Source organism: Streptomyces sp. NPDC002499, assembly GCF_053595415.1.
In genome coordinates this window covers 569,748-625,941 of the sequence record NZ_JBSFXO010000001.1, presented here as the reverse complement: position 1 = coordinate 625,941, position 56,194 = coordinate 569,748, and the positions used below count along the sequence as shown (strand labels likewise).

The window sequence follows — 56,194 nt, the reverse complement described above, 5'->3', positions numbered from 1 at the left end:
ACATCGCCACCTTCGAGCACACCCTCGCCGTGATGCAGACCCGCGAGGGCCTGCTGCGCACGGCCGAGGAGTACGTCCTCGACCTGGCGGCGGACGGTGTGGTCTATGCCGAGGTGCGCTACGCCCCCGAGCTGAACACCAAGGGCGGGCTCGCCCTCGCCGAGGTCGTCGAGACCGTCCAGGAGGGGCTCGCGGCGGGCATGGCCAAGGCGGCGGCCGCGGGCACCCCGGTGCGGGTCGGCACGCTGCTGTGCGGGATGCGGATGTTCGACCGGGTCGGTGAGGCGGCCGACCTGGCCGTGGCGTTCCGGGACGCGGGTGTCGTCGGCTTCGACATCGCCGGCGCCGAGGACGGCTTCCCGCCCGCCGACCACCTCGACGCCTTCGAGCGACTGCGCCGCGAGAGCGTGCCCTTCACCATCCACGCCGGTGAGGCGCACGGACTGCCCAGCATCCACCAGGCGCTCCAGGTCTGCGGCGCCCAGCGCATCGGGCACGGCGTCCGCATCACCGAGGACATCGTCGACGGCAAGCTCGGCCGGCTCGCCGGCTGGGTCCGCGACCGCCGGATCGCCCTGGAGATGTGCCCGACCTCCAACCTCCAGACCGGCGCCGCCACTTCGATCGCCGAGCACCCGATCACCGAGTTGAAGAACCTCGGCTTCCGGGTCACCCTCAACACCGACAACCGGCTGGTGTCCGGTACGACGATGACCCGGGAGATGTCGCTGCTGGTCGACGAGGCCGGCTGGACGGTCGAGGACCTGCGCGCGGTCACGGTGAACGCGGTCAAGAGCGCGTTCATCCCGTTCGACGAGCGCAGGTCCCTCATCGAGGACGTGGTCCTGCCGGGTTACTCCGCCTCGCTCTGAAGCATGCCCCGCAGATAGGCGGCCTGTCCGACGTGCTGGAGATCGTCGGACAGGACGCTGACCAGCCGCACCCCGAGGGTGACCGGCGGGTCCCAGCGCTCGTCCACGACGCGTTCGAGGTCCTCGGCGGCCAGATCGCGCAGCACGGTGAGGGTCTGCGCGTGGACGGCGTCGTAGTAGCCGGTCAGCAGTTCGCCGTCGTCGACCCGCACCTTGGCGACCTTCGCGGCGCTGTGGCCGTAGCCGATGTCGTGACGGGGCAGGTCGAGCGCGAACCGCTTCTCCCAGTCCTGGGTGAGCCAGACCTGCTCGATACTGAAGGCGTCGGCGACGTGGTCGTCCTGGACGCGGGTGAGATGCCAGACGAGCCAGGAGATGGAGTTGGCGTCGGGCGTGGGACGGGTGTTGAGGAGGCCGGGGTCGAGCCCTTCGACCGCGTTGTGGACCTCTTCCTGGATGCGGCTGTAGGAGTCGATGAGGATGTCCTTTGCATGCATGCCCCCACCCTCGCAAATCCCGATCGCTCACGCGTCCGGAATCCAGCTCCCGTGGAAACCCAGCGGCACGCGCCCCGGCAGGTGGATCCGCGCCAACGGTTTGCCCGTGAAGTCCTGCGCGGCGAGGATCACCAGGTCGGCCGCCCCGCGGTCCGGGTTGTGCGCGTACGCGATCGCGTAGCCGTCGTCCTCTGCCTTGGCGCCCCGGCGGGGCACGAACACGGCCTCGCCCGCCGCCGCGCCGCGCGGCAGCCGGTGGACCTGGGTGGTCCCGCGCAACAGGTCGTGCTTGATCAGGGCGTTGCTGAACGCGCTGTCCGGCGGCGGGTTGCCGTCCACGGCCAGGTACGCCGCTGTCATCTCGGCCGACGCCGCCGTGTACGCGTACCGGTGCCGACGCGACACCAACTCCTCGCGGACGCGCGGGAATTCCTGCGGCCGGTCGTCGATCGTCCGGGTCTGCACCCGCCCGCCCGGCACGTCGATCGTCCAGCGCTCCAGTGAGGCGGTACCCGCGCCGTAGGGGCCGTCGGCGCCGCGTCCCGCGACGTAGAAGGGTGCCGGGTAGGTCGTCATGTCGACGACCACGGACGAGCCCTCGTCGTAGGCGTTGAGGGTGTGCGAGTAGTACACCGGATCCACTTCGAACCAGCGCACGGCGCCGCCCTTGCGCGGCAACAGGCCGACCCGCATGGGGTGTTGGTCGTTCCAGATGTAGGGCACGATGTCGCCGCGTTCGGCCGCCGCCGGGTCGAAGGTGATGGGCACGTCGAAGATCACGACGTACTTCTCGGTGAGCGCGAAGTCGTGCATCATCGGCGCGTCCGCCACCGGGATCCGGGTGGTGCGTACGACCCGTCCGGTGTGGTCGATGACCTGGTGCCGGACGTGGTCCCAGGTCGGGTAGTAGGCGATCGCGTGCAGCTCCCCGGCCACCGCGTCGAACTTGGTGTGCGCGGTGAAGGCACCCTCCAGCGTGCCCCGGAAGTCGTACGTGCCCACGGTGTTGAGCTCGTGGTCGAGTTCGTACGGCAGCGGCCCGCTCTCCTGGAGCGCGAGGATCCGGCCCCGGTAGGGGATCACATGGGTGTTGGAGGGGAAGTCGTCCGGCGGTACCGGGCGGGGGTAGGGCTCGCCCAGCTTCTTCGCGACCTGTGAGGAGCGGATCCACCGGTTGCGGTACCACTCGGCGCGGCCGTCCCGCAGTCGCACGCCGTGCACCATGCCGTCGCCGAGCATCCAGTGATGGGCCCGTGGGTCCTCCAGGCCCAGCACGTTCGGGCCGTTGCGCAGGTACCGGCCGTCGAGGTCGCGCGGGATGCGCCCGGTGACCGGCAGGTCGAAGGCGGTCAGCTCTTCGGTGACCGGCTTGAACGCGCCCTCCAGGAACGGAAAGTGACGCGTCGTCACCTCCTGTTGAAGTTGGGGCTGCCGGGCAACTGCCGACGCTTGGAGGCTTCCCGTGCCGATGAGCCCGCCCGCAGCCGTGATCGCCGCCGCGCCGCGCAGTACGTTCCGTCGTGTGTGGTCGCTCATGTCCCGTACTCCTGATCGCAGTTGTCGTGAGGAACAGTCACGAGTCTGCGATCAGGAACGGGCCCGGTCAGGAGGGGTGAACACCCTCCGGGGGTGGTGCTAGACCCCCTGTTGCGGCCGCTCAGTTTCCAGCCCACCCGTTTCGAGCCTGCTCGTCTCCAGCAGGGTCATCAGCGCCCGGGCCGCCGGACTGGTCGCCTGGGGCGGGGGCAGCAGCGCCACGGTCTCGTAGACCGTCTCGCCGGTGCCCTTCACGGGCAGCGCGGTGAGCCGGTCCCGCTTGTGCCGGAAGTGCCGGGGCACGACGGCCACGCCGAGGTTCTCGTCCACCAGGTCCAGGAGGCTGTGCACGTCGTTCACCTCCAGCGCGACCGTGCGCCGCACGCCGGCGGCGGCGAAAGCGGTGTCGGTGGTGCGGCGCGGGCCCCAGTCCGGGTGGAAGTCGACGAACACCTCGCCGCCGAGGTCCTCCGGGGTGACGGCCGCGCCGTCCCGCGCCAGCCGGTGGGTCGGATGGCACAGCACCGTCATCGGCTCGGCGGTCAGCGCCACCGAGCGCAGCTGGTCGGTGTCCGCCTGTGTCCGGTAGGCGAAGGCGAGGTCGAGACGCCCGGCCGCGACCTCCTCGGCCAGCTCGCCCGAGCCCGCCTGCCGCAGCCTGATCTCGACGTCCGGGTGCCGGTGCCGGAACGCGGCGAGCAGCTCCGCCACGTGCACGCCGGCGATGCACTGCTCGGTGCCCAGCGCGAGCGTGCCCCGCAGCACCCCCTGCACGGCCGCGACCGCCTCGTGCGCCGACCGCACCTGGGCGAGGATCCGCTCCGCCTCGCCCAGCAGGGCCCGCCCCGCCTCCGTCAGCGTCACCCGGCGCGTGGTCCGGACGAAGAGAGGCGTCTGAAGCTCCCGCTCCAAGGCCCGGATCGAGGCGGACAGGCCCGACTGGGACACCAGAAGGCGTTCGGCGGCCCGGGTGAAGTGCTGGTCCTCGGCGACCGCGACGAAATGCTGGAGATGGCGCAGTTCCATGATTGAGAAGCCTAGCCGCTGAGTTCCATCGGATTCTCCTGTTGGACCACTGCCCGCAGGTCGCGCGAGAGTGGGTACCCGGTTCCCCGGAACCGTCTTTTCGTGTGCCAACCCCTCTGGAGTCGCGTTGTACACCGCACACCCCGACCGCTACGCGGACATGCCCTACCGGCGCACCGGACGCAGCGGCCTGAAGCTTCCCGCGATCTCGCTCGGCCTGTGGCACAACTTCGGGCCCGACCGTCCCGTCGAGACCCAGCGGGCCATCCTGCGCCGCGCCTTCGACCTGGGCGTCACGCACTTCGACCTGGCCAACAACTACGGCCCGCCGCCCGGCGCCGCCGAGTCCGCCCTGGGTGAGGCGCTGACGGCGGACTTCGGGGGCCTCCGGGACGAGCTGGTGATCTCCACCAAGGCCGGCTATCTGATGTGGCCGGGCCCGTACGGCGAGTGGGGCTCCCGCAAGTACGTGCTGTCCTCGCTCGACCAGAGCCTGAGCCGCATGGGTCTGGACTACGTCGACATCTTCTACTCGCACCGCCCGGACCCGGAGACTCCCCTCGAGGAGACGATGGGCGCCCTGCACACGGCGGTCCAGCAGGGCAAGGCGCTCTACGTCGGCCTTTCCAACTACTCGGCCGAGCAGACCCGCGAGGCCGCCCGCATCCTCGGCGAGCTGGGCACCCCGCTGCTGATCCACCAGCCGCGCTACTCGATGCTCGACCGGCGTCCCGAGGACGAGGGCCTGCTCGACGCCCTCGACGAGCTGAAGGTCGGCTCCATCGTCTTCTCCCCGCTGGAGCAGGGCCTGCTCAGCTCCCGCTACCTCGATGGCATCCCCGAGGGCTCCCGGGCGGCGAGCGACAGCCCGTTCCTGAACTCGGACGCGGTCACCGAGGACCTGGTGGGCCGGCTGCGCGCCCTCGACGACATCGCCAAGGGTCGCGGTCAGACCCTCGCCCAGCTGGCCCTGGCCTGGGTGCTGCGCGGCGGCCGGGTGACCTCCGCGCTGGTCGGCGCGAGCAGCCCGCAGCAGATCGAGGACAGCGTCGCGACCACCCGCAACCTGGACTTCGACGCCGACGAGCTGGCCCGCATCGACGCGATCGTCAAGCAGTAAGCCGCTCGCTGACCTCCCAGAGGCGGGCCGCCGCCACCGGGTCGACGGCGTAACCGAGGACGCCGGGCGTCTCCGCACCGGCCCGCCAGGCGTCCTCGTCCGCGGCGGCCACCAGTGGGCTGATGTCGCAGTTCTCGCAATAGTCCCCGCCCAGCCCGTCGAGCTGAGGGCTGGTCGCGCACCAGACACTGGTGGCCGCGCCCTGCTCGATCGTCTTCAGCTGCCGGGCGGGGTCGCGGACCGGGCGGCCCTCCTCGTCGACGGCTCCGGCCGCGCGGATGACGTCGTCGGAGATGTGCTTGGCGAGCCCGGTGTCGATGATCGTGCCCGGGTGCACGGAGAAGGCCCGTACGCCCTCGGCCCGTCCGCGCCGGTCCAGCTCCACGGCGAAGAGCGCGTTGGCCGTCTTCGACTGGCCGTAGGCGACGAAGGGCTCGTAGGGCCGGTGCTCGAAGTTCAGGTCGTCGAAGTCGACGCCGGCGAAGCGGAAGCCCCGCGACGAGACCGAGACGACCCGTGCGCCCCGGGCTGCCACCAGGGCGGGCCACAGCCGGGCCACCAGCTGGAAGTGCCCCAGATGGTTCGTCGCGAACTGCACCTCGTACCCGCGCGCGTCCCGCGTCAGCGGGGTCGCCATGATCCCGGCGCTGTTGACCAGGATGTGTAGCGGCCGTCCGGACGCCAGGAACTTCTCCGCGAAGGCGTCGACCGACGCCGGATCCAGCAGGTCCAGGTGCGCGACCTCCACTCCGGGCACGTCCTTGAGCGCGGCGGCGGCCCGCTCCGGATCCCGGGCGGGTACGACGACCTCGGCGCCGGCGCCCCGCAGGACGCGGGCCGTCTCAAGCCCGATGCCGGAGTAGCCGCCGGTGACGATCGCGACCTTGCCGGTCAGATCGATCCCCTTGATCACGTCCTCGGCGGTGGACGCGGCACCGAAGCCGGAACCCAAGGGACGTTGTGCGGTGGTCATGTCTGGTCTCTCCTCGATGTGAGCCTTCCCGACCACCGTAGGACGCCGGATCCGCACGATGAATGCTTGAGGATCCGCATTACTTGCGTGATAGTTCGAGCATGTCCGCAGACCCGCTGTCCGACGCCCTCGCCGTCGCCGACGCCCGCAGTGTGCTGTCCGGAGGTTTCACGGCCGGCGGGGACTGGGCGATCAACCTGCGCGGCCGCGACCGGCTGAAGGTGAACGCCGTGGTGCGGGGCGAGTGCCGGCTGCTGCGCGAGGCGGGCGGCGAACCCGTGCGGCTCGCCGAGGGCGACGTCGTGGTCTCCGACGGCGCGAAGCCGTACGTCCTGTGCAGCCGGCCCGGCATCCGGCCGCTGGACTCCGCCGACGTCACCGTCGACCCGGTCACCCGCATGGCCCGGCTCGGCGACGGCGAGGCGGACGTCGTCTGCGTGTCCGGGCACATCGACCTGAGCCGCGACCGCGGCGACCTGCTGCGCCGGGCGCTGCCGGAACTCGTGCACGTACGGGCCGACATGGCCGAGGCCGGGGCGCTGCGGTGGCTGATCGGGCAGCTGGCGGAGGAGATGAGCACGCGCCGCGCCGGGGTCGAGTTCGCCTCGGACCACCTCTCGCAGCTGATGTTCGTCCAGGTGATGCGGGTCTGCCTGGCCGAGGCGGAGGGGCTGCCGCCCGGCTGGCTGCGCGCGCTGGCCGACGAACGGCTCGCCCCGGCGCTGCGCCTGATGCACGAAGACCCGGCCCACCCTTGGCAGTTGGCGGAGCTGGCCCGGGCGGCCGCGATGTCCCGCACCACGTTCGCCGTACGGTTCAAGGAGGCGGCCGGGGTGCCGCCCCTGACGTATCTGCTGAACTGGCGCATGAGCCTGGCCGCGCGGTCCCTGCGGCAGGACACCGCCCCCGTGGCGGAACTCGCCCGCACCGTCGGCTACACCTCCGAGAGCGCCTTCAGCAACGCCTTCAAGCGGACGGTCGGCGTGGGGCCGCGGCGGTACCGGGAGGAAGCGGCAGCGGTGCGGGAGGAGGCCGCGGCTAGGAGTTGAGCCGCTCTTCGAGGCGTACGGTCACCCGGTCGCCATCCGTCTTGCCGATGGCCTTGCGCAGCTCGGCCTTCACGGGCAGCTTGTGCGTGCCGTCGCCCAGTGCCATGAACGAGCTGCGGAACGGATGTCCGTCGATCGTGCCGCGCACCTTGACCAGCCCGCGGGTGCCGAAGAACTCCACCGACCGCGGCCAGACCAGATAGGTCCAGCCGCCTTCGTTCGGGCTCTTGACCAGGACCGCGGTGAACTCCTCGGCCAGCTTCTCGGTCGTCGTCATGATCGTCTCCTCGCTCCCGGCGGCCGGGTACGCGGCCGTGTGCTCTGCCGTGTACTCAAGAGACCACCGGGAGCGGGAAAACTCATCGCGGACGCCGGCCCTCAGGCCCCGGCGGGCACCCGGTCCAGGAAACCGAGCACGGAACGGATCCGCCCGTCCGCGTCCAGCGTGATCACGTCGAAGCCCGCCACCGGCGCCGAGCCGTCGGCCTCGTTCACCAACTCCCAGGCGAACCGGGCGGTTTCATGGTGACCGTCCACCGCGCCGGCGAGCTTGAAGGAGAACCCGGGGAACTGCTCGTGCGCCCCCGCGATCACGGCCGCGATCTGTTCGTGCCCGCTGACGTCGACCAGCGGGTCCGTGTAGCCTCCGTCCGCGGCCCACGCGGTGGCGACCGCCTTCGCCAACTCCTCGGGTTCGCCCGCGTTCCAGGCCTCGAAGTAACGGGCGGCGGCAAGCTCGTAACGGTCGGTGTTCGCGGACATGGCGATCAGCCTCCATCGAGGTGGTCGTTGCTGGTCAGGACCCGTGGCCGCGCTCTCGGCGACCCGGTACAACCACCCTGCCCGGCCGTGCGCCGGACGTCGATTACCTCTCGGGTAATGACGGGACCCATCACATTTCGGCCAACTCGACCTGTGAATATGCCAGGAGAGTGGCCGGAAATCCATGGTGACAGTGTTTCGCAAGTGAACATACTCAACTGTAAGGAACTTCACATCGGGCGAAGAACCGATCACGCACAGCAGTTGGGTAAACCCAGAGCGACACCGCAGCACAGCACATGAGCCGCACCGAAAGCGAGGCCTGCCGGCAGGCGTAGGAAGCGACGGGGGAGCGAACGTGCATGACGAGTTCTTATGCCACGTGACGGCATACGGCACCTGCGCGGGCGAGCGCATCGGCGTACCCCTGGGCACCTACCGCGCCCCCACCCTGGCCCTCGCCCTGTGGTGGCTGCGGGACCGCGCGAACTGGATCGCCGACCGTCTGGATCCCCTGCCCGAAGCCGAGCACTTCCCGCCCAGCTCCCTCGTCCCGGTCGCCGCCACCGTGCTCGACGTACCCGCCGTGCTGCGCGCCTGGTGCGGCGATGTCACCCAACAGGAGCTGGTGGCCAACGAGTTGGCCGCCGGACGGCTGGTGCGGATCGCCCTCTATGACGACACCACCGAGTACGAGCTGATGGCCGAGTCCATCGACGCCCTGCGCATGCAGCGGATGAGCCCCGGACTGTACGTCTCCGTCGGCTGACCGGCGGCCTGCTCCCCGCGCCGGGCGCACATGGGTGCGAATCGGTAGAATTTCCCGCATGGCAGAGCGGGTGATCGCGCCGAGCGCGCCCGAACTCGTCCTGGAGACCGACACGGGCTCCACGGTGATGAGTCCGAGCCACGACTACCACGTCGGTCGCGACCCGATGTGCGACATCGTCATCGATGACGCCCGGGTCTCCTGGCACCACGCGGTGCTGCGTCCCGAGGCCGACCACTGGACCCTCGCGGACGAGAACAGCACGAACGGCACCTACGCGGACGGCCGCCGCGTCCACGAGTGGGGCGTCGGCGCCGGCAGCGTCATCCGCTTCGGCAACCCCGCGGACGGCCCCCGCGCCGTCCTGCTCGACCGCCCCGCGCCGGCCCCGGAACGCCCCTCGGCGGTCTCCATGCCGGGCCTCACCAGTACCTTCCGCCAGCCGACCACCGTACGGCCGCTGCCCGCCCGCACGGTCCGCATCGGCCGCGGCCCGGACAACGACCTGATCGTCGACGACCTGGTCGCCTCCCGCCGGCACGCCGAGCTGCGCGCGCTGCCCGACGGCAGCTACGAGATCGTCGACCTGGGCAGCCACAACGGCACCTTCCTCAACGGCTCACCCGTCACCCGCGCCCCGCTCGGCCCCGGCGACATCGTCGGCATCGGCCACTCCGCGTTCTGCCTGGTGGGCGACGAGCTCCAGGAGTACGTCGACACCGGCGAGGTCTCGCTCGACGTCCAGGGCCTCACGGTCGCCGTCGACCGGGGCCGCAAGACCCTGCTCGACCACGTGGCGTTCCCGGTGGGGGAGAAGTGCCTGCTCGCGGTCGTCGGCCCCAGCGGCGCCGGGAAGTCCACGCTCCTGGGTGCCCTCACCGGACAGCGCCCCGCCGACCACGGCACCGTCCTCTACGACGGCCGCGACCTCTACCGCGACTACGCAGAACTGCGCCAGCGCATCGGCCTCGTCCCCCAGGACGACATCCTGCATGCCCAGCTCACCGTCCGCAGCGCCCTGTCCTACGCCGCCGAACTGCGCTTCCCGCAGGACACCGCGAAGGCCGAGCGGCGGGCCAGGGTCGACGAGGTGATCCGCGAACTGGGCCTGGAGGAGCGCGCCGGACAGCACGTGCACAGTCTGTCCGGCGGGCAGCGCAAGCGGGTCAGCGTGGCCCTGGAACTGCTGACCAAGCCGTCCCTGCTCTTCCTGGACGAGCCGACCTCGGGCCTGGACCCCGGCATGGACCGCTCGGTGATGCACATGCTGCGCGGCCTCGCCGACGACGGCCGCACGGTCATCGTCGTCACCCACAGTGTCATGAGCCTCGACGTCTGCGACCGGCTCCTCGTCCTCGCCCCCGGCGGCAAGGTCGCCTACTACGGCCCGCCCGAGGACGCCCTCGCCTTCTTCGGCTTCGAGCAGTGGCCGGAGGCCTTCGAGGCCTTCGAACGGGACCGCGACCGCGACTGGGCGGGCGACTTCCACGCCTCGCCCTTCCACCGGCAGTACGTCGCCGACTCCTCCGCACAGCCCCGCGTGGATCGGTCGGGCCCGGTGGTGTTCACCCCGCCGCCCCGTCCACGCAGTCGAAGTGCCCAACTCCGCACCCTGATCCGCCGCTACACCGCCGCCCTCGCCGCCGACCGTACCTTCCTCGCCATCATGATCGCGCTGCCGTTCGTGATGGGCGCCATGGCCCGGGCCCTTGCGGGCAGCAAGCTGACGCAGGAGACCGCGATGAATGCGCTGCTCATCCTGTGCGTCGGCGGAGTCCTCACCGGCGCGGCCAACGCCGTGCGCGAGCTGGTCAAGGAACGCACCATCTACCAGCGCGAACGGGCCGTCGGTCTGTCCAGATCGGCGTACCTGCTGTCGAAGGTCGTCGTGCTCGGCACGATCACCGTTCTCCAGGCGGTCGTACTGACCCTGGTGGCGCTGCTCGGCGTCGACCTCAACGCGCCCGGCGGCGAGGGCGTGTTGATGCCACCCCTTGTCGAAATCACGGTCGCCGTGGCCCTGTTGGCGTTCACCGCCATGATGCTCGGCCTGTTGGTCTCGGCGCTGGTGCGCAAGGAGGAGGTGACGATGCCGTTGCTGGTGCTGCTCGCCATCGTCCAAGTCGTCTTCTGCGGCGCCCTGTTGAAGCTGGACGGTGTGCCGGGCCTGGAGCAGCTGTCCTGGCTGGTGCCCTCCCGCTGGGCGCTCGGTGCGATGGCCGGGACCGTCGGACTGTCCCGGATCGTGCCGGGTGAACTGACCGGCGACCCGCTGTTCCGGCACTCGACCGGAGTGTGGCTGCTCAACATCGGCATGCTGATCGTCCTGTCGGCGGTCTTCGGCTGGGCGGTCTCCCGGCTGCTGCGCCGGCACGAACCCGCCGTGATGCGGAAGTAGGGGTGGCCGCCCGATGACGACCCCCGGCTTCCGGCCCACCCACGTCGTCCCCCAGCACGGCATGCCCGCCTGGGAGGCCCCCGACCCGGCCCGCCCCACCATGCCCCTCGATCCGCTGCTGCCGGTCCAGCTCGTCGAACGGCGCGGCGACTGGGGACACGTCCAGTGCGCCAACGGCTGGTCGGCCTGGGTCGACGGACGTCACCTGGTCGCGGTACCCCAGGACCCGCCCACCACCGGCGACCCCGAGGCCCGCACGGCCGACCCACGCCCCCTCATCGCCCGTGCCGAACAGGCGCTGGCCCACTACCGGGGTGCGGTCGAGGAGTTGGCCGGCGGCGGCCTCGACGGTGAGACGTTCCGCGTCCGCACGCGGGGACTGCGGATCGGGATCGTCGTCGACGGCGAGTCCGTGTGGCTCTACGACACCGACCACGGCCGCTGGGTCTACGGCGACGGAACCCGCCTGAGCACCTACGCCACGGACGACGGACCCCGCGCCGCGGCACCGGACCCCGGCCACGCCCCCACCCAGGTCGTGAGCCCCGATGGCCCGTGACACGAGCCTTTTCTCGGGCCGCCCCTCCGAGCTGATCGGCCGGCAGGTCGCCGGCTACCGCATCGAGCGCGAGATCGGCCGGGGTGGCATGGCCGTCGTCTACCGGGCCCGCGACCTGCGCCTGGACCGCGCGGTCGCGCTCAAACTGCTCGCCCCGGAACTCGCCCGCAACGACACCTTCCGGCTCCGCTTCACCCACGAGTCCCGGGCCGCCGCGGCCATCGACCACCCGCACATCGTGCCGGTCTTCGAGGCGGGCGAGACGGACGGCGTCCTATACATCGCCATGCGCTACGTCGAAGGCAGCGACCTGCGTCATCTCCTGGACCGCCAGGGCCCGTTGGCGCCGCCCGCCGCCCTGCGCATCGCCGCGCAGGTGGCCTCCGCGCTGGACGCGGCGCACGATCACGGACTGGTCCACCGGGACGTGAAACCCGGCAACATCCTGGTCGCCCGCGGCACCGACAGCGACCACCCCGAGCACGTCTACCTCACCGACTTCGGCCTGACCAAGAAGTCCCTGTCGCTGACCGGATTCACCTCGGTCGGCCAGTTCGTCGGCACCCTCGACTACGTGGCCCCCGAGCAGATCTCCGGCCGCCCCGTCGACGGCCGCTGCGACGTCTACGGCCTGGCCTGTGTCGTCTACGAGTCCCTGGCGGGCCGCCCGCCCTTCTGCCGCGACGACGACATGGCCCTCCTGTGGGCCCACCAGTACGACGAACCGCCCCCGCTGACCGAGTCCCGTCCCGACCTCTCCGCACCGGTCGACGCGGTGTTCGCCAAGGCCCTCGCCAAGTCCCCCGACGACCGCCACGACTCCTGCCTCGCCTTCATCACCGCCCTGCGCTCCGCCACGAACGGCGAACTTCTGGACGCCCACCCACCGACCGAGGTGGACCTGCGCGTGGTGACCCCGGGGGAGGACCGCCCCGCACCACCGCCACGCTGGGCGGCGCCGGTCTTCGGAGGCCGCCGCTAACGCCCGGCCCGCGCACCCCGCCGCCGCACAGGCTTCGCCAGGAGCGCGCCCAGGAAGCCCGCCACCAGTCCCCACGCCAGGGCGAGGCCCAGCGCGGACCACACCTTGGGCTTGAGGAACAGGTCCCCGGACAGACCGCCGCCCAGGTCGCCGATGCCGAGGACCGAGAGTCCGTAGTGGGCGGAGATCCGGCCGACCAGGCAGATCATCAGGACCGTCAGCGCCAGGGCGACGGCCATGTGCAAGGCGTGCTGCCAGGTGCGGACCCGCGCCGGGGAACGGGCGGCCATCACGAACGCCGCGGCCAGCAGCAGGACCGCGTCGACGGCCACCAGCCACCACACGTTGCCGTCGTGCTCGGCGAGGGTGCGCACGTTGAGCGTGGAGACGTCCGGTGTGCGCAACACCTCGTCCAGGACGTGGGGCATGGGCAGGCCGAACGGTCCCTCCACCCGGCCACTCCAGGTGACACCGAGGCCGAGCGTGAAGGCGAGCCAGACCAGGTTGGGCAGACCGAGGAGAAGCACGGCGAGCGTCTCGGGGGCATGCCCCTTCGTCGCCGCGGTGACGAGCGCGACGAGGACGCCGAGAACGACGTACGCGAGAAGCAGGACGACCATGGCGTACGCGGCCGGGCGCACCGATTCCTGGAAGCGCAGCAACCGCCCCGGCAGCGGTGCCCCGCGCGAGACCAGCAGGGCCAGCACCAGCACGCCCGCCAGCCACAGCAGGCCGAAGAACAGGGTCTGCGGCACGTCCGTCGTGAAGCCGACCTCGGGCGACGCGTCCAGGAGGTCGCCGAGATCGCCGAGCGTGCTGTCACCGACCGAGAGCTTGAAGGTCTGGCGGGCGCCGAAGGCCAGGCCGAGCAGCGCGAGCAGCCACAGCACCGCGAGCCTGACGGCCCAGCCGACCAGCTCCGGCGCCCCGGCGACCGCCCGGTGCCGCAGCGGTCGTAGAAAACCCGCGGCGAGGACGAGAGCGCCGGCGAGGGTCACGGAGAGCGGGATGACCGTCAGGCCCGCCTTGGTGTCGGCGAGGTCGCCGGCGTTCCCGGAGAGCTCGATCGTGCCGCCGACCGCCGTGACCACCGTCGCCGCGACCACCCGCGGGAAGGCGCCGTCCGGAAGATCCGACGCCCCGGCCGCCCACAGCCCCAGCGCCGCGACGACCCCCATCACAAGGATCGGGGCCAGTACCGCGGCCAGTGCCTGGAGCCAGCCGTGGCGGGCGAATGCCTGGTGGGAGGGGGTTCGGAGGCTCACTCTCGCCACGCTAGACAGCCTCGGCGCGGCCCGCCCGCCGGGAGGGCCGTCCGCGTCGGCTTGCGAGCGACACCGAACCGGAGCACACAATGGGCACAAGGCATGACATTGCGGCCAACTCGGGGCGAGCCGCAGGAACCGCGTCGGGAAGAAGACCTCGTGAGCGTCGAACCGCCGTCATCCGGCCGCCCCACGGGCCCGCCCTCAGGGCCCCTGTCGGGCCCCTCCCAGCCGCCCTCGGGCCCGCCCTCCCAGCCACCCGGCAGCAGCGGCGGCACACCCTCGCCGGAACCCCACCACCCCTGGTGGAAGTCCGCGCCCCGGGTCGCGATCATCGCCACCGTCGCGGTGGCCGCCGTGGTGCTCGGCCTGGTGTTCAGCCGCTCCGACAGCGGCTCGAACAGCGCCTCGGGCAGCGGAGGCGAGGTCTTCCTCCAGGCCGCGGCCAAGACGGGCCCCGATCCGTTCACGAAGTCGACGGCCAAGGACAGCTCGGCCGCCCCCGTCTCCGCCAGCCCCGCCACCGAATCGGCGCCCGCCAACGCGGTACGCGGGGTCGACGGCGGCGCCGCCGGACTCTACGGCGGCAGCCTCAACGTCTCCGCCTGCGACGTGGAGAAGCAGATCAAGTCCCTCCAGGCGAACCCGTCGAAGAACCGGGCCTTCGCCTCGGTCGAGGGCATCCAGCCCGCCGAGGTCCCGACCTACCTGCGCTCGCTGACGCCCGTACAACTGCGCATGGACACCCGCGTCACCAACCACGGCTACCGCAACGGCGCCGCCACGAGCTACCAGGCCGTCCTCCAGGCAGGCACCGCCGTCCTCGTCGACAGCCACGGCGTGCCCCGGGTCCGCTGCGCCTGCGGCAACCCGCTCACCCCGCCCGTCGCCCAGCAGACCGCACCGAAGCCGACGGGCGACTCCTGGGCCTCGTACCGCTCCTCGAACGTCGTCGTGGTCACCCCCGCGCCGCAGATCATCAACATCTTCGTGATCTACGACCCCCACCACGACCAGTGGATCGCCCGGCACCGCGGCGACACGGGCCACAAGGACGAGCACACCAAGCCGCCGGTGGACCACCCCTCCCCGTCGGTCAGCGTGTCCACACCGACCACGCCCTCGTCGCCGTCGACCCCGTCGTCCGAGTCGCCGTCGCCGTCCCCGTGCGTCTCCTCGCCCACCGCGAGCCCCGGCACCCCGACCCCTTCGGGCAGCCCGTGCCCGCCCACGTCGACGGCCCCGTCCTCGCAGACGCCGTCCTCCGAACCGCCCACCAGCGAGCCGGAGTCGCCGGGTTCCTCAGGGTCCACGGCCTCTGAACAGCCCTTCGCCCCGGACACGGCGGACACGGCCTCCACGACGGCCGCGAACTCCTCCGCGCCGGGGCATGTGTCGACGTACAGTGCTCCGGGGTCGTCCGCCACCACACCGGCGTTCTGAGACGAACGGGACACACCGGGACTGCGCGGCGCGACTCGGGGTACGAGCACTGGTGCAAGAGCGTCCGGCCAGTCCGGCTTCCGAGAGAGAAACGCATGACCGAGCACGTGGGCGGGGCAGTGGTACCGACGGGGTTCGACGTGCCCGTGGAACCGCTGCGGCGCGCCGCGCACTACACGGGTGAACCGGGATGCATCGCCGAGGCGCGGTCCTTCGCCGCGCTCTTCGTCGAGCAACTGCGGACCGAGTGGTGCGCCATGATCGAGGACCGCGTCCGGGACGAGCTGCTGCTCGTCGTGAGCGAACTGGTCACCAACGCCGACCGGCACAGCAACGGGCCGTACATCCTGGAGCTGGAGGGCACCGACACGGCGGTGACCGTGTGCGTCTGCGACAGCAGCGCCGCGCTCCCGCACCGGTTCCCACGGGACCCGCAGCGCATCGGCCGGCACGGCCTGGAGATCGTCCACGCGCTGGCGGCCCGGATCAGCGTCGAGCGGGTGCCGGTCGGCAAGCGCGTGATCGCGGTGCTGCCGTTGAACGGCGAGTGAGCCGACCGCTGTTGCGGAGCAGCTGATGCGCGGCAGACGGCAGAAGATGACAGAGCGACCGTCCCGCCGCCCGGTCGGCGGCTGAGACGGTCGCTGTGTGCGTCTTGTCTGTGTGTGGCCTGTGCGTGTGGGTGCGTCAGGCGTAGTCGAGTTCGCCCAGCATGCCCTCGCGCAGTCGCGTGATGATCCGCTTGATCAGACGCGACACATGCATCTGCGAGCAGCCGAGCCGTTCGCCGATCTCCGCCTGGGTGGCTTCCTCCACGAACCGCATGTGGATGATCTGCCGGTCGCGCTCGCCGAGTTCGGCCATCAGCGGGGCGAGCGACTGGCAGTCCTCGACGAGTCGCAGCCCGTCCTCCTCCACGCCGATGAAGTCGGCCAGGACGGACTCGCCGCCCTCCGCACCGTCGCCGGTGAGCGCGGCGTCCAGGGACGAGGAGTTGTAGCCGTTCGAGGCGATCTGGCCCTCGATGACCTGGCTCTCGGAGATGTTCATGAGCGTCGCGAGTTCGGCGACCGAGGGCTCCCGGTCCAGCCTGCTGGCGAGCTCCTCGCGGGCCTTGGCCAGCTCGACGCGCAACTCCTGGAGCCGGCGCGGTACGTGCACCGCCCAGGTCGTGTCACGGAAGAACCGCTTGATCTCGCCGACGATGTAGGGGAGCGCGAACGACGTGAACTCGACCTCCCTGGACAGCTCGAACCGGTCGATCGCCTTGATCAGGCCGATCATCCCGGTCTGGACGATGTCCTCCATGTCGTCCCCGCGCCCCCGGAACCGCCCGGCGGCGAAGCGGACCAACGACATGTTCATCTCGATCAGCGTGTTGCGCGCGTACTGGAACTCCTGTGTGCCCTCTTCCAGTTCGCTGAGTCGCTGGAAGAACTGGCGGGACAGCTCGCGCGCGTCGCGCGGGGCGACGGCCCGCGGCTCGGCGATTCCCGGCAGCGGTGCGCCACTCGTGCTGGTCCCGGCGGTCCTCTCCCTGACCTGTGCCTTTGACCGGTTCACGGCGGTGTCCATTACCTCTCCCACGAAAGTCTCGGCCCGGCGGCGGTCCGCCGGCCTCGGTTCCTTCGCAGAGCGGGTACCCCGGGTCCGGGATCCCATGCCCAACAACCTTCGGAAAAAAGAAAACTGACCGCGGCTTCACCCAGAGCGGAACGCCGACCTCTTCCCCTGGGGTCGAAGATATCTAGGCTGAAGAGGGTGAGCAGCCAAGCGCCGAACGAAGCCCGAGTCATCCCCCTGCGCCCCACGCGGCCGGCCGACTCCCCAGCGCCGGGTCGGGCCGCCGGGGCGCCGGTGACCCCGGTCGCGCCCGCGCCGAGAGAGCCTCTGTGGCGCGACCTGGTCGGTGACGTCCTGAGGCGCGAGCGCCTCGCCCAGGAACGCACGCTCAAGGACGTGGCCGACGCGGCCCGGATCTCCATGCCCTACCTCTCCGAGGTGGAGCGCGGCCGCAAGGAGGCCTCCTCGGAGGTCCTCGCGGCCGCCGCCCACGCCCTGGGCCTCGGCCTCGGCGACCTGCTGTCGCTGGCGCACGGCGAGCTCACCCGGATCGAGAGCCGCCGCCAGCACAGGAGCCGCGGCGCGGCCGGCTCGTCGTACGACGGACTGTGCCTGGTCGCCTGAGACCGCCCGTGGGCCGGTGCCTCAGACGCGCGCCAGGCGCCGGCTCACCACCTCGTCCGCCAGTCCGTAGGCCACCGCCTCCTGTGCGGTGAACACCTTGTCGCGGTCCATGTCCGCGCGCAGGGTCGCGATGTCGTGGTGGGTGTGCCGGGACAGCACCTCCTCGACCTGCGAGCGGATCCGCACCATCTCCTTGGCCTGGAGGGCCAGATCGGAGACCGTGCCCTGCCGGCCGCCGCTGGCGGGCTGCCCGAGCAGTACGCGCGCGTGCTCCAGCACGAACCGCCGGCCCGGATCCCCGCCGGCCAGCAGGACGGCCGCCGTGGACGCGGCCTGTCCGACGCAGAACGTCGAGATCGGCACCTGGACGTAGGTCATCGTGTCGTAGATCGCCATCAGCGAAGTGAACGAGCCGCCGGGCGAGTTGAGGTAGATCGCGATCTCGTTGTCCGGGGCCGCCGACTCCAGATGGAGGAGCTGCGCGATCACGACGTTGGCGACGCCGTCGTCGATCTCGGTGCCGAGGAAGATGATCCGCTCGGACAGCAGCTTGCTGAACACGTCGTAGGACCGCTCGCCCTGCGGGGTCCGCTCGACGACGTTCGGAATCGTGTAGGTCCCCATGTCACAGCCCCATCCGTCGTCGTGCGGCGGCCGGGCGGATGTCGGCGAGCGACTCCAGGACCCGGTCCACCATGCCGTACTCCTTGGCCTCCTCGGCCGTGAACCAGCGGTCGCGGTCGCCGTCCCGTGAGATCGTCTCCGGGCTCTGGCCGGTGTGCTCCGCGGTGATCCGCTCGATGGTCTTCTTGGTGAAGTCCAGGTTGTCCGCCTGGATCTCGATGTCCGCGGTGGTGCCGCCGATGCCGGCCGACGGCTGGTGCATCATGATCCGCGCGTGCGGCAGGGAGTAGCGCTTGCCGGCCGCGCCGACGCTGAGCAGGAACTGCCCCATGCTCGCCGCGAACCCCATCGCGAGCGTCGACACGTCGTTCGGGATCAGCCGCATGGTGTCGTAGATGGCGAGCCCCGCGTGCACCGATCCGCCCGGGCTGTTGATGAACAGCCCGATGTCGGTCCGCGGGTCCTCCGCCGACAGCAGGAGCAGCTGGGCGCAGATCCGGTTGGAGGAGGTCTCGTTGACCTCGGTCCCGAGGAACACGATCCGCTGACCGAGGAGTTGGGAGGCGAGATGGTCGTCGAAACGGGTGGGCGGGGAGTCGCCCTCCTCGGCCCGGGGCGCGGTGAGTGAAGTCATCGGTTCTCCTGGGTTCTTCCGTCGAGGCGGTGTTGCCGTCGACTCCACTCTTGGCCCAGGTCGGCGTGCCGAAGCGGATTCTCTGCCGGTGGCAGATTCGCCACCGGCAGAGCGCGTCCTCAGTCCTTCTCGCGCAGCTGTCGGAAGAACGCCCGCACATCGCCGACCAGCAGGTCGGGCTCCTCCATCGCCGGGAAGTGACCGCCGCGGTCGAACTCCGTCCAGCGGACGAGGTTCTCGGTCCGCTCCGCCTTGTGGCGCAGGGGGAGTTGGGGTTCGGCCGGGAAGACGGCGAGGGCGGTCGGGGCGGTGGAGGGCTCGGTGGGGAGGGCTGCGCGGCCGGTGGCGTGGGCCCGCTCGTAGTAGATGCGGGCCGCCGAACCGGCCGTGCCGGTCAGCCAGTACAGCATCACATTGGTGAGCATCCGGTCCCGGTCGACGGCCTCCTCGGGCACCAGGTCCGAGTCCGTCCACTCCTGGAACTTCTCGACGATCCAGGCGAGTTGGCCGACCGGCGAGTCGGTGAGCGCGTACGCGAGGGTCTGCGGCCGGGTGGACTGCAGAATGGCGTATCCGGTGCCCTCGCGCGACCACTCGCTCCACCGGCGCCACGACAGCAGCGCCCGCTCCTGCTCCTCCGTGTCGAGGGCGTCCAGCTCATCGAGGGTCGGTTCGGTGGACTGCTGCCCGCCCGGCAGGAGATTGAGGTGCACGCCGATCACGCGGTCGGGGTGGGCCCGGCCCAGTTCGCGGGAGATCGCGGCGCCCCAGTCGCCGCCCTGCGCGCCGAACCGCTCGTAGCCGAGGCGCCGCATCAGCTCGGCCCACGCGTCGGCGATCCGCCCGGCCTCCCAGCCGGTGTCGGCTGGGGGGCCGGAGAGCCCGAAGCCGGGGATGCTCGGCACCACGACGTGGAAGGCGTCGGCCGGGTCGCCGCCGTGCGCGACCGGGTCGGTGAGCGGTCCGACGATGTCCAGGAACTCGACGATCGACCCCGGCCAGCCGTGGGTGATGATCAGCGGGGTGGCGTCCGGCTCGGGCGATCGGACATGGGCGAAGTGCACGTTCGAGCCGTCGATCGTGGTCGTGAACTGCGGCCACTCGTTGAGCAGCGCCTCCGCCGCCCGCCAGTCGTAGGTGTGCCGCCAGTGCCGGACGAGTTCGCGCAGATAGTCCGCCGGCACGCCGTAGGCCCAACCGGTGCCGGGCAGCTCGTCCGGCATGCGGGTGCGGTCGAGACGGTCGTGGAGATCGTCGAGGTCGCGCTGCGGGATGTCGATGCGGAAGGGACGGATGCTCTCGGCAGGCGAAGACGTCATGGTGGGGAGCCTAGTTCGGGGCGGAGGCGCGGCCATCCGGATTACCTGTCGCCGCGGCCATCCGGATTACCTGTCGCCGGACCGATGAGTTCGGGGGCGCGGACCGGTCGATACAGATGACGACGCTCGCCACAGCGCCCGCGTCCCGCAGACCGCGCTCCATCCACTCCGCTCCACCGCCCAGGAGGTACACATGACCACCGACGGATTCACCACGTGTCTCTGGTTCGACGGCCAGGCCGAGGAGGCCGCGCACTACTACGTCTCGGTCTTCAAGAACTCCAGCGTCGGCAAGGTGGCCCGCTACACCGAGGGCGCCATGCAGCCGGCCGGCACGGTGCTGACCGTGGAGTTCACGGCCAACGGCCACAAGTTCCTCGCGCTCAACGGCGGCCCCCAGTTCAAGTTCACCGAGGCGGTCTCCTTCATGATCTTCTGCGCGGACCAGGAGGAGGTCGACTACTACTGGACCAAGCTCATCGAAGGCGGCGGCGAGCCCGGCCCCTGCGGCTGGCTCAAGGACCGCTACGGCCTGTCCTGGCAGGTCGTGCCGGACGGCCTCGACGCCATGATCAGCGACCCGGACACGGAGAAGGCGACGCGCGCGATGGGCGCCATGATGAAGATGGGCAAGCTCGACATCGCGGCCCTGGAGAAGGCGTTCGCGGGCGAGTAGCCCTCTCGGTGGCGGGGCGCACGCAGCCCTAACGCTCGGTGGCCTCCGGCGGTCGGCCCGGTCCTTCCGCGTCCGCGGCGAGGACGGCCCGGCCGCCGGCCGCCAGCAGAGCGAGCACGGCGAGGACCGCCAGCAGGACCAGGGCGAGGAGTACGACGGTCAGCACCGTCGGGTCGTTCCACAGGGCGAAGACCAGGGCCACCAGGAGCAGCGCGCCGAGCGTGATCCAGCGGCGGTGCGCCTGGGCCAGCGTTCCCGCGCGTCCGACGTGGATCTGATGGCCGTACGCCCAGGTCGCCGCCGAGTCCGCGGTGCGCTCGGATGTCCTGCGAACGGCGACCGGCAGCCGGCCGGGGCCGATCAGATACGCGCCCAGCGCGATCACCACGCCCAGGACGACGGCCGTGCGCAGGCCGGCCTTCAGAAAGCGGAGCAGGGTGTCGAAGATCTCCGCGGCGGCGGCCGGTGACTGGATCTGCGCCGGGAGATGGTCGAGGTAGTACCGGCGCGCCACGACGAGGGCGATCCCCACGAGCAGCGCCGCGAAGGCCGCGCCCAGCGCGGTACGGGCCAGCGCGCGCCGACGTTCGCGCGCCAGCAGCACACCCGACGCGCCGAGCACCACCAGCAGGACGGGCAGCCAGTTGCCGACCACGTCCAGCAGGCGCGCGCCACCGCGGATCCGGTCCAGCTGGTCGGACCGCAGGAGTACCAACTCCTTCTCCACCTGCGGGATCCTGTCCGCCGGTGTCAGCCCCTCGGCCACCAGCTCCTTCTTCACCTGGTCGACGGCCGCCCCGACGCCCAGCGTGACCGTGCCCTCGTCGACGCCCACCGCGCCCCGGCCCTCGCCGGTGAGGGCGTGCACCACGGCGTCGTGGGCGGTCCGGTTGGCGGACGTCCACACCTTCGCGAAGGCGTCGCTGCGCACGACCCGCGTCACCACCTTCTTCACCGCCTCGTGCACGGCGTCGTCCACCTGCGGACCCAGCATCCGCACGGCGGCCGCGGCCCGGGGCGGCAGCCCCTGCGACTCCAGCCAGGTGGAGATGTCCCCGACGGCCCGAGTGCCGTCCACACGCACGGCCACGGCGTCGGTGATCCGGCGCACGGCCGCGTCCCGTACGCCGGGGCGGGTCGCCAGCGGGGACACGGTCGCCACGTAGCGGTCGGTGTCGAGGGCGATGTCGTGCACCCAGGTGGCCAGCAGGGCGACCGGGACCAGGACGCAGGTCAGCACCAGGAGGATCGCGGAAGCGGTGGCGCGGGCGATCCGGCCGGGCCGGGCGGCCCGGGACGGACGCGGTTCACGCGGGGACGGACGGGACCCGTGCGAGCCGGGATCCTGCGGGGCGCTCATGGTGCCTCCCGGTTCCGTCCGGCCGTCCGCTGCCCCCATTCCCGCCTCAGCTCAGGACGTCGGCACGCCGGGAGGGGCCGTACGGGCGAAACGCGGAGGCCGCCGGGCCCCCTCCGCCGACACCTCGGCGGTCACCCGCCGGGAGTTCGGCGCTACGACACGTCCTCGCCGATCACCCGCGTGATCTCCCGGCCGATCCGCAGGATGCCGGGGGAGCGGACCGGGCACGGCTTCGGCGTGGACGTGGTCGGGGCCATACAGAAGTGCAGGTAGTCCTTGCCGAAGTGCAGGGCCGTGCGGTCGTCGCCGGGATCGGTGCAGTAGGCGGGGTGTTCGTGCTCGTAGGCCGTGCACGGCAGGTACTGGGTCCAGGTGTAGCGGGCCCCGGCCGGGCTGACGGTGGCGCCCGCGTCGGCGACGAGGTCGTCCGAGGCGGCGGCCTGCTTCTCGTAGAGGGCGTTGACCCGTCGGACGCGGTCCGGCGTGATCGGGTCGGGGCCCTGGAGCACCCAGACGATCTTCGGGCGCCGGGCCCCGCCCGCGTCGGCGATCTGCTCCGTGAGCCTGCGCATGTCGGCCTCGTAGCGCGCGAAGTACGTCTTCTGAGACGCGTCGTAGGTGATCCCGTCCATGCACCACGTGTAGGCCCACGCGTTGCCCCAGAACTGCAGCACCACGTAGTCCGGATGCCGCGCGCGGACCAGCGCCGCGGCCTTGGCGGAGTCGGGGACGAGCGACTTCTCGCCGGTGCCCTCCAGGTAGTCGCACGGTGTGGTCCCCGAGTACGGGGCGCTCGAGTACGTCGCTCCCAGATCCCGGCGGAGTTCCTCGCCGAGCACGTTCTGGGCCTCCATGGCGAGCGAGTCGCCGAGGTAGAGGACCCGGGGTGCCACGGCGGGACGGGCGCGCGGCGAGGCGGAGGGGGAGGCGGGTGCCTGCTGCGGCTGGTGGGTGGTCGCGGCGGGCGTACCCGGCAGAGTGGGGGTCGGCGGCGCTTCCTCCGGTCCGGACGCGGGGTCCCCGCATGCGCCGAGCAGCAGCACTGCGGACAGCAGCGCCCCCACGATCCACGGCTTCCGCATGCACCAACTCCCGCCCCGGAGCCCGAAATCGGCTCACCAGGCAAGCACAGCGGGGCACAAGGGGGAAGACGTACGGCAGTCGTGGAGGTTCAGGGGCAGTCGATGGGATCAGCCGCCGGCCGAGACGCTGCGGTCACTCGCCCAGGTGCTCCAGGAGATCCAACAGGTCTGTCAGGGGCAGCGGTTTGGTCAGGTGGGCGTCGAAGCCCGCCGCCCGGGACAGCGCACGGTCGGTGCCCTGGCTGAAGCCGGACACCGCGATCAGGCGGAGGTCTGCGCCGTCCGGTCGGGACCGCAGCGCGCGGGCGATCGCGTAGCCGTCCATGTCCGGCAGTCCCAGGTCGCACAGGGCGACGTCGAAGCGGCGTGACTTCGTGGTGGAGAGGGCGTCGGCGCCCGTGTGCACCACCTCGACCCGGTGGCCCTGGCGTTCCAGCAGGGTGCGGTAGGTGGCGGCCAGATCGGTGTTGTCCTCGACGATCAGGATCGACAGGGCGCGCGGGGCGGTACGCAGGGGCGCCGGGCGGGGAGGGTGCGGGGCCGTGGAGTCGGTGGTCGGGAGGAGGGCCGTGAACGTGGCGCCCTTGCCGGGGCCTTCACTGTGCGCGGTGATCTCACCGCCGTGCAGCTGCATCACCGTCCGCACGACCGCGAGCCCGAGCCCCAGGCCCTCCGGAGTGTCGGGACCGGCCGGGGCCGCCCGCATGAACACCCCGAACAGCTCCTCCGCCTGGGCGGGTTCGAACCCGATGCCGTCGTCGCGCACGGTCAGGCGGGCCCGGCCGTCCCGGGCGGTCAGGCCGACCTCCGTGTGACCGCCGGGGCGGGTGTACTTGAGCGCGTTCGACAGCAGGTTCGTCAGCACCTGGGCCAGCCGCAGCCGGTCGCCGTCCACGACCACCGGGTCGGGCGGCAGGACGGCGCCGAGCGTGCGGCCCTCGTGCCCGAACAGACCGCGGATGTCGGCGCACGCCCCGTCGACGACCGAGCGCAGGTCGACCGGCTCGCGCACCAGCTCGAGGCGCCCGGTCACCGCCCGTGTGCCGTCCAGCAGGTCGTTGCTCATCCGGGCCAGCGTGCCCAACTGCCGTTCCAGGACGGACAGCGCCGGATGGCCGTCCGGGATGTCGAGAGCCAGCAGCTCGGTCGCCGCGGACGCGGCCGCCAGCGGGTTGCGCAGTTCGTGCGAGAGCGTGGCGATGAACCGGTCCTTGGCCCGCTGCTCCTCCCGCAACCGCCGCCCCGCCGCGTCCAGTTCGGCATTGGCCCGGCTCAACTGCTCGTTCACCTCGCGGATCTCCCGCGCCCGCACGAAGAGGTCGATCTCCATGCCCTCGGCCCGCATCTGCGCGTCCGCGACCGCCCGTCGCTGCTCGCGCCCCACCCGGCGCAGATGCACGAACTCCGTGACGTCCTCGACCCGGTGGATGATGAAGACGACCCGCCCCTCGGCGTCGACGACCGGGGAGTTGACGGGACTCCAGTACCGCTCGGCGAAGACACCCTCCTCACTCGTCGGGATGTCGTAGCGCTGGAGTGCCATCGTGTCCGTACGTCCGCTCGCCCGGACCGTCTCCAATGACCGCCGCAGATTGGCGACCCCGTCCGCCGACGGGTCGTCCGGGTTGTCGGGGAACACGTCGAAGACCGGCCTGCCCACGATGCTCCGCTCGGTGCGGGTGGCGGTCAGATAGGCGCGGTTGACCTCGACGATGGTGAAGTCGGGGTCCAGGATGAGGAGTGGGGACAGGGTCGCGTCGAACAGGAGCCGGAAGTCCGGGACATCGGGCACGGTCGGACCTCCGGGGGCCGGTGCGAGGGGCTCAGGGGTCGAGGCGGTAGCCGTAGCCCCGGACGGTGGTGATGCGCGGGGCGGGCGGGGGCAGGTCCGCGAGCTTGCCGCGCAGCCGGTACACGTGCTCGACCACCGTCGCCGGCTGCTGCCAGGACGAACCCCAGATCCGCTCCAGCACCTGCGCGGCCGAGAACACCCGGCCGGGCGCCGCCGCGAGCATCTCCAGCAGCGCGTACTCCTTGGGGCGCAGGACGAGATGGACGTCCCCGCCCGACGCCTGCCGGGCCGCAGTGTCGACGCGCAGCGAGCCGACCTGGAGCACCGTCGCCGCGTCCGGTGGTTGCGAGCGGCGCAGCACGGCGTGGATACGAGCCACCAACTCCCGCTGCGAGAAGGGCTTGACCAGGTAGTCGTCGGCGCCGATCTCCAGGCCCGCCACCCGGTCGGCCTCTGCCGCGCGCCCCGAGACGACGATGACCGGAAGGCGGCTCGTGGACCGCAGCGCGCGCAGCAGCTCGAGCCCGCTGCCGTCCGGAAGGCCCAGGTCGAGGACGGCCAGATCGACACCGCCCTCGTACAGCACGGACTTTCCGGCGCGCGCGTCCATGGCCCAGGTGACGATGAAGCCGGCCCGTTCCAGATAGGAACGGCACATCAGTGCGAAGTCGGGCTCGTCCTCGATCAGCGCGAGGTGCGGACGCATTCCGCATCACCCGGCCCATCTGCCGCCCGCTCGTTGTGTCGCTGATGAGCGGCCGTTGATGCCCCGACCATGTGGCGAAGGTAGAACAGGAATCGCCCACGGTTCAAGGGGGAGCCGACCGGGGGGAGTCCCGGCGCGGGCCGGTGCGGGGCGGGGATGGAGCAACCCCCGCGCCGGCCCGTGTCGGGGCACGCGGGGTACGCAGGGAACGGGGACAGAGGCACGTGCACAGGAACATTCTGGAACCCGTCAGCAGGGTCTGCTGGCCACCGCCCGGCGACGAAGGCGTCCTTCCCGCCGCCGACGGACTGCTTCTCGCCGAACTGCACGGCGACATCGACCTCGCCAACACGGTGGAGCTGCGCGGCTGGCTGGACTCCGTCGTGGCGCTGCGCGCACCGGCGTACATCGTCGACCTGCGGCCCGTGACCTTCGTGGATTCCACCGGCCTGAACCTGCTGCTGCGCCTGCGCCGCCGCGTCCTGGCCGGCGGCGGCGCGTTCGCCCTGCTGTGCCGCGAGCGCACTCTGCGGCTGCTGCACGCCCACGGCTCACTGGAGCTGTTCGATCCGGCGACCACCTTCCCGCAAGCGGTGTCCAGGGTCACCGGAACGAGCGAACGCTCCAGGGGCTGATCGTGGTTCAGACCCGGTCGGCCACGATCAGCAGATACTGGAAACTGCCGTTCTGGTACGCGCTCAGGAACGTTTCCTCGATGCCCGTGACCAGGTGGCCGGCCTCCTTGCGCAACTCCCAGTAGGGGATGGTGTCCGCGGTGAGGTCCTGCACATGGACCGGGACGAGCCGGTTGCGGGCCATCGCCCGGAAGTACTCCGAGCGCGGGTGGATGTCGCAGATGTAGTGCGCGTTGATGAGGGACACCTCGCGCGAGGCCCGCCCGTAGGTGTCGTTGTAGCAGCCCGTGACGACGACGTACCGGCCGCCGCGGCGCAGCAGCCGGGCGTGCTCGGCGAACAGCAGCTCCAACTCCACGTACATCGTCGACTCGTTGTTCCACGAGGCCGCGTACGCGCCGGTCGGGAAGCCGGTGTCGAGCATGTTGCGGTGGTGGTAGCGGACCTTGTCGTCGATGTCCCGCCGGTGTGCCTGCTCGTTGGCGAAGGCGGCCTGCTTCGCGGAGATCGTCACGCCGTCGGCGTGGCAGCCGTAGCGCAGGTTCGCCACGACGCTGCCGCCGCCGCGCCCGCAGCCGGCGTCGAAGACGCGGTCCGCGGGGGTCAGCGGGCCCAGGTGCGAGGCGAGCAGCTCTGCCTGGGCGTGCTCGAGTCGGTGCAGTTCGGCGGTGATCCGCTCGCGCCGCAGGGCGTCGTCCGGCTCTTCGAGCACCGACCGGTCGGCCGGCCCGACGCCGTAGTGGTGGTGGTAGAGGTCGTCGATCCGGCCGAGTTCCAGGTTGACCGGGTTCTCCTCGGCGTTCCAGTAGTCCGCGACACGGGTCTGGTACGTGGACTGGGTCGGCACCGGAGCGTTCCGGGTACCGGCGGCGGCGATGGTCAACGGTGACTCCTCTTTGTCCTGCTGATGGTTCATCGGAGCTGCGCCTACCAGTAGTTGGGAAGGTGGTAGCGGTGGGTGTTGGTGGCGTGCCATTCGTGGTTGCCGGCCACCCAGTCGGACAGGCCCTGGGCGTAGCGCTCCACGAGCGGGGAGACGGCGGCCAGGACCGCGGACTCCTCCTCGAACGCGGCCATGATCTCGTTGTGGATCTCGACGGCCCTGAGATAGGCCGCCTTCAGCCCGCACCGCTCGTTGGCGGCGATGACCTGCGGGAGGTTGAGGTGGGTGGGATCGCCGGCCAGTTCCTTGGTGAAGGAGTACAGGTCGTTCACGATCGTCGTGGCGTTGCACGCGAGTGCCGTGATCCGCTGGATCTCGGGACGGGCGTAGACCGGCTCCGGCAGCTCGTAGCCGTCGACCGCGTCGACGATCGACAGACAGGGCCGGAAGTTGTTGAACTGCCGCATCACCAGGTACTCCCACACCTGGGGCACGAACCGGGTCTCCGCCCAGGCGGCCTCGGCGAGATAGCCCAGGTGCAGGCGGGCGATGTCGTGCACGAAGCGGTCGGTCTGGCTGGGCGTCGCGAAGCCGGCGAAGTCCTTGACCGCCCAGTGGTACGAGCGCAGCGGTCCGTCGGCCTGCATGCCCGCACGCCACTGGGCCTCCAGCGCGGGCGTCCCGTGGTAGGGGTCGATCGCCGACTGGGCCAGGATCAGCGGGCCGCCGAGCCCGCGGCGGGAGGCTCCGCGGCCCTCGTCCTCCTCGCAGTAGCAGCTGTCGACGAGGTTCTCGGCGAGCAGCAACTCCCCGGCCACGGTGAGCCGTTCCAGGTCGAGCGCCCCCGGATGCTGGAGCACCACGGCTCGGCCGAACTGGAACCCCGAGAAGTCCCCCTTCCAGGCCGCCGGGAACAGGTCGAGGCCACGGGCCCAGGTCTCAAGGCGCCGGTCGACCTCGGCGACCTTCTCCGGATCGGCGGGGACGGCGGGCCGGTACCTGAGCCCCGGGACCGCCCCGGTGCGCCGGGAGGTGACGCTGCGGGCGAGGTTCGGCGGGCCGGGCAGGGACGATGTGGACGTGGGCGTGCTCATTCCGTACTCCACCGGGGTCAGTCGGCCGTCCGGCCGATCTGGACGTTCTCCAGGATCCCGGCCGCGTCGGGCACGAGGATGGCCATCGAGTAGTAGGCGGTGACCAGGTAACTGATGATCGCGGCGGTGTCGATGCCCATGAACCGCACGTTCAGGCCGGGTTGGAACTCCTCGGGGATGCCGGTCTGGTAGAGCCCGACGACCCCCTGGTCGGCCTCGCCGGTGCGCAGCGCGATGATGCTGCTGGTGTGCTGCCGGCTGACCGGGATCTTGTTGCACGGGAAGATCGGGACCCCGCGCCAGGCGGGGACCTCGTGGCCGTCGACGGTCGCCGTGCCCGGCACCAGACCGCGCCGGTTGCACTGCCGGAAGAAGGCCGAGATCGCCTTCGGATGCGCCAGGAACACCTTGGTCTTACGGCGCATGGCGAGCAGTTCGTCCATGTCGTCCGGTGTCGGCGGACCGGTGAAGGTGCTCACGCGCTGGCCGTAGTCGACGTTGTGCAGCAGCCCGAACTCCCGGTTGTTGACCAGCTCCCACTCCTGGCGCTCGCGGATCTCCTCGACGGTCAGGCGCAGTTGCTGCTCGGTCTGGTCCATCGGGTCGTTGTAGAGATCGGCGACGCGGGTGTGGACCCGCAACACGGTCTGGGTGAGCGAGAGTTCGTACTCGCGCGGGGCCAGGTCGTAGTTGACGAAGCCGCCGGTGATCGTCGGCTCGCCCACATGGCCGGCCTGTACCGGCACATCGGCCTCGCCCTTGCGGTTCATCGGCAGCCGCTGCGACTCGGCGTACGCCTCCAGATGCTCGGCGAGCGATGACACCCGGTCGGTGAACTCCCGGACCACGTCCCAGGGGAGCACCAGCAGCACGCCAGAGGTCTCCGCCCGTACCGAGCTGAGCCACAGTGGATCGGACTGCCCGATGGCCTCGTCGCCCATCTGGTCGCCGTCGGAGACCACCCCGAGGATCTCCTCCTCGCCGTACTTGCCCGCCGTGTAGCGGGTGAAGCGGCCGTGCACGATCAGATAGGTCTCCGTGACCGGCTGCCCGGCCTCGAACACGACCTGCCCGGCCCGTACTTCGCGCACCCGGAAGCGGGTGGAGATCTCCCGCAGGACATCGATGTCCTGGTACCCGCGCAGCACGGGCAGTTCGGTGAGCGTCTCGGGGATGACCTTGATGTCGTCGGCGCCGTTCTGCTCGAAATGCACCCGGCCGCGCCCGATCCGCAGCTGGAGGCGCCGGTTGACCCGGTAGGTGCCGCCCTTGATGTCCACCCACGGCAGGGACTTGAGCAGCCATCGCGAACTGATGGCCTGCATCTGCGGTTCGGACTTGGTGGTCGTGGCGAGCTGGCGCGCCGCCCGCGTACTGAGACTGGTGAGTTCGGCCGCCGCGTCTGCGGGGGCGGGTTCGTCGGTGGCGGGGTCGGTGACGCTTTCGGGGGCGGACACATTCCCTCCCTGAAGGTGTACAGGGGTGAGCGGAGTGGTCGGAGGTGAAGGCGGCGAAGCGGTGGCTGACAGGTACGCACCGCCTGTACAAGGCAACAGGGGCGGCGGTGGGCCCGGTACAGCGCGAAGGGGGCGGTTTCGCCTCCCCGAGGCGCAAACTCCGGGATCAGGGCAGGCGGTTGGAGGTGCCGCGCTCGCGCGCCGGTGACGTGCCACCCGGGCGCTCAGAACAGGTCGTTCACCAGTACGGCGGCACCGTCGAAACGGCCCGCTTTGAGGTCTTTCAGCGCCTCGTCGGCCCGCGAGAGCGGGTACGTGTGCGTGGTGGCGCGTACGCCGTGCCGGGCCGCGATCTCCAGGAACTCCCTCGCGTCGGCACGGGTGTTGGCGGTGACGCTGCGCACCTGCTTCTCGTAGAACAGCTCGGTCTCGTAGCGCAGTGGCGGTGTGTCGCTGAGGTGGATGCCGGCGACGGCCAGGACCCCGCCGCGGTCGAGGGCGCGCAGGGCGACCGGGACGAGGTCGCCGACCGGGGCGAACAGGATCGCGCTGTCCAGCGGCTCCGGCGGGCTCGCGTACGCGTCCTGCGCGGAGGCGGCGCCCAGGTCGAGCGCCAGTTGCCGGGCGGCGGCGCCCCGGGTCATGACGTGCACGCGGGCGCCCTCGGCCAGTGCCACCTGCGCACACAGATGGGCGCTGCCCCCGAAGCCGTACAGGCCCAGGCGCCCGCCCGGTGGCAGGGCCGCTCGCCGCAGCGCGCGGTAGCCGATGATGCCGGCGCACAGGAGTGGGGCGAGGGCCACGTCGTCGACCCCGTCGGGGAGTCGGTGGGCGAAGGCGGCGGGCACGGTCGTGTACTGGGCGTAACCCCCGTCCGCGTCCCAGCCGGTGTACCGCGAGGCAGGGCACAGGTTCTCGGCACCGCGCGCGCAGTACCCGCAGGTCCCGTCGGTGTGGCGCAGCCAGGCCACGCCCACCCGGTCGCCCACGGCGAAACCGTCGACCCCGGACCCGAGCCCGGCGACCACGCCGACCGCCTCGTGCCCGGGCGTCACCCCCGGCCGGTGCACCGGCAGATCACCCTCGGTGACGTGCAGATCGGTCCGGCACACCCCGCACGCGCGCACGTGCACCAGCAACTCGTCGTCACCGGGCACCGGAACCGGCTTCTCGACGAGCCGGAGCGCCCCCTCCTCGACCGGCCCCGGCTCGACCACCGCCCACGCGCGCATCGTCCCGTCCGCCATCCCGCACCCCGTCCGTCGCGTCGAAGGGCCACCTGTCCAGTCTGGGACGGACCGCCCGGTTCGGCGCGCGCTCGGCCGGACGGATGACTAGCGTGAGGAAACGGACCAACCACCGATTCGGGAGAGGGCCGCGATCATGGCCGTACAACCTGAGGGAACCCCCTGTTGGACCGATGCGATGTTCGGTGACGTCGAGGGCGCCAAGAGCTTCTACGGCGATGTGCTCGGCTGGACCTTCGGCGAGTCCTCGTCGGAGTACGGCAACTACACGCAGGCCTACGCGAACGGCAACGCGGTCGCCGCGGTCGTCCCGCCGATGCCCGGCCAGGAGGGCCAGTCGCAGTGGTGTCTCTACCTCGCCTCCCCTGACGCGTCCGCGACCGCCGGCCGGATCCGGGAGAACGGCGGCGAGATCCTGATGGAGCCCATGCAGGTCGGCGAGTTCGGCACCATGTGCCTGGCCCGCGACCCCAGCGGTGTCGTCTTCGGTATCTGGCAGGCCGGCATCCACGAGGGCTTCGAGGCGCCGCCCGAACAGACCGGCGCGTACTGCTGGGCCGAGGTCTTCACCCGCGAGCCCGAGAAGTCCGACGCGTTCTTCCCCGCCGTCTTCGGTTACACGGCCAAGCAGGTGCAGGACGACAACGTCGACTTCCGCATGTTCGACCTCGGTGAGAACACGGTCCTGGGCCGGATGCGGATGACGGACGAATTCCCGCCCGAGGTACAGCCGTACATCAACGTCTACTTCAGCGTGGACAACTGCGACGACGCCGTCGCCAAGGCCGCCAAGCTCGGTGGCATTCTCCGATTCGGGCCCATGGACAGCCCGTTCGGCCGGTTCGCCGCGCTCAGCGACCCGCAGGGCGCGAACTTCTCGGTGATCGACGTGACGACCACGGCGGGGGAGATGCCGCGGAGCGTGGACGTCTCGTAGGCCCGGCGGAACGCCCCTCGCGGTCATGGCATGATCGGGCGCATGGGTGAACGTGTGGTGGCCGCGTGCGACGGCGCTTCGAAGGGAAATCCGGGTCCTGCGGCCTGGGCCTGGGTCGTCGCGGACGAGACGGAGACCGTGACCCGCTGGGAGGCGGGACCGCTCGGCAGGGCCACCAACAACGTCGCGGAACTCACCGCGCTGGAACGCCTGTTGACGTCGACCGACCCGGACGTACCCCTTGAGGTGCGGATGGACTCGCAGTACGCCATGAAGGCGGTCACCACCTGGCTGCCCGGCTGGAAGCGCAACGGCTGGAAGACCTCGGGCGGCAAGCCCGTGGCCAACCAGGAGCTGGTCGTCCGCATCGACGAACTCCTCAACGGCCGTACGGTCGACTTCCGCTACGTCCCCGCCCACCAGGTCGACGGCGACCCGCTCAACGACTTCGCCGACCGCGCCGCCAGCCAGGCCGCCGTCGTCCAGGAACCCGCGAGCAGCGACCTCGGCTCGCCCGCACCGCCGCCCTCCCCGGACACCCCCAAGTCGAAGGGTGCGCCGCGCCGCAAGTCCGCCGCGGCGGGGTCGCGCGGGGGCGCCTCGCGCACCATCAAGGCCAAGTTCCCCGGCCGCTGCGCCTGTGGCCGCGCCTACGCCGCCGGCGAGCCCATCAGCAAGAACGGGCAGAGCTGGGGCCACCCGGAGTGCGCCACGGCCGAGGCCTGACAGGTCAACGTCTGAGCCGAACCACCCCGACGGGCTGACGCGTCCCCGAGCGTCCATGACCCGTACCCACCTCCTGCTACTCTGCGTTGCCAATTGACCGCATTGGGTAGCTCATAGGGGTGCGTGTGAAGGTCGCCTGTGTCGGCGGCGGGCCCGCCGGCCTGTATCTCTCGATCCTGCTGAAGAAGCAGGACCCGTCCCACGACATCACCGTGTACGAGCGCGATCCTGAGGGCTCGACCTACGGCTGGGGCGTCACCTACTGGCGCGGACTGTTCGACAAGCTGCACGAGCTCGACCCCGAGTCGGCGCGCGCGCTCTCCGAGCACTCCGTCACCTGGAACGAAGGCACCGCCCGCGTCCGCGACCTGACGACCCGGCAACCCGGCGACGACGGCTTCGGCATCGGCCGGCACCGGCTGCTGGAGATCCTCGCCGCCAGGGCCCGCTCGCTGGGCGTACGGCTGGAGTTCGAGCACGAGATCACCGAGGGGAACCTGCCCGCCGCCGACCTGGTCGTCGCGGGCGACGGCGTCAACAGCGCACTGCGCACCCGGCACGCCGACCACTTCGGCGCCGAGCTGCGACCCGGCCGCAACCACTACATCTGGCTCGGCACCAGCAAGGTCTTCGACTCCTTCACCTTCGCCTTCGTGGAGACCGACCACGGCTGGATCTGGTGCTACGGCTACGCCTTCAGCCCCGAGCGCAGCACCTGCGTCGTCGAATGCGCCCCCGAGACCTGGACCGGGCTCGGCCTCGACACCGCGAACGAGGCCGACGGCCTCGCCCTCCTGGAGAAGCTCTTCTCCGACGTCCTGGACGGCCACGCCCTGATCGGCCGCTCCACCGGCGACGGCAGCGCCCAATGGCTCAACTTCCGCACCCTCACCAACCACACCTGGCACCGCGACAACCTCGTCCTCGTCGGCGACGCCGCCCACACCACGCACTACTCGATCGGCGCCGGCACCACGCTCGCCCTGGAGGACGCCATCGCGCTGGCGGACGCACTGCGCGAGCACCCCGAACTGCCCGACGCCCTCGCCCACTACGAGCGGGAACGCAAGGCGGCCCTCCTGTCCATCCAGAGCGCGGCCCGCTACAGCGCCCAGTGGTACGAGAACCTGCCGCGCTACATGCATCTGCCGCCGGAGCGGATGTTCGCCCTGCTCGGCCAGCGCCACTCGCCGCTGCTGCCCTATGTCCCGCCCCAGCTCTACTACCGGATGGACCGGGCGGCCGGGCGACTGGAGGCGCTGCGCAGGTTCAAGCGCTGGCTCGGACCGAAGCTCGCCCGCACGGTGCACGCGCGGGCGCTGGCCTCCCGCAAGTAGGCCCGGCGCCTGTTCCACGGTGGGCCCCGCACCGGCCCCACCTTGGGTGAATGGCAATTCACCAGCTATGGTGAATTGCCATTCACCCTTTCTTTTTCGCATGGAGCGCCGATGGACCAGCCCGCACCGATAGCCGAGCCCTCCGCGCGGAGGGCCCTGCGGGACCGGCTCACGATCCCGGTGCTGGCGTTCGGCGGCATCCTCATGGCCGTCATGCAGACGGTCGTCGTCCCCCTGCTGCCCGACCTGCCCCGGCTCACCAACTCCTCGGCGGGCGCGGTCTCCTGGCTGGTCACGGCGACCCTGCTGTCCGGCGCGGTCCTCACCCCCGTCCTCGGCCGGGCCGGTGACATGTACGGCAAACGCCGGGTGCTGACCGGGGCCCTCGCCCTGATGACCGTCGGCTCGGTGATGTGCTCCCTGTCGTCCGACATCGTCGTGCTGATCGCGGCCCGCGCTCTCCAGGGCGCCGCCGCCTCCGTGGTGCCGCTGTCGATCAGCATCCTGCGCGACGAACTGCCGCCCGAGCGCCGGGGCTCCGCGGTGGCCCTGATGAGCTCGACCGTCGGCATCGGCGCCGCACTCGGCCTGCCGCTGGCCGCGCTCGTCGTGCAGTACGCCGACTGGCACACCATGTTCTGGCTGACCAGCGCCCTGGGCGCGCTGGGCGTGGCGGGCGTGTGGTGGGCGGTCAAGGAGTCGCCCGTACGGCAACCGGGCCGCTTCGACACGGTTGGTGCCCTCGGGCTCGCCGCCGGACTGGTGTGCCTCCTGCTCGGGGTGTCCCAGGGCGGGCAGTGGGGGTGGGGGAGTCCTTCGGTGCTGGCCCTGTTCCTCGCCGCCGTGGCCGTCCTCGGTCTGTGGTGGTGGCAGCAACTGCGTACCGAACTCCCGCTGGTGGACCTGCGGTTGGTCTCCCGGCCGCGCGTGGGTCTGTCGCACGTGGCGGCCCTGCTGACCGGGTTCGCGTTCTACGCCAACTCCCTGGTGACCGCCCAACTGGTGCAGGCGCCGAAGGCCACCGGATACGGACTCGGCCTGTCGATCGTGGCCACGGGCCTGTGCCTGCTGCCCGGCGGCATCACCATGCTGGTGTTCTCACCCGTCTCCGCCCGCATCTCCGCGTCCCGCGGCCCACGGATCACGCTCGCCCTCGGGGCCGCCGTCATCGCCTGCGGCTACGCGGTGCGCATCGCCGACAGCCGTGACCTCTGGATGATCATCCTGGGCGCGACGGTCGTCGCCACCGGCACCACCCTCGCCTACTCGGCGCTCCCCACCCTGATCCTGCGCGCGGTCCCGGCCGAGCAGACCGCCTCCGCCAACGGCGTCAACGTCCTGATGCGCACCATCGGCCAGGCGGTCTCCAGCGCGGCCGTCGCCGCCGTACTGGTCCACCACACCAGCCTGGTCGGCGGCGCCCCCGTGCCCACCCTGCACGGCTATCTGCTCGCCTTCGGGATGGCCGGCGCCGTCGCCCTGGCGGCCTGTGCCGCGGCCCTGACCATTCCCGGCGACGAATCGGCGCCCAAGAAGACGAAACGCGCCCAGGACCGCACCCGGAGCAGCCGGGACGAGGCGTTGGAGGGAGCATGAGTGTCGTGAGCACTCCTCCCACCGCGCCCGCCCGCCGCGACGCCGAGGCGACCAAGGCGGCCATCCTCAAGGCCGCCCGGCATCTGCTGGCCCGGCACGCCCACGGCGACATCACGCTCAAGGCGGTCGCCGAGCGGGCCGGCGTCAGCGCCCCGCTGATCCTCAAGTACTTCGGCAACAAGGACGCCCTCTTCGCCCGCGTCATGTCCTTCGAGGCCGACGCGGACGTGCTGCTGGACGCCCCGCTGGACGAACTCGGCCGGCACATGGTCCGCCACGTGCTCTTCAGCCAGTCCCAGCAGGGCGCCGACCCCCTGCTGCGGATCGTGTTCGCCCCTCTTCAGGGCGAACAGGGCGACATCCTGCGCGCCAACTTCCGCACCCAGGTGACCGCCCGCCTCACCGCCCGCCTCGACGGCCCCGACGCAGGCCTGCGCGCCGAGCTGGCCGTCGCCGCCCTGCTCGGACTCGGCGTGATCTACGGCATCGCCCGCGGCACCGAACTGCGCCGGGCGCCCCTGGAGGACGTGGTGGACCGCTACGCCCCCGCGGTGCAGACGCACCTCACGCCGAGTACGGGAACCCGGCGGTCGTAGCCATGAACCGCGCGGGATCGTCGAGCCACGGGAAGTGACTCGCGCCCGCCTGCACCACGACCTCGGCCTTCGGGAAGAGCCCGGCGAGTTCCCGCACCACGGGCGGCGGGGAGTTGAGATCGACCTCGCCGGCGAGCAGGAGAACGGGCGCGTCGAGGCGGCCCAGCCCGGCCCGGGTGACCTCCGGATCGAAGGCCCCTTCGGCGCCGTAGGCCCCCGCGGCCTCCTGGTTCCTCTGGTCCTCTCCGGCGGCGTGATGCGCCTGCGCGGTCGCGTCCCAACGGCCGTAGAAGAACGGCGATACGGCCGCCCAGTGCCCGGCGGCGGCCCGGCCGGCACCGATCTCCCCGAGCGCTTCGAAGCCCGTGGCGAACCACGGCTCGTCCCGGCGCAGCAGCGCGGTCTCCCGCCGGACCTCCCCGGAGACCGGGACCCCGACGGCGTACACACTCGGACTGATCAGCATCAGGCTGCGGAGTCGCTCCGGATGGCGGGCGGCGTACAGCAGCGCGAGGTTCGTGCCGCCGGAGTGCCCGAGCAGGTCGAGCCGGTCGAGGCCGAGGTGCTCGCGCAGGGCCTCCACGTCGTCGACCTGACGGTCGCAGCGATACGAGGACGGGTCGTCCGGCGTCGCGGACTCGCCGGTCCCGCGGAGGTCGAGCAGGACGAGCTGCCGGTGTGCCGACAGGCCACCGAGGTCGCCGAGGTAGGCGGAGGCCTGCATGGGGCCACCGGGGACGCAGACCAGGGGCGGGCCCTCGCCGGTCAGGTGGTAGGCCAGTTCGGTTCCGTCGGGCGCGGAGAAGGCAGGCATGATCATGACCTTCTCAGCGCCCTTCGGACGACCGCAACTGCTTATCGTGACGGCCACGGCTCGCCGCGCCGGTCGATGAGAGCAGCAGGCCGATCAGCGCAGCAAGCGGTCGAGGAACGCGTTCCCGAAGACGCCGTGCGGATCCAGCCGGTCCAGCACCCCGGCCGCCTGCCCCCACGTGCTCTCGCCGAACGAGGCCGGCACGACCGTGCTCAGCACCTCGTCGTCGCTCCAGACCGCGTCGTCCGTATAGGCCCAGCCCTTCGACCACTCGACCCGGGTGAGCGCGTGCTCCCCGTCGTAGGTGGTGAGGAGGAACTGCTCCAACTCCCGGAGAAATGCCTCCGCATGGGGTGTGCCGGGCAGCGTCAGGACGTCCAGCCAGACGGCCGTGTCCCACTCGGGGTGCGCCTCGCTAGGCCGGAGCGCGGACAGCAACGGGGCCCGGGCGCCGTCGAGTTCGACGTCGGCGGGGTCGTCTAGGCCGGTCACGCGGATCTCGACCGAGCCGTTGACCGGGAAGCGTCCCTGAGCCGCGTACGCGGCGAGACGCTCCCGGTAGAAGGACGTGAACTCCGCGATGACGCGCTGCACTTGGGCCCTGCCGGTGAGCACCGCGTAGCCGTTCGCGGCGACCCTCAGGGTGGTCGGTCTGATGTAGAGCAGCGTGTTCTTCGACGGCCCCCAGATGTCGGCGGACAGCGTCGTCACCAGGCCGAGCGCGGCCACGTCGAACTGCGCGTTGCCGAGCACCGGCGCCAGGTACCAGGCCGCGCCCGACACCATCCGCCCCACCAGGTCCGCCACCAGGGTCGGCACGTTGTCGGAGAAGGGGTAGTTGTACGGCGAGGTCACGTGCCGCGAGGTCAGCGGCCGGGTCGGCGACACGCTCCACACCTTCAGCCACGGCACCTCGGTGAAGGCGAACCAGATCGCCTCCACGCGCCCCGACTCGTCGAGGAAGCTCGCGAGGGTGCGCCCGTCGGAGCCCGGCGCGGCGAAGAGTTCGGCGGCCGGGATGTCCGTACGGCTCAGACACCGCAGCTGCGCGTTCGCGCCCACGCGCAGCACGACCTCGGTCACCAGGGAGCGGCCGAGGTGGGTGAGCAGCGCGGCACAGTCCGCCTCGTCGCGGTCGTACGTCCGCAGCACGTACGCGCCTGTGTCCTCGTCCCACACCACGGCGGTCAGCGACAGCACGAGATTGCTGAGCGAGCCGTAGGTGTGGCCGGGCGTCCGCCGCTCGTCCCGGGCCGGTACGGCGGTGCCGTGCGCGTCGATCGCCAGGGCGCCGCCGAGGGTGAGGTCGCCGGGAGCCGGCGCGGCGGTGACTCCGAGCCCGTGCCCCTCCAGGTAGGTGAGCAGCGCCTCCAGGGTGACCCCGGCGCCGGCGCGGACGGCGGTCGGCCCGTCGAGGGCGAGGCCGGTGAGGTGCGGGGCCGTGTCGACGAGGAGGACGGGCGCGTCCGACGGTGTGCCCTCGGTGATCGTCAGGGGCGACCAGCCGTGCGCGGCACCACGCGCGCGTACCGTCCAGCCGTGTCGCCAGGCCCAGTTGACGACGTCGACCACCTGGTCGGGGCCGCTCGGGGCGCAGGCCCACAGTCCGTCGGCGGTGATCTCGCCGACCCAGTTCCGGTACGCCGAGCGGTACAGGTCGACGTCGGTGGGGAAGTCCGGCAGCTCCTGTGCCGCCGTCGCCGGATCCGCGGCGATCAGGACGGGCACGGTGGCCAGCGCGGCGGCACCGAACAGGAAGCCGCGACGGGACCAGGAGGGGTCGCAGGGCGGGGCTGAGGACGCGGCGCGGGACGGGTCGTCCGGGGCGTCGAACACTAAGTTGTTCATTGAACGGTCAGTCACGGCCACACGCTAGGGCGCCGTTGACACGTGCCGTCCATTCGTCGAATCCCATCACCCGTGTGAGTGACAGATTCACAGACGTGACACCGGAGCGGTCGGGTCCGTGCACCGGAGCAACCGGTTCCGCGGATGTCGGTGGCGGATGACAGACTGACGCCATGGACGAGCGCACTTTCGGTAGGTCGGGTCAGCAGGCATCCGTCGTCGGTCTCGGCACGTGGCAGCTGGGTGCCGACTGGGGAGACGTGGACGACAAGGAAGCCCTCGCGGTGCTGGAGGCGGCGGCCGAGTCGGGGGTGACCTTCTTCGACACGGCCGACGTGTACGGCGACGGACGCAGCGAGGAGACCATCGCCGGCTTCCTGCGCGGCCGACCCGACCTGCACGTCCTGGTGGCCACCAAGATGGGCCGCCGGGTCGACCAGCTCCCCGAGAACTATGTGCTCGACAACTTCCGCGCGTGGAACGACCGTTCGCGGCGCAACCTCGGCGTGGACCGCATCGACCTGGTCCAGCTGCACTGCCCGCCGACCGCCGTCTACTCCTCGGACGAGGTGTTCGACGCCCTCGACACCCTGGTCGCCGAGGAGCGCATCGCCCAGTACGGCGTCAGCGTGGAGACCTGCGCCGAGGCGCTGACCGCTATCGCGCGGCCCGGTGTGGCCAGCGTGCAGATCATCCTGAACCCGTTCCGCATGAAGCCCCTGCGCGAGGTGCTCCCCGCGGCCCACGCGGCCGGCGTCGGCGTCATCGCGCGCGTGCCGCTCGCCTCCGGGCTGCTGTCGGGCAAGTACACCAAGGACACCGTCTTCGCGGAGAACGACCACCGCACCTACAACCGGCACGGCGAGTCCTTCGACGTCGGCGAGACCTTCTCCGGCGTCGACTACGCGACCGGGGTCGAGGCCGCCGCGGAGTTCTCCGCCCTGGCCCCCGAGGGGTACACACCCGCCCAGCTCGCCCTGCGCTGGATCGTCCAGCAGCCGGGCGTGACCTCGGTGATCCCCGGCGCCCGCACCCTCGAGCAGGCCCGCGCCAACGCTCTGGCCGCCGAGCTCCCGGAGCTGACCGATCAGACGCTCGCGGCGATCGCCGATCTCTACGACCGGCGGATCAAGGAGCAGGTCGAGGGCCGCTGGTAGCCGGACCTGGGAGGGTCGCTGTTCTCGGGGTAGTCGGGCGGGGAGAAACGCTGACCGAAGCCGACCGGGAGGACAAGTGACCGATCCGCAGGCCGACACCGAGCGGGGCGACGGGCGCGACGAGACCGAGGCGGAGCGCGCCGACCGGATGTGGGGCGAGCTGATCCAGGAGATCCGTGTCGCCCAGACGGGCGTGCAGATCCTCTTCGGTTTCCTGCTCACCGTCGTGTTCACACCGCGCTTCGTGGACCTGAGCCAGACGAACGAGACGATCTACATCGTGACGGTCGTCCTCGGCGCCTGCGCCACGGGCGCCCTGATCGGACCGGTCTCCCTGCACCGCCTGGTCTCCGGTCGGCGGGTCAAGACGCAGGCGGTGCGATGGGCGTCCCGGCTGACGATCGTCGGGCTGTCCCTGCTGTTCGCCACCATGATCGCCGCCCTGCTGCTGGTCCTGCGGGTGGCGACGCACGACCACTACGTGCCCTATCTGGTCGCGGGCGTGGCGGCCTGGTACGTGCTGTGCTGGCTGATCCTGCCCCTCTGGACCCGGCACCGCTACACGGTCAAGTGACCGCCGGCGAAAGCCTGTTGACCCCCCCGCCGCCCGCTACCGGACCTGCCGGCCGTGCTCGGGCAGCGCGGCCAGCTGCCGGTCGTGCACCCGGCTCAGCACCAGCACCGACACCGTGGCGCCGATCAGCGCGCAGAACATGTCCCACTGCGTGTCCCACACATCGCCCTGCGTGGCCAGGAAGGCGTCCGCCGCCTGCCCGCCCACCACGGCCGACAGCCACTCCAGCATCTCGAAGACGGCACTGAAGGCCAGGCACGCGCACACGGTCAGCGGGGCCAGCCAGCGGCTGCCGCGCAGCGGTGACGTCCGGCTGAGCAACTCCCGTACCAGGACGGCCGGTACGAAGCCCTGCATGAGGTGCCCGAAGCGGTCGTACGGATTGCGGTCGAGGCCGAAGGTGTCCCGCACCCAGTCGCCCAACGGCACTTCCGCGTACGTGTAGTGGCCGCCCACGGCCAGCACGAGCGCGTGCGCGGCGAGCAGGCAGCACAGCAGGTTCGTGAGCGGGAAGCGCCGCCAGGTGAGGGCGACGATCGGCAGCCCGACCAGCACCCACATCGTCTCCAGGAACCACGTCGTGGGGTCCTTCGCGCCCCAGGCCGACACGGCGAGGCCCACGGCCACGATGCCGGCGAGCACGACGGGCAGATGCTGCCGGGGGACGGTGGGGTGCGCGAGCGTGGTCATGGGGGCTCCTCCTGGTGGGAGCCCCCATCGTGGCGGGACGGCCGGGCGTCGGCATGAGTACGACTACTCAGCCGCGCCCGGGTAGCAGTACCTCAGTTCTGCGCGCTGCGCAGGGCGGTGATGCACGTGGTGATGGCCTGCTGGAGTTCCTCCAGGCGCTGGACCATGTCGTCCTCGACGAACTCCTGCACATCGTCGAAGGTCAGCTCCTCGAAGACCTTCGTGGCCTTCTGCAGGCTGCTGTAGAACTTCGTCCGCCGTTCCTGGACACGCAGTTCGGGATCGGCCTCCACGGCCTCGACGACGAGCGACTTCATGGTGTCGTAGGCCTCGGTGGCCCACTCGCCGGTGTCCTCGTCCTCCTCCAGCTCGTCGAGCAGGGACAGGTGGCGCTCGGCCTCCTGGCGCAGGTCGACGGGCGCGTCGATGGTCTGCCCGGCGGGCGTCTTGACCTGGCCCGACTCGGCGATCTGACGCACGTACCCGATCCGGTCGGCCGACCGGGACTCGGTGGCGACGGCCTTCTTGAGGTCGTCGGTGCGGACGACGTCCCGGGCCAGCTCGGCCTGGAGCTCCGGGTCCTCGCGCACCCGGTCGAGCAGGGCCTGGCGGGCGGCGCGGGCCGTGGAGGGGTCGGCGAGGATCGCGGCGCGCAGCGCGGTCGGGTTCTCGGCGACCTCCAGCGCCTTCGTCGGGCGGATGCCCTCGGCCTCGGCGGCCTCGGAGATGGCGGTGCCCCGCTCGGACGTCGCGCTGTTGCGGGAGGTGTAGTAGGTGAGCCACAGGTCGGCGTCCGGCAACTCGACGTCCTGGCCCGGCGCGAGCGCCTCGAAGTGCGGGACGACACCGTCGTCGGCGGCCCGGTCCCAGGCCTTGTAGTAGCGCATGACGCGGTCGGCGGAGCAGCCGGCCAGCTCGGCGAACTCCTTCGCGGACACCTTCGGCGTCTCCTCCGCGCCCTGGCCGCCGGGCCGTACGCTGCGCGCCACCATCAGGCCGAAGGCCCAGCCGCCGGTCCTGGCGTAGACGCCGAACTCGCGCGCGTCCCGCGCCACGAGGTCGGACAGGGGCGCGGCGGACGTCTCGGACGGGTCGATCGCTAGGGTCACGGATGACTCTCCTGTGCACGGCGGACGGGGGGTGAAGCTGCAGACCGGAAGCCTAGCCGCACGTATGGCGATGGTCGGGCAGGCCTGGGCATCGGCGCGCTCCTCGGCGAAGATGCCGTCATGAGTGATCGTTCGCTGCCCACCGCCACCCCCGCCGCCCAGGGCGTCGACGCCTCCGGCGTCCACGCCTTCCTCGACGCCCTCGAAGCCGACCCCGCCATCGAGCCGCACAGCCTGATGATCATGAGGCGCGGTCACCTGGTGGCCTCCGGCTGGTGGGCGCCCTACGCGCCCGAACGTCTGCATCTCCTCTACTCGCTCAGCAAGAGCTTCACGTCGACGGCCGCGGGCCTCGCCGCCGGCGAAGGGCTGCTCCGCTTCGACGACCCGGTGATCTCGTACTTCCCGGAGTTCGAGGCCGACATCACCGACCCGCGCAGCCGCGCGATGCTCGTGCGGCACGTGGCGTCCATGGCCAGCGGGCACGAGGCCGAGACCCTGGACCGGGCGCGCGCGGCCGACCCCGAGGAAATGGTGCGCGGCTTCCTGCTGGTGCCGCCCGAGCGCGAGCCGGGCACCGTCTTCGCCTACAACCAGCCCGCCACCTACACACTCGCCGCGATCGTCCAGAAGGTGACCGGCCAGTCCCTGACGGAGTACCTGCGCTCCCGGCTGCTCGACCGGATCGGCGTCGGCGAACTGGCGTGGCTGCGCGACGGGGCCGGCCGCGAATTCGGCTTCAGCGGGCTGCACGCCACGACCGACGCGATCGCCCGGCTCGGCCAGTTGTATCTGGCGGACGGCGTCTGGGAGGGCGAGCGGCTGCTGCCCGAAGGATGGGTCGCCGAGGCCACACACGTGCACGTCGACAACAGCTCCGGTACGCCCGAGGCGGCACTGTCGGACTGGCAGCAGGGCTACGGCTACCAGTTCTGGAGGGCGCGGCACGGATACCGGGGCGACGGGGCGTACGGGCAGTTCTGTGTGGTGCTGCCCGAGCACGACGCCGTGATCGCGACGACCGCGGCCACCGAGGAGATGCAACGGGTGCTCGACCTGGCCTGGGAGCACCTGCTGCCGGCCTTCGGACCCGAGCCGCTCCCCGGCCGGGAGGTGGCGGACGTGTCTCTGGCGGAGCGGTTGGCGCGGCTCGAACTGCCGCCGGCCGCGGGGAAGTCCGCCCCGCCGGAGGGCGACCGGGACTGGTCAGGCGCCGAGTTCACCCCCGAAGGCGGTGTCTGCGCCGACCGGCCGAAGCTGACCGCGGTCGAGGTGACGGCCGACGCGGACGGCTGGGGGCTGGTTCTCACGGAGGCAGGGCATCGGCTCGATCTGCGGTTCGGGGAGGCCGGTTGGGCCGTCGCCGAGGGGGCGCCGCCCACCGCGGTGAGCGGGGGATGGACCGACGCCGACACCCTCGCGATCGACGTGCTGTTCCTGGAGACGCCCCACCGGCTGGCGGTGACGTGCTCGCTGCCCGAGCGGACGTTCACGGCGAAGTGGCGTACGACCCCGCTGCACCCCCTCCCGCTGCGCGCGATGCGGGCGCCCCGGCCGTCGGTCTGACGCGAGCGCCCCGGCCGTCAGTCCAGAGTCACCCGGAACGTCTTCAGGAAGGTGTTCAGCGCCTGGCGGTTGGCGGCGTCGTCCCAGTCGGCCGCCGGTGTCGTCCAGCGCATCGAGAAGCTGCGGCCACCGCCGATGAGGAAGCCGCGGCCGAAGGTCTGCACCTGCGTGCCGTCGACATCGGAGAGCCACTCCATGTCGGCGGCCTTGTATCCCTGGTACGTCGTCGCCTCGATGTCGCCGATCCGCTTGAACCCGGCGGTCTGCTTCAGCACCGGCTCCACGTCGTCCCGCCACACGGCGACGGGATCGGGGCCGGCGACCTCGCTGTAGGTCACGGCGAGCGTGCGGGGATCGTCGTCCGCGCCGAAGGTCACGCGGACCGACTCGGTGCCGCCCTTCTGGGTCTCCAGCCGCTTCCAGCCGGCGGGGAGGGCGACGGAGAAGCCTTCCGGCGCGGTGTAGCGGCGGAATCCGGCCGGCAGACCGGTGGCCGAGGCGGAGGCCGTGGGGGACGGGGAAGTCGACGGAGATGTCGACGGGGAGGCCGGCGGTGTGGTCTTCGGTGGTACGGATGCGGGTGGTGCCGAGGCTCTGCCGTCGGTGCGCTGACCGGCCGCGGAGACGTCGGCCGAGGCGGACGGCCGGGCCGCCGAACCGGCCTCGGAGTCGTTGAGGCCCGGCAGTTGGTGGGTCGCGGCGAGTACGGCGACGGCGACCGTGCCCACGGCCAGGGCGGTGCCGACGGCGATGGAGGGCCGGCGCCAGTTCGGGACGGCGTGCACCGCGGCGACGTAGACATCCCGCAGGCCGTGCCCCGAGCCGCTGCGCAGGGTCGCTTCCGGTTCCTCGGTGAGCACACGGCTGAGGGCCTCCCGGACCACCGGCCGGGTCAGCCGTTCCCTGGAGTTCTTGCGGAGCAGCCCCTGCACGGTCTGGGTGAGGGGGCCCGCCCGCACGGGGGAGCGCAGCGGAAGCTTGTCCACACCCTTGAGCGTGGCCTCGGGCCGGTCGCGTTCGCGGAACGGCGGGCGCCCCTCGATCATCGTGTAGAGCATCGCGCCCAGGGCCCACATGTCGGCCGCCGGGCCGATCCGCTGGTCGCGGGCCTGCTCGGGAGAGGCGTACGAGGGTGCGGTGAGCCGGGGCGCGAGGGTGGCCCCCGCCAGGCCGAAGCCGGTGATCACGATCGGGCCCCGGTCCTGGATGTACAGCTGGCCCGGGCTCAGCTCGCCGTGCGTGATGCCCTCGGCGTGCGCGACCTCCAGCACGTCGAGCAGCTCCAGCGCGATGCGCGCGGCCCGCACGTAGTCGAACGGGCCCTGCTGTTCGAGGAGTTCGCCCAGTGGGGTGCCGTCGATCCATTCCGTGACGGTCCACAGGGCGCCGTTCTCCTCCACGGCGTCGACGACGGTCGCGACCCGGCCGGGGCACAGCCGTCCCATCGTCTCGGACATCCGGATGATGCGGGCGGCGCGCGGCACGGCCTCCGGGCCCGGATCGTCCGGGAGCCCGATCTGGGCGAGGAGAAATGGGCGTTGGGCCTCGACATCGTTGCCGTACCAGCAGAGGCGATTTGTCTCGCGCTGGACGACATCGACGAGCCGGTACCTTCCGGCGACCAGCTCGTGCGTGAAGATGTGCGCCTTGACCATGGTCATCCCTCGCTGAACCCGGGTGTTCCCCTTTCCCAGAAGTACGGCGAGTGGGCCTCGGTATGTTCAAACATTCCGCGACCAAAGGGCGGCGGCCGCCTTTTGTTCATACGGAGTTGGGTATTTCCATAGGGCCGGATTGAACCTGACGGATATTCAACCCGGCTCAACTCGTCGGTAGCTCACGGGAATTCAGCGCAGACCGAAGCGCTCCGCCCATGCCACCACATCACCCGCCGTCGCGTTGCCCCCGCACACGACCAGTCCGATCCGCGCACTGTCGCCGACCCGCTCGACCACCTGCCGGGCCGCCGGCAACAGACATCCGGCCGCCGGTTCGGTCCACACCTTGGCGTGCTCGGCGAGATCCAGGACGCCCCGCACGGCCTCCCGGTCGGACACCACGAACACCTCCTCGACCAGCGCGGACACATGGTCGTAGGTCAGTTGGGACACGGTCGGCGCGCAGAGGGTCGTCACGATCGAGGACGGGTCCACCGGGACCGGACCGCCCGTCGCCAGCGCCCGCGACATGGCCTCCGCGCCCTCGGTCTCCACGCCCCAGACCCGTACACCCGGCCGTAGCGCCCGGAAAGCCGCCGCCACACCGGCGATCAGCCCGCCGCCCCCGATGCTGACGACGACGTCCGTGAGGTCGCCGGCGTCGGCGGCGAACTCCAGCCCGACCGTGCCCTGTCCGGCGATGACGACGGCGTCGTCGAAGGGGTGGACCGGCGTCAGCCCCTCCGCGGGCAGTCGCTCCATGAGCGCGAACGCCTCGGCCATGCCCTCCGTCAGCCGCACCGACGCCCCGGCGGCCTCCGCGATCTCGATCGAGCGCGCGGGAGCCGTGCGCGGCATGATCACCGTGGCCTTCACGTCGAGCGCCGCGGCCATCACCGCGAGGGCGATCCCGTGGTTGCCGCCGCTGACCGCCACGACCCCGGCCGCCCGCTCCGCCTCGCTCAGCGAGAGCAACTTCGCCGTGGCACCGCGCGCCTTGAAGGACCCGGTGCGCTGGAGCAGTTCGAGCTTCGTGGTGACCGGAACGCCGAGCAGGTCGGACAGGCCCGGGCTCGGCACCGTGGGCGTGCGTACGACATGGCCGGCGATCCGCTCGCCTGCGGCTTCGATGTCCGAGATCCCGATCAAGGCACTCACCCTCCCGGCACGGGGGTGAAGGTCCGCGCCGCTTGCACCCTGACCCGGCGAGCGGTCGCAGGTCAACACGGATTTTCCTACGGCGGGGAGGGGTGCCCGTTTCTGCTTGTGCCGAGCCCTGTAGGGGAGAGCATCAGAGGTCGCGCCGGATGAGAAAGTCCAGCAGCGACCGCAGTTCGGTCACGGCCTGATCCGTCAGCGGGGGCGCGGCGAGCACCGTCTCCACGGCGGCGATGTGCCGCCGCGCCTCCGTCAGCGCCGCCGACCGCCCGCCGCCCGCCTCGATCAGGGCGGCCGCCTCCGCCGGCGCGTCGCCGCGGTCCAGCAGTCCGGCGAGCCGACGGGATCCGGGATTCGACGAGTCGAGCGCGGCCAGCACCGGGTAGGTCTTCTTCCGCTCCCGGAGGTCGCCGTGGACGGGCTTGCCCGTGACCGCCGGATCGCCCCAGATGCCCAGCACGTCGTCCACGATCTGGAAGGCGACCCCGAGGTGCCGGCCGGCCCGGTCGAGGGCGGCGGCGACCGGGGGCGGCGCGCCGCCGAGCAGGGCGCCGAGGGCCGCCGCGCAGCCCAGCAGGGCGCCCGTCTTGTGCTCGGCCATCGTGCGGTACTCGTCGGGCCGCACCCGCCCGGGACCCGTCCACGGGCGGTCGGTGAACAGCAGGTCGTCCGCCTGCCCGTGCACCAGGTCGCCCAGCGCGGCGGACAGTAACCGCAGCGCCCGCGGCCCCGCCGGAGTGGCGGCGAGCGTCTCGACGGCGAGCGCGAACAGCGCGTCCCCGGCGAGGACCGCGGGACCGGTGCCGTACGCCTTCCACACGGTGGGGCGGCGGCGCCGGGACTGGTCGCCGTCCATGATGTCGTCGTGCAACAGGGAGAAGGCGTGCACCAGTTCCACCGCGACCGCCGCCGGCACCCCGTCCGCGCCTGGCGCACCCGCGCCCTCGGCCGCCAGCACGGCGAGCGCCTGCCGCACCCCCTTCCCGCCGGAGGCGTCGGCCGGTGCCCCACCCACCTCGCACCAGCCGAAGGAGTACGCGGCCATCTCGCCCACCCAGGGGTGCATCCGCCCGACGGCCTCCCCGAGAGCGGGTCGCACCAGGCCGCGGCAGCGGTCGAGGACCCGACGGGCATCCGCCGGCGCCTCCAGCCTGGTCACGGGCGCCTCCAGCGTGGTCGTCGGGCGACCCGGCGCGCTCATCGGGCGACCTCCGTCCGGAGACCGAGCTCCACCTCGGCCCGCGCCACCATCTCCCTGGCGTGTCGCAGTCCGATCCGGTCCAACTCGCCGGCGAGTCGCGCCAGTTCGTCGGCCGTCTCGGCACGGTCCCGGCCCAGCCGGGCCAGCGACTTGGCCAGCCCGAGCCGCGCCAGCGCCGTACCGCGCGGCTCGCTCATCGCCCGGAACTCCGCGAGCGCCTGCTCGTACAGATCCCGGGCCTCCGCGTAACGCCCCGCCCGGTACAGGACGTTGCCGCGCATCTTGTGGTTGTAGGCCAGCGCGCTGGACAGCTTCATCGCCCGGCACGCCGTCTCCGCCTCCGACAGCAGCGCGAGCGCCCGCTCGGTGTCCCCGTCGCGTACGGAGACGATGTCGGCGAGCCCCCGCAGCGCCCAGGCGTGCCCACGCCGGTCCTCCGCACCCGCGGCGATCTCGGCGGCCTCCTCGAACAGGGCGTACGCGGTGTCGTAGGAACCGGTGTTGCGGTGGATCTGCGCGATGCCCTCCAGGGCCCACACCGTGTGCCGTGCCTCGCCGCGCCGCCGGGCCTCGGCCAGGAGTTGCTCATGCAACCGGGCGACCGCCTCGTAGTCACCCTGGATGCGGCCCGTCTCGGCCAGCCCCGCGAGGGAGTAGCCGCGGACGACGACATCCCCGCCGGACTTGCCCATGTCGGCGGCGAGTTGCAGCAGCCGACGGGCCAGCGGGAAGGCGCCGCGCTGTCGGGCGAGGGTGCCGCCGCTCCACAGTGCCCAGGCCATCGCCGCCATGTCCCCGGCCTCCCGGGCCGAGCGGTAACTGGCCTTCCACGCGCGATCTGCGTCCCCGACCTGCCCCAGCCGCCGGTGCGCCTCGGCCACCGCGAGCCCCGAACGCGCCGCCTCCCCGTGCTGACCAGCCTGTTCCGCCTCCTTCAACTGCCGGGTGCCGGCGGCCAGTACGTCGGTCAGCGAGGAGTTCACGGACAGGGTGGTGAGGGCGCCCTGGTACTCCGGGGCGTGTGCCTTGCCGTACATGGATGCCTTTCGGTCCATATACACGATGCGTATACATTGAGCGTATACATGTCTGCTCTACGCTCTGTGTATACATAGTGTGTATAGTGCGTCGAAAATGGGCCCTGGCCGGGAAGGCCAGGGCATCACTTGTTGTCGATCAAGACGCCACTTCCGCCGCCGGGGTTGCTTGTGCGACGCAGATCACTCGACGCGGATCACGCGAGGGGAGGTCAGTGCTGCTGGGCCTTCTGCGGGGTGACCTCGCTGGGCCGCACGACGACGTATCCCTGGCCCTGGAGCATCAGCTGTACGGCCTCGCCGGAGCCGCCGCGCAGCATCGAGCCGATGGACTGCGAGCGGTGCAGCGAGGTTCCAAGTCCCGCCGTCCAGCCGACGACCGCGTCCGTGTCGACGTACACCGGGTACTGCGGCGAGACCGGGATGACCAGCGGATTGCCGTCGCAGACCAGACCCAGCCTGCCCTGTCCGGTGAAGACGCTGTTGAACAGGCCGCCACCGGCCATGCCCGCGCCCTTCACAGTCGAGATCCGGTACGACAACGAGGAGTCGAAACACAGGACGTTGCGGCCGTTGACCGTGAACTCGTCGCCCGGGTCAATGTCGACGACGAAACAGTTCTGCGCCTCGTGCGCGAACCACGCCTCGCCCTGTCCGCGCACCGCCATGAGCGGCAGGCCCTCGCCGGTGACCGCGCGCTTGAGCATGCCGCCCACGCCCTGGCCCTTGCGTTCGAACTGCAGATTGCCGCGGTAGGCGATCATCGCGCCCTGGCGGGCGTGCATCTCGCCGTTCACCGCGTACTTGATGCACTTGGCGTTCTCGACGGTCATTCCCGGCTCGACGGCCGGCTGGACCATGCGCTCACTGGAAAACAGGTCACCCTTCATGCGGGCATCCTGGCCCGGACGGGTTGATTCCGCCAAGATCGTCGACGAGAACCTGACAGAACCGGGACGTTGCGCGGATCAGGCGCCGAAGAGCTGGGTCCAGTACGTGCCCGACGGGCCGCCGCCCGCGAAGCCGATCCCGATGTGGGTGAAGTCGGGCTTGAGGATGTTGGCGCGGTGACCGGGACTGTTCATCCAGCCCTCCACGACCTCGGCGGCGGAGCGCTGCCCGCAGGCTATGTTCTCGCCGATCGTCCGGCGTCGGGAGCCCGCCCGGGCGGCCCGGTCCCAGGGCTGGCCGCCCTCCGGGTCCGTGTGCGAGTAGAAGGCGCGGGCCACCATGTCCGCGCTGTGCGCCTGCGCGGCCCGCGTGAGGAGGGGGTCGGTGCCCAGCGGAGGTAGACCCGCCCGGGCGCGCTCCCTGTTGGTGAGATCGACGACCTCGGCGGCCGTGCGGTCCAGGTCGCCGGGGGTGAGGGGCCGCGCCCACAGGGCAGTCCAGAAGATGTCGCCGGAGCGCCCGTCGGCGACGTGCGCCAGCCCCGCGTGCGTGAACGCCGGATCGGACAGGGTGCGCCGGGTCTGCTCCCCGCGCAGGCAGTAGTCGACGAACTCGGAAGGGGTGCGCGGACCGGAGACGAGGTGCTCGCCGATCGTCAGATACGTGTATCCCGTGGCCGTGACGCGCTGGTACACGGAGACGCCGTCGCGGCCCTCGACACCGAGTTGCCCGGCCGCCGCCATCGCGGAGGCGTGGGCGCGCGCGGCGGACGTCAGGCGGGAGTCCAGGGCGACGGGTGGCGAACCGGCCCTGGCGCGGGCGGGGTTGATCAGCCGGAGGAAGCCGTCGGGGTCGGCGGCGGGGGAGGGGTGTCCGGAGGAGGCGGAGGGCGTGGATCGGCTGCTGGGGGCGGGTGGTGCGGAGTGGCCGTGGGAGACGGGCGAGTTGGCCCGGCCGCGGGACAGGTTCGGCAGGGACCAGCGGCGACCCGTCGGCGGCGCGGGTGCCGCCGGCTGCGCCGGGTCGTCGGTGACGTCCACGCCGAAGTCGCGGGCGATGCCCGCCAGTCCGTCGGCATACCCCTGGCCCAGGGCGCGCAGCTTCCAGGTGCCGCCCCGCCGGTAGATCTCGGCGAGCAGCAGCACGGTCTCCTGCTGCGGGCGCGGCGGGGCGAAACGGGCGAGTTGGCGGCCACCGGGGGCGCTGAGATGGAGGGCGGGTGCAGGCAGGCGGCCGAGCGGGGTGCCGGGGTCGGCGGGGCTGACGACCACCGTGATCCGGGTCGCTCCGGGTCGCAGCCGCGGCGGGTCGACGGTCAGGGTGTCGCCGTCGAGGCGGGCGCCCGGGGCGGACGGCTGGTTGTAGAACACGAAGTCGCCGTCGCCCCGGACCTTGCCGCCGTCGTCCGTGATGAGCGCGGAGACGTCGAAGGGGCCCGGCACCCGGACGGTCAAGGCGCCGGCGGGCAGGGGCATGTTGCCGCCGGGGACCAACTCGGTCATCGCACCGCCCTGATGTGTCGTCGTCCGCGGCCCGGTGGGGGTGCCAGAACCCCCGGTGGGCTTGCCGGATCAACGTCCGTCAGGGCGGTCCGGGTTCCCGCGGCGATCAGTTCCTGACCACGCCGGGCGCGATGTCCTCGTACCGCTCGACGGGTGTGACGGCGCGTGGCGACTTCGCGGGCTTTCCGCAGAACGCGGACTCCAGCGTGCCCAGCATGGTGTTGAGGACCTCGCCGTTGTTGGAGGTGGTGGCGAGCGCCGCGAGGCTGCGCCTGCCGTCCTTGGAGGCGAAGGCGTACGTGTAGTAGCCCTGGACGGCACCGGTGTGACCGTAGACCGAGACTCCGCACGTCAGGTCGCGGCGGCGCAGGCCGAGACCGTACGCCTGGGTGCTGTTGACCGGGATCATGCGCTCCATCTGCTTCAGGCTCGCGGCCGAGGTGAGGCGGCCGCCGAGCAGGGCGGTCAGGAAGGTGTTGAGATCCCGGGTGCTGGAGATGATCGCGCCCGCGCTCTGCGCCCAGGAGGCGGTCTGGTCGGTCGCGTCGACCAGTTTCGCGCCGGCCTGGTCGGGTGTGAGGTAGCCCTTGGTGTGGCGGCCGGGGATCTTCGTGCCTGGGTGGAGGTAGAAGGTGTCGCGCAGCTTCAGCGGCTTGAAGACGCGGTTCTCGTACGCCGTCCGTACCGAGTGGCCGGTGAGCTTCTCGATGAGCAGGCCCGCGACCACGAAGTTGGTGTTGGAGTACGCGTAGGCGGCGCCGGGCTCGTTGGTGCGGGCGTGCCGAAGTGAACGGTCCACGAGTTGGCGGTAGGTGAAGACCTTGGTGCGGACCGCCTCGAAGCCGGGCACGGTCTTGGCGAACATGTCGTTCGTGTAGTCGTACAGACCGCTGCGGTGGGCCAGCACGTGCCGGACCGTGATGCGCCGGTCCGGGAGCAGGCCCGGCAGGTAGCGGTCGACGGAGGCGTCGAGGTCGAGCTTCTTCTCGTCGGCCAGTTGGAGCAGCACCACCGCCGAGAAGGTCTTGGTGACGCTGCCGATACGGAAGCGGTCGACGGTGGACAGGGCCCGGCCGGTCGTGCGGTCGGCGACACCGACGGCCGCCGTCCGTACTTTGCCGTGGTCGACGACGCGGGCCATGGCGCCGGGCGCGCCTTGCTGAACTGCCGTACGCAGGACGCTTCTCAGGCCGGTGATGTCCGGTTTCGGGCGGGATTCCGCCGGTGCGGCCTGCGCCGGTACCGCGAGGAGGGACAGGGTGAGGGTCCCCAGGACCGCACCCTTGGCCAGGGATGCGATATCTGTCACATTCACGCGGTGCAACCTTCTTCCGTCGAGTCACATCTCCACAGGGGACGCACAGTTGGTCACTCGTTGATCACCGCGCGCCGTGGATTTGCAAAGTATTGCCATGGATCACGCTGAAAGCGATGATTTGGGCTTTACATGTCCATGACTTATCCATAAGGGTTTCGCCTCAGGGCCCGACCAGCCCTCGTGGTGCTCAACGGCGCCACGCCTCGGGGCGGTTGGATTTCCGGCCGCTCTGCCAGGAAGGAAACCCTCACCAGTGCGTAGACCGCACATACGCAGCGTGGCGGTCGCCGTCGCCGTGACGACGGCTGCCACGGGCCTCGCGGGTACCGCGTTCGCCGACCCCGCCGCGGGGGCGGGGTCCTCGAAGGCCGCCGCCGAAAGCTCGGCCGCGTCCGTGGTGGCCGCCGCGCGCGCCGCCGCGTTCGCCCACTCCTCGGCGACCGGTGTCCTGACCGGCGACGAACTTCAGGCCACGGACGTCCTGATCGACCCGGAGGGCGCGCGGCACGTCCGCTTCGCCCGGGCCCACGAGGGCATGCAGGTCCTCGGCGGCGACCTCGTCGTGCACCTCACCCGGCAGTTGAAGTACGCGGGCGTCACCCGCGCCGCCGACCACACGGTCAAGCCGGCCACCAGCGACGCCAAGCTCAGCGCCGCGCAGGCCGAACAGAAGGCCGCGTCGGCGGCCAAGGGCGACGCCGGTCCGGCCGTCCTCGTGGTCGACGCGCGCGACGGCGGCTCCGCCCTCGCCTACCAGGTGCGGGTCAGCGACAGCGGCACCACTGAGGGCGGCGGTTCCAGCACCGTCGTCATCGACGCCGTGACCGGCAAGGTGCGCAGCAACACGCCCGACAGCGACGAGTTCCTCTCGCCCGAGCTGCTCGAGACCCTGCGCAAGCGGGGCGAGAAGCTCGACCCGCAGACCGGCATCGGCTCGCAGGCCGCGGGGCTCACCGCCGCCTCGTCGGGTGCGGCCGCCGTGCACTACCCCCAGACGGTCACGGGCACCGGCAAGTCGCTCTTCGTCGGCAAGGTCTCGCTGACCGTCACCCGGACCGCCGCGAAGAAGTACCAGCTCAAGGACCCGAAGCGGTACAACTCCGAGACCCGGGACGCCAAGGGCACGTTCACGGAGAACTTCGCCCGCGGCAAGGCGATCGTCAACTCCACGTCCACGTTCGGCAACGGCGCCCTCTCCAGCCGCAACAGCGCGGCCGTCGACGCCCAGTACGGCGTCACCAAGACCCTGGACTTCTACAAGAAGACCTTCGCCCGCAAGGGCATCGCCAACAACAGCAAGGCCGCGAAGGCGATGGTCCACTGGGGCACCGAGGTGGCCAACGCCTTCTGGGACCCCACCTGCGGCTGCATGCTGTACGGCGACGGTGACGGCGTCATGTTCAAGAAGCCGCTCGTCGTCCTCGACGTCACCGGCCACGAGCTGACCCACGGCGTGGTGGACGCCACCGCCAAGCTGGAGCCCACGTACGTCGATTCCGACGGCAACCAGTACGGCGAGCCGGGCTCCCTGAACGAGTCCCTCGCGGACATCTTCGGCTCGAACGTCGAGTTCTTCACCAACAACGCGAAGGACAAGCCCGACTACCTCATCGGCGAGAAGCTGGGCCTCGCCCAGAAGTTCCTGCGCCGCCTGGACAAGCCGTCGCTCGACGTGCTCGAAGGCGCGATCGACTACTGGTCGCCCGAGGTCTACGACACCGAGGTGCACGCCGGTTCCGGCGTCTCCTCGCACGCGTACTACCTGCTCGCCGAGGGCAGCGGCCGCAAGACGATCAACGGGGTCGCCTACGACTCGCCGACCTACGACGGCTCCACGGTCAAGGGCATCGGCCGCACCAAGGCCACGGCGATCTTCTACCGCGCCCTGACCCGCTACATGGTCTCCACGACCGACTTCCACGACGCCCGCTCGGCGACGCTGAAGGCGGCGAAGGACCTGTACGGGCTGAACAGCACCGAGTACAAGACGGTCAACAAGGCCTGGGCAGGGGTCAACGTGACCGTCGCCAACACGCCGGCCATCAACCGCTGACCCGAGAGTCCAGAGTTCAGAACCACTGGTTCTCGACCTCCTGCGACACCGACAGCACGGTGTCGCAGGAGGGGCAGCGCGCCTCCCCGAAGACATAGGTCAGGGCCCGGGCCACCTCCGCCTGACCATGGGCGACCGCCTCGCCGTGCAGTCGCGCCCCGATGCCCGACAGCCGCTCCGGTACCGCCGGTGTCAACTCCCCGCGTGATGCGGTGTCCTCACCGCTCGCCCCGGACACGTAGTCCCCGACGGACACGAACGTCCCGAAGCCGCCGAAGGCGATGTACAGGCTCTCCTCGCACTCCGGGCACTCGAACTCGTACTCCTCGCTGTTCACCCCCGCCAGGGCCTCGGACCAGATGCCGGCGCCCTCGAAGGACAGGACGGACTGGAGGAGGTTCACGAAGAGCGGCGTGGTCTGATCCGGCTCGGCCAGCAACGCGCGGGCGGTGCCGAGGAGTTCGTCGATCTCCCGCGCGTACAGCTCGCGGCGCGGGTCGTCCATGTCGTCGGCGATCACCCCGGCCATGACCACCGCCTGGAGCGGGCCGCCCGGCGCGTCGCCCCGCGCGATCTCCGTGAGCTGCGGCAACGCGGCCCAGCTGGCGTCGTAGACGGAGCCCTGATGGCACAGCGAGGACCACAACGCGGTCCACACGTCGTCGTCCTCCGTGCCGCCGAGGCGCGCGAAGAGGCCGGGTATGTCCTCGGCCGAGCCGTAGGCGTGGGTCAGCTCGTGCCAGTCGATCATCGTCATGAAAGCGATTGTGCAAGGGGGCACTGACATCGGCGGGATCTGTCGCCGACAGTGGCGTGCCACCCGTCATTTGAAGGCCACTTGAGCCTCACAGTCAACCTTCAGGTGATTCCTGTTTCTTTTATTGACAGCGGAAATTAAGAGCCTTAGGTTCCGGCCATGCGCTCCGCCCCGCCAGCCGAAACGTTTCCGGCCCACACGCCGGCCGCTTCGCAGATCTTCACCACGGTCCTGTCCCACGGCCCCCTGACCCGGCTCGATGCCGCGCGCCGGGCGGGGCTTTCGGCAGCGGCCGTGACCAAAGCGGTGCGTCCGCTGCTGGAGGCCGGCTACCTGGTGGAGACCCCGGACCAGGAGGCGCGGCCGGCGCTCGGGCGGCCTGCGAGCCTGGTGCGGGTGGACGGCGGACGGGCCCTGTTCATCGGAGTCAAGATCACCGCGGGTGAGCTGATCGGTGTGCTGACCGACCTGCGCTGCCGCATCCGCGTCGCCCGGCACGTCCCGGTCCAGGACCCGGCGACCGAGGCCGTGCTCACCTCGCTGGCCGAAATGGTGCGCGAACTGCTCGTCGAGGCGGACGAGTCGGGCGCCCCCGTCCTCGGCCTCGGGGTCGCGATCTCCGGCGACGTGGACCGCGCCCAGGGTGTGGTCCGCTACTCGCCCTTCCTCGACTGGCGGGACGTCCCCCTCGCCGAACTGGCCGCCCTGACCACCGGATTGCC

The 56,194-nt window shown here is 71.3% G+C and carries 53 protein-coding genes (2 of these 53 only partly in view); 22 read left to right on the top strand and 31 right to left on the bottom strand.

Annotated elements, in window-relative coordinates; genetic code table 11:
• A protein-coding gene (locus tag ACWD5F_RS02825) for an adenosine deaminase (protein ID WP_401723647.1) crosses the window boundary here: on the top strand, positions 1-872 show its 3' portion. Its footprint begins 199 nt before the window's first position; the window shows 872 of its 1,071 coding nt (coding positions 200-1,071); its start codon lies off the left edge, out of view; it ends in the stop codon at positions 870-872.
• Here the strand turns inward: ACWD5F_RS02825 and ACWD5F_RS02820 are convergent.
• The 3 genes from ACWD5F_RS02820 to ACWD5F_RS02810 form a co-directional block, all read right to left on the bottom strand.
• Positions 854-1,369 carry a mycothiol transferase gene (locus ACWD5F_RS02820; protein ID WP_451250412.1) on the bottom strand — a complete coding sequence of 172 codons (516 nt, stop codon included), beginning with the start codon at positions 1,367-1,369 and terminating at the stop codon, positions 854-856. The genes ACWD5F_RS02825 and ACWD5F_RS02820 overlap by 19 nt on opposite strands.
• A gap of 27 nt (positions 1,370-1,396) precedes the next feature.
• On the bottom strand, positions 1,397-2,905 hold the full coding sequence (locus ACWD5F_RS02815; RefSeq protein ID WP_451250410.1) for a carotenoid oxygenase family protein: 1,509 nt from the start codon (positions 2,903-2,905) through the stop codon (positions 1,397-1,399).
• A gap of 99 nt (positions 2,906-3,004) precedes the next feature.
• On the bottom strand, positions 3,005-3,931 hold the full coding sequence (locus ACWD5F_RS02810; RefSeq protein ID WP_451250408.1) for a LysR substrate-binding domain-containing protein: 927 nt from the start codon (positions 3,929-3,931) through the stop codon (positions 3,005-3,007).
• 127 nt (positions 3,932-4,058) lie between these two features.
• Here ACWD5F_RS02810 and ACWD5F_RS02805 point away from each other — a divergent pair, with 127 nt between their 5' ends.
• Positions 4,059-5,051 (top strand): aldo/keto reductase, encoded by a 993-nt coding sequence (locus tag ACWD5F_RS02805; RefSeq protein WP_401723658.1) that lies wholly within the window; start codon positions 4,059-4,061, stop codon positions 5,049-5,051.
• On the opposite strand, the gene ACWD5F_RS02800 is transcribed toward ACWD5F_RS02805, so the two are convergent.
• Entirely contained in the window at positions 5,041-6,024 is a 984-nt protein-coding gene (locus ACWD5F_RS02800) for an oxidoreductase (RefSeq protein ID WP_451250406.1), read from the bottom strand. The two genes, ACWD5F_RS02805 and ACWD5F_RS02800, sit on opposite strands and share 11 nt — an antisense overlap.
• Before the next feature lie 101 nt (positions 6,025-6,125).
• On the opposite strand from ACWD5F_RS02800, the gene ACWD5F_RS02795 reads away from it, so the two are divergent.
• Complete coding sequence (locus tag ACWD5F_RS02795) at positions 6,126-7,073, top strand: AraC family transcriptional regulator (RefSeq protein WP_451250404.1); 948 nt, start codon at positions 6,126-6,128, stop codon at positions 7,071-7,073.
• On the opposite strand, the gene ACWD5F_RS02790 is transcribed toward ACWD5F_RS02795, so the two are convergent.
• Both ACWD5F_RS02790 and ACWD5F_RS02785 read right to left on the bottom strand, forming a co-directional pair.
• On the bottom strand, positions 7,063-7,350 hold the full coding sequence (locus ACWD5F_RS02790) for a DUF1905 domain-containing protein (RefSeq protein WP_451250402.1): 288 nt from the start codon (positions 7,348-7,350) through the stop codon (positions 7,063-7,065). The two genes, ACWD5F_RS02795 and ACWD5F_RS02790, sit on opposite strands and share 11 nt — an antisense overlap.
• Positions 7,351-7,451: 101 nt before the next feature.
• Positions 7,452-7,835 carry a nuclear transport factor 2 family protein gene (locus ACWD5F_RS02785; protein ID WP_451250400.1) on the bottom strand — a complete coding sequence of 128 codons (384 nt, stop codon included), beginning with the start codon at positions 7,833-7,835 and terminating at the stop codon, positions 7,452-7,454.
• 358 nt (positions 7,836-8,193) lie between these two features.
• Here ACWD5F_RS02785 and ACWD5F_RS02780 point away from each other — a divergent pair, with 358 nt between their 5' ends.
• Genes ACWD5F_RS02780 through ACWD5F_RS02765 form a run of 4 tightly spaced genes read left to right on the top strand, consistent with a single transcriptional unit; the run spans position 8,194 to position 12,543 of the window.
• A complete protein-coding gene (locus ACWD5F_RS02780; RefSeq protein WP_451250398.1) occupies positions 8,194-8,604 on the top strand; it encodes a hypothetical protein in 411 nt (136 codons plus the stop codon).
• A 58-nt stretch (positions 8,605-8,662) separates the two neighbouring features.
• Entirely contained in the window at positions 8,663-11,002 is a 2,340-nt protein-coding gene (locus ACWD5F_RS02775; protein WP_451250396.1) for an FHA domain-containing protein, read from the top strand.
• A gap of 13 nt (positions 11,003-11,015) precedes the next feature.
• The gene (locus tag ACWD5F_RS02770; RefSeq protein ID WP_451250394.1) at positions 11,016-11,561 is read left to right on the top strand and encodes a hypothetical protein; all 546 of its coding nucleotides are present in this window, start codon (positions 11,016-11,018) and stop codon (positions 11,559-11,561) included.
• Complete coding sequence (locus ACWD5F_RS02765) at positions 11,551-12,543, top strand: serine/threonine-protein kinase (RefSeq protein WP_451250392.1); 993 nt, start codon at positions 11,551-11,553, stop codon at positions 12,541-12,543. Before ACWD5F_RS02770 ends, ACWD5F_RS02765 begins: the two co-directional genes overlap by 11 nt.
• On the opposite strand, the gene ACWD5F_RS02760 is transcribed toward ACWD5F_RS02765, so the two are convergent.
• Entirely contained in the window at positions 12,540-13,808 is a 1,269-nt protein-coding gene (locus ACWD5F_RS02760) for a streptophobe family protein (protein WP_451250390.1), read from the bottom strand. The genes ACWD5F_RS02765 and ACWD5F_RS02760 overlap by 4 nt on opposite strands.
• A gap of 159 nt (positions 13,809-13,967) precedes the next feature.
• Here ACWD5F_RS02760 and ACWD5F_RS02755 point away from each other — a divergent pair, with 159 nt between their 5' ends.
• On the top strand, positions 13,968-15,251 hold the full coding sequence (locus tag ACWD5F_RS02755; RefSeq protein ID WP_451250389.1) for a DUF6777 domain-containing protein: 1,284 nt from the start codon (positions 13,968-13,970) through the stop codon (positions 15,249-15,251).
• Between the two features lie 95 nt (positions 15,252-15,346).
• On the top strand, positions 15,347-15,802 hold the full coding sequence (locus tag ACWD5F_RS02750; protein ID WP_451250387.1) for an ATP-binding protein: 456 nt from the start codon (positions 15,347-15,349) through the stop codon (positions 15,800-15,802).
• Between the two features lie 136 nt (positions 15,803-15,938).
• Here the strand turns inward: ACWD5F_RS02750 and ACWD5F_RS02745 are convergent, their stop codons facing one another.
• The gene (locus tag ACWD5F_RS02745; RefSeq protein WP_451250385.1) at positions 15,939-16,826 is read right to left on the bottom strand and encodes an RNA polymerase sigma factor SigF; all 888 of its coding nucleotides are present in this window, start codon (positions 16,824-16,826) and stop codon (positions 15,939-15,941) included.
• A 186-nt stretch (positions 16,827-17,012) separates the two neighbouring features.
• Between ACWD5F_RS02745 and ACWD5F_RS02740 the strand changes: the two genes are divergently transcribed.
• The gene (locus ACWD5F_RS02740) at positions 17,013-17,438 is read left to right on the top strand and encodes a helix-turn-helix domain-containing protein (protein WP_451250383.1); all 426 of its coding nucleotides are present in this window, start codon (positions 17,013-17,015) and stop codon (positions 17,436-17,438) included.
• A 21-nt stretch (positions 17,439-17,459) separates the two neighbouring features.
• Here ACWD5F_RS02740 and ACWD5F_RS02735 read toward each other — a convergent pair whose 3' ends face one another.
• From ACWD5F_RS02735 to ACWD5F_RS02725, 3 genes are all read right to left on the bottom strand, one after another.
• Positions 17,460-18,062 carry a ClpP family protease gene (locus ACWD5F_RS02735; RefSeq protein WP_124001343.1) on the bottom strand — a complete coding sequence of 201 codons (603 nt, stop codon included), beginning with the start codon at positions 18,060-18,062 and terminating at the stop codon, positions 17,460-17,462.
• A 1-nt stretch (position 18,063) separates the two neighbouring features.
• Entirely contained in the window at positions 18,064-18,696 is a 633-nt protein-coding gene (locus ACWD5F_RS02730) for a ClpP family protease (protein ID WP_451250381.1), read from the bottom strand.
• Between the two features lie 119 nt (positions 18,697-18,815).
• Positions 18,816-20,015: an epoxide hydrolase family protein gene (locus tag ACWD5F_RS02725; protein ID WP_451250379.1), complete on the bottom strand. Its 1,200-nt coding sequence runs from the start codon at positions 20,013-20,015 to the stop codon at positions 18,816-18,818.
• Between the two features lie 193 nt (positions 20,016-20,208).
• On the opposite strand from ACWD5F_RS02725, the gene ACWD5F_RS02720 reads away from it, so the two are divergent.
• Positions 20,209-20,691 carry a VOC family protein gene (locus tag ACWD5F_RS02720; RefSeq protein ID WP_401723691.1) on the top strand — a complete coding sequence of 161 codons (483 nt, stop codon included), beginning with the start codon at positions 20,209-20,211 and terminating at the stop codon, positions 20,689-20,691.
• A 28-nt stretch (positions 20,692-20,719) separates the two neighbouring features.
• On the opposite strand, the gene ACWD5F_RS02715 is transcribed toward ACWD5F_RS02720, so the two are convergent.
• From ACWD5F_RS02715 to ACWD5F_RS02700, 4 genes are all read right to left on the bottom strand, one after another.
• Positions 20,720-22,051: a hypothetical protein gene (locus ACWD5F_RS02715; RefSeq protein WP_451250376.1), complete on the bottom strand. Its 1,332-nt coding sequence runs from the start codon at positions 22,049-22,051 to the stop codon at positions 20,720-20,722.
• Between the two features lie 152 nt (positions 22,052-22,203).
• The gene (locus ACWD5F_RS02710; RefSeq protein ID WP_451250374.1) at positions 22,204-23,133 is read right to left on the bottom strand and encodes an SGNH/GDSL hydrolase family protein; all 930 of its coding nucleotides are present in this window, start codon (positions 23,131-23,133) and stop codon (positions 22,204-22,206) included.
• A gap of 133 nt (positions 23,134-23,266) precedes the next feature.
• Positions 23,267-24,925, bottom strand: coding sequence for an ATP-binding protein (locus tag ACWD5F_RS02705; RefSeq protein WP_451250372.1), 1,659 nt, complete (start codon positions 24,923-24,925; stop codon positions 23,267-23,269).
• A gap of 31 nt (positions 24,926-24,956) precedes the next feature.
• Complete coding sequence (locus ACWD5F_RS02700; RefSeq protein ID WP_451250370.1) at positions 24,957-25,631, bottom strand: response regulator transcription factor; 675 nt, start codon at positions 25,629-25,631, stop codon at positions 24,957-24,959.
• Positions 25,632-25,855: 224 nt separating this feature from the next.
• On the opposite strand from ACWD5F_RS02700, the gene ACWD5F_RS02695 reads away from it, so the two are divergent.
• Entirely contained in the window at positions 25,856-26,266 is a 411-nt protein-coding gene (locus ACWD5F_RS02695) for an STAS domain-containing protein (RefSeq protein WP_451250368.1), read from the top strand.
• Positions 26,267-26,273: 7 nt separating this feature from the next.
• Here the strand turns inward: ACWD5F_RS02695 and ACWD5F_RS02690 are convergent, their stop codons facing one another.
• From ACWD5F_RS02690 to ACWD5F_RS02675, 4 genes are all read right to left on the bottom strand, one after another.
• The gene (locus tag ACWD5F_RS02690) at positions 26,274-27,149 is read right to left on the bottom strand and encodes a geranyl diphosphate 2-C-methyltransferase (RefSeq protein ID WP_401723708.1); all 876 of its coding nucleotides are present in this window, start codon (positions 27,147-27,149) and stop codon (positions 26,274-26,276) included.
• A gap of 44 nt (positions 27,150-27,193) precedes the next feature.
• Positions 27,194-28,243, bottom strand: a complete 1,050-nt coding sequence (locus ACWD5F_RS02685; protein WP_451250366.1) for a family 2 encapsulin nanocompartment cargo protein terpene cyclase — start codon at positions 28,241-28,243, stop codon at positions 27,194-27,196.
• A gap of 17 nt (positions 28,244-28,260) precedes the next feature.
• Positions 28,261-29,700 carry a family 2B encapsulin nanocompartment shell protein gene (locus ACWD5F_RS02680; protein ID WP_451250364.1) on the bottom strand — a complete coding sequence of 480 codons (1,440 nt, stop codon included), beginning with the start codon at positions 29,698-29,700 and terminating at the stop codon, positions 28,261-28,263.
• Between the two features lie 224 nt (positions 29,701-29,924).
• Positions 29,925-30,932, bottom strand: coding sequence for a zinc-binding alcohol dehydrogenase family protein (locus ACWD5F_RS02675; protein ID WP_451251018.1), 1,008 nt, complete (start codon positions 30,930-30,932; stop codon positions 29,925-29,927).
• 151 nt (positions 30,933-31,083) lie between these two features.
• Here ACWD5F_RS02675 and ACWD5F_RS02670 point away from each other — a divergent pair, with 151 nt between their 5' ends.
• The 5 genes from ACWD5F_RS02670 to ACWD5F_RS02650 all read left to right on the top strand — a co-directional run bounded on the left by ACWD5F_RS02670 (position 31,084) and on the right by ACWD5F_RS02650 (position 36,139).
• Entirely contained in the window at positions 31,084-31,884 is an 801-nt protein-coding gene (locus ACWD5F_RS02670) for a VOC family protein (RefSeq protein ID WP_451250363.1), read from the top strand.
• Positions 31,885-31,914: 30 nt separating this feature from the next.
• Positions 31,915-32,610 (top strand): ribonuclease H family protein, encoded by a 696-nt coding sequence (locus tag ACWD5F_RS02665; RefSeq protein WP_451250361.1) that lies wholly within the window; start codon positions 31,915-31,917, stop codon positions 32,608-32,610.
• Positions 32,611-32,729: 119 nt separating this feature from the next.
• A complete protein-coding gene (locus tag ACWD5F_RS02660; RefSeq protein ID WP_451250359.1) occupies positions 32,730-33,947 on the top strand; it encodes an FAD-dependent monooxygenase in 1,218 nt (405 codons plus the stop codon).
• Between the two features lie 111 nt (positions 33,948-34,058).
• Positions 34,059-35,543: an MFS transporter gene (locus ACWD5F_RS02655; protein ID WP_401723724.1), complete on the top strand. Its 1,485-nt coding sequence runs from the start codon at positions 34,059-34,061 to the stop codon at positions 35,541-35,543.
• Positions 35,540-36,139, top strand: a complete 600-nt coding sequence (locus ACWD5F_RS02650; RefSeq protein WP_451250357.1) for a TetR/AcrR family transcriptional regulator — start codon at positions 35,540-35,542, stop codon at positions 36,137-36,139. Before ACWD5F_RS02655 ends, ACWD5F_RS02650 begins: the two co-directional genes overlap by 4 nt.
• Here the strand turns inward: ACWD5F_RS02650 and ACWD5F_RS02645 are convergent.
• Together ACWD5F_RS02645 and ACWD5F_RS02640 are read right to left on the bottom strand one after the other, a co-directional pair.
• Entirely contained in the window at positions 36,108-36,953 is an 846-nt protein-coding gene (locus tag ACWD5F_RS02645; RefSeq protein WP_451250355.1) for an alpha/beta fold hydrolase, read from the bottom strand. The genes ACWD5F_RS02650 and ACWD5F_RS02645 overlap by 32 nt on opposite strands.
• A 93-nt stretch (positions 36,954-37,046) precedes the next feature.
• Positions 37,047-38,801, bottom strand: a complete 1,755-nt coding sequence (locus ACWD5F_RS02640; RefSeq protein ID WP_451250353.1) for a cholesterol oxidase substrate-binding domain-containing protein — start codon at positions 38,799-38,801, stop codon at positions 37,047-37,049.
• 173 nt (positions 38,802-38,974) lie between these two features.
• On the opposite strand from ACWD5F_RS02640, the gene ACWD5F_RS02635 reads away from it, so the two are divergent.
• Complete coding sequence (locus ACWD5F_RS02635) at positions 38,975-39,958, top strand: aldo/keto reductase (protein ID WP_451250351.1); 984 nt, start codon at positions 38,975-38,977, stop codon at positions 39,956-39,958.
• 148 nt (positions 39,959-40,106) lie between these two features.
• Positions 40,107-40,532, top strand: coding sequence for a DUF6328 family protein (locus ACWD5F_RS02630; RefSeq protein ID WP_451251016.1), 426 nt, complete (start codon positions 40,107-40,109; stop codon positions 40,530-40,532).
• A 36-nt stretch (positions 40,533-40,568) separates the two neighbouring features.
• Here ACWD5F_RS02630 and ACWD5F_RS02625 read toward each other — a convergent pair whose 3' ends face one another.
• The gene (locus ACWD5F_RS02625; RefSeq protein ID WP_451250349.1) at positions 40,569-41,222 is read right to left on the bottom strand and encodes a DUF2238 domain-containing protein; all 654 of its coding nucleotides are present in this window, start codon (positions 41,220-41,222) and stop codon (positions 40,569-40,571) included.
• 92 nt (positions 41,223-41,314) lie between these two features.
• Positions 41,315-42,331 (bottom strand): hypothetical protein, encoded by a 1,017-nt coding sequence (locus ACWD5F_RS02620; protein WP_451250347.1) that lies wholly within the window; start codon positions 42,329-42,331, stop codon positions 41,315-41,317.
• A gap of 120 nt (positions 42,332-42,451) precedes the next feature.
• Here ACWD5F_RS02620 and ACWD5F_RS02615 point away from each other — a divergent pair, with 120 nt between their 5' ends.
• The gene (locus ACWD5F_RS02615; RefSeq protein WP_451250345.1) at positions 42,452-43,897 is read left to right on the top strand and encodes a serine hydrolase domain-containing protein; all 1,446 of its coding nucleotides are present in this window, start codon (positions 42,452-42,454) and stop codon (positions 43,895-43,897) included.
• Positions 43,898-43,914: 17 nt separating this feature from the next.
• Here ACWD5F_RS02615 and ACWD5F_RS02610 read toward each other — a convergent pair whose 3' ends face one another.
• From ACWD5F_RS02610 to ACWD5F_RS02580, 7 genes are all read right to left on the bottom strand, one after another.
• The gene (locus ACWD5F_RS02610; protein ID WP_451250344.1) at positions 43,915-45,558 is read right to left on the bottom strand and encodes a serine/threonine protein kinase; all 1,644 of its coding nucleotides are present in this window, start codon (positions 45,556-45,558) and stop codon (positions 43,915-43,917) included.
• A 186-nt stretch (positions 45,559-45,744) separates the two neighbouring features.
• Entirely contained in the window at positions 45,745-46,704 is a 960-nt protein-coding gene (locus ACWD5F_RS02605) for a threonine/serine dehydratase (protein WP_451250342.1), read from the bottom strand.
• 142 nt (positions 46,705-46,846) lie between these two features.
• A complete protein-coding gene (locus ACWD5F_RS02600; protein ID WP_451250340.1) occupies positions 46,847-47,914 on the bottom strand; it encodes a polyprenyl synthetase family protein in 1,068 nt (355 codons plus the stop codon).
• Complete coding sequence (locus tag ACWD5F_RS02595) at positions 47,911-48,951, bottom strand: tetratricopeptide repeat protein (RefSeq protein WP_451251015.1); 1,041 nt, start codon at positions 48,949-48,951, stop codon at positions 47,911-47,913. The genes ACWD5F_RS02600 and ACWD5F_RS02595 overlap by 4 nt, the downstream gene beginning before the upstream one ends.
• A gap of 212 nt (positions 48,952-49,163) precedes the next feature.
• Positions 49,164-49,841, bottom strand: coding sequence for an AIM24 family protein (locus ACWD5F_RS02590; protein WP_450353221.1), 678 nt, complete (start codon positions 49,839-49,841; stop codon positions 49,164-49,166).
• 78 nt (positions 49,842-49,919) lie between these two features.
• Positions 49,920-51,344, bottom strand: a complete 1,425-nt coding sequence (locus tag ACWD5F_RS02585) for a CAP domain-containing protein (RefSeq protein ID WP_451250338.1) — start codon at positions 51,342-51,344, stop codon at positions 49,920-49,922.
• A 106-nt stretch (positions 51,345-51,450) separates the two neighbouring features.
• Positions 51,451-52,635: a serine hydrolase domain-containing protein gene (locus ACWD5F_RS02580; RefSeq protein WP_451251013.1), complete on the bottom strand. Its 1,185-nt coding sequence runs from the start codon at positions 52,633-52,635 to the stop codon at positions 51,451-51,453.
• A 280-nt stretch (positions 52,636-52,915) separates the two neighbouring features.
• On the opposite strand from ACWD5F_RS02580, the gene ACWD5F_RS02575 reads away from it, so the two are divergent.
• Complete coding sequence (locus ACWD5F_RS02575) at positions 52,916-54,715, top strand: M4 family metallopeptidase (protein ID WP_451250336.1); 1,800 nt, start codon at positions 52,916-52,918, stop codon at positions 54,713-54,715.
• Between the two features lie 16 nt (positions 54,716-54,731).
• Here the strand turns inward: ACWD5F_RS02575 and ACWD5F_RS02570 are convergent, their stop codons facing one another.
• Positions 54,732-55,472, bottom strand: a complete 741-nt coding sequence (locus ACWD5F_RS02570; protein WP_451250334.1) for a hypothetical protein — start codon at positions 55,470-55,472, stop codon at positions 54,732-54,734.
• A gap of 159 nt (positions 55,473-55,631) precedes the next feature.
• On the opposite strand from ACWD5F_RS02570, the gene ACWD5F_RS02565 reads away from it, so the two are divergent.
• A protein-coding gene (locus tag ACWD5F_RS02565; RefSeq protein WP_451250332.1) for an ROK family protein crosses the window boundary here: on the top strand, positions 55,632-56,194 show its start. 625 nt of this gene lie beyond the right edge of the window; 563 of the gene's 1,188 nt are visible here — the first part of the coding sequence; it begins with the start codon at positions 55,632-55,634; the stop codon falls past the right edge of the window.

Coding starts and splice junctions, on each gene's coding strand:
- ACWD5F_RS02820 (WP_451250412.1), bottom strand. CDS start 1,369: ATGCATGCAAAGGACATCCTCATCGACTCCTACAGCCGCATCCAGGAA.
- ACWD5F_RS02815 (WP_451250410.1), bottom strand. CDS start 2,905: ATGAGCGACCACACACGACGGAACGTACTGCGCGGCGCGGCGGCGATC.
- ACWD5F_RS02810 (WP_451250408.1), bottom strand. CDS start 3,931: ATGGAACTGCGCCATCTCCAGCATTTCGTCGCGGTCGCCGAGGACCAG.
- ACWD5F_RS02800 (WP_451250406.1), bottom strand. CDS start 6,024: ATGACCACCGCACAACGTCCCTTGGGTTCCGGCTTCGGTGCCGCGTCC.
- ACWD5F_RS02795 (WP_451250404.1), top strand. CDS start 6,126: ATGTCCGCAGACCCGCTGTCCGACGCCCTCGCCGTCGCCGACGCCCGC.
- ACWD5F_RS02790 (WP_451250402.1), bottom strand. CDS start 7,350: ATGACGACGACCGAGAAGCTGGCCGAGGAGTTCACCGCGGTCCTGGTC.
- ACWD5F_RS02785 (WP_451250400.1), bottom strand. CDS start 7,835: ATGTCCGCGAACACCGACCGTTACGAGCTTGCCGCCGCCCGTTACTTC.
- ACWD5F_RS02775 (WP_451250396.1), top strand. CDS start 8,663: ATGGCAGAGCGGGTGATCGCGCCGAGCGCGCCCGAACTCGTCCTGGAG.
- ACWD5F_RS02770 (WP_451250394.1), top strand. CDS start 11,016: ATGACGACCCCCGGCTTCCGGCCCACCCACGTCGTCCCCCAGCACGGC.
- ACWD5F_RS02765 (WP_451250392.1), top strand. CDS start 11,551: ATGGCCCGTGACACGAGCCTTTTCTCGGGCCGCCCCTCCGAGCTGATC.
- ACWD5F_RS02750 (WP_451250387.1), top strand. CDS start 15,347: ATGACCGAGCACGTGGGCGGGGCAGTGGTACCGACGGGGTTCGACGTG.
- ACWD5F_RS02745 (WP_451250385.1), bottom strand. CDS start 16,826: ATGGACACCGCCGTGAACCGGTCAAAGGCACAGGTCAGGGAGAGGACC.
- ACWD5F_RS02735 (WP_124001343.1), bottom strand. CDS start 18,062: ATGGGGACCTACACGATTCCGAACGTCGTCGAGCGGACCCCGCAGGGC.
- ACWD5F_RS02730 (WP_451250381.1), bottom strand. CDS start 18,696: ATGACTTCACTCACCGCGCCCCGGGCCGAGGAGGGCGACTCCCCGCCC.
- ACWD5F_RS02725 (WP_451250379.1), bottom strand. CDS start 20,015: ATGACGTCTTCGCCTGCCGAGAGCATCCGTCCCTTCCGCATCGACATC.
- ACWD5F_RS02720 (WP_401723691.1), top strand. CDS start 20,209: ATGACCACCGACGGATTCACCACGTGTCTCTGGTTCGACGGCCAGGCC.
- ACWD5F_RS02715 (WP_451250376.1), bottom strand. CDS start 22,051: ATGAGCGCCCCGCAGGATCCCGGCTCGCACGGGTCCCGTCCGTCCCCG.
- ACWD5F_RS02710 (WP_451250374.1), bottom strand. CDS start 23,133: ATGCGGAAGCCGTGGATCGTGGGGGCGCTGCTGTCCGCAGTGCTGCTG.
- ACWD5F_RS02700 (WP_451250370.1), bottom strand. CDS start 25,631: ATGCGTCCGCACCTCGCGCTGATCGAGGACGAGCCCGACTTCGCACTG.
- ACWD5F_RS02685 (WP_451250366.1), bottom strand. CDS start 28,243: ATGAGCACGCCCACGTCCACATCGTCCCTGCCCGGCCCGCCGAACCTC.
- ACWD5F_RS02675 (WP_451251018.1), bottom strand. CDS start 30,932: ATGCGCGCGTGGGCGGTGGTCGAGCCGGGGCCGGTCGAGGAGGGGGCG.
- ACWD5F_RS02670 (WP_451250363.1), top strand. CDS start 31,084: ATGGCCGTACAACCTGAGGGAACCCCCTGTTGGACCGATGCGATGTTC.
- ACWD5F_RS02665 (WP_451250361.1), top strand. CDS start 31,915: ATGATCGGGCGCATGGGTGAACGTGTGGTGGCCGCGTGCGACGGCGCT.
- ACWD5F_RS02655 (WP_401723724.1), top strand. CDS start 34,059: ATGGACCAGCCCGCACCGATAGCCGAGCCCTCCGCGCGGAGGGCCCTG.
- ACWD5F_RS02650 (WP_451250357.1), top strand. CDS start 35,540: ATGAGTGTCGTGAGCACTCCTCCCACCGCGCCCGCCCGCCGCGACGCC.
- ACWD5F_RS02645 (WP_451250355.1), bottom strand. CDS start 36,953: ATGCCTGCCTTCTCCGCGCCCGACGGAACCGAACTGGCCTACCACCTG.
- ACWD5F_RS02640 (WP_451250353.1), bottom strand. CDS start 38,801: ATGAACAACTTAGTGTTCGACGCCCCGGACGACCCGTCCCGCGCCGCG.
- ACWD5F_RS02635 (WP_451250351.1), top strand. CDS start 38,975: ATGGACGAGCGCACTTTCGGTAGGTCGGGTCAGCAGGCATCCGTCGTC.
- ACWD5F_RS02630 (WP_451251016.1), top strand. CDS start 40,107: ATGTGGGGCGAGCTGATCCAGGAGATCCGTGTCGCCCAGACGGGCGTG.
- ACWD5F_RS02625 (WP_451250349.1), bottom strand. CDS start 41,222: ATGACCACGCTCGCGCACCCCACCGTCCCCCGGCAGCATCTGCCCGTC.
- ACWD5F_RS02615 (WP_451250345.1), top strand. CDS start 42,452: ATGAGTGATCGTTCGCTGCCCACCGCCACCCCCGCCGCCCAGGGCGTC.
- ACWD5F_RS02610 (WP_451250344.1), bottom strand. CDS start 45,558: ATGACCATGGTCAAGGCGCACATCTTCACGCACGAGCTGGTCGCCGGA.
- ACWD5F_RS02600 (WP_451250340.1), bottom strand. CDS start 47,914: ATGAGCGCGCCGGGTCGCCCGACGACCACGCTGGAGGCGCCCGTGACC.
- ACWD5F_RS02595 (WP_451251015.1), bottom strand. CDS start 48,951: ATGTACGGCAAGGCACACGCCCCGGAGTACCAGGGCGCCCTCACCACC.
- ACWD5F_RS02590 (WP_450353221.1), bottom strand. CDS start 49,841: ATGAAGGGTGACCTGTTTTCCAGTGAGCGCATGGTCCAGCCGGCCGTC.
- ACWD5F_RS02585 (WP_451250338.1), bottom strand. CDS start 51,344: ATGACCGAGTTGGTCCCCGGCGGCAACATGCCCCTGCCCGCCGGCGCC.
- ACWD5F_RS02570 (WP_451250334.1), bottom strand. CDS start 55,472: ATGACGATGATCGACTGGCACGAGCTGACCCACGCCTACGGCTCGGCC.